Consider the following 56,807-nt stretch of genomic DNA (forward strand, 5'->3'; position numbering starts at 1 on the left):
GATCGGCGCTGCCCGACTGGATCTCTGCTTCGGTCAGGTGATCCCCGACGCCGACGGCGGTTCGTCGGTGAGCCTGGCGGCCCCGGACGGCTCGGCCGGGGTGAGCATCTGGGCGGACCAGGAGTTCGGCTGGTGGCAGGTGTTCACCGGGGATGCTCTCACGGGCGTTCGGCACCGCCGCTCGGTGGCGATCGAGCCGATGACCTGCCCGCCGGACGCGTTCCGCTCCGGCAAGGACCTGCTCACGCTCAAGCCCGGCACGACCTGGCGGGGCGCCTGGGGCATCCGGCCCGGGGCCTGACCGAGCCGACGGGGGGAGCGGAATGGAGTTCGCCGAGGTCGTCCGGCGCCGGCGGATGGTGCGCAACTACGACCCGGACCGCCCAGTCCCGCCCGACGTGGTCGACCGGCTGCTCGACCACGCGGTCCGCGCCCCGTCGGCCGGGTTCGCCCAGGGCTGGGGCTTCTTGGTGCTGGAGGAGGCGGCCGACCGGGAGCGGTTCTGGGCGGCCACCACGCCCGACACCGGCGGGCGGGAGCGCTGGTTGGCCGGGATGCGCCGGGCGCCGCTGATCGTGGTGCCGCACGCCAACGAGTCGGCCTACCTGCAGCGGTACGCGGAGCCGGACAAGGGCTGGACGGACCGGTCCACCGACCGCTGGCCGGTGCCCTACTGGTACGTGGACAGCGGCTTCGCCGCGCTGCTGATGCTGCTCACCGCGGTGGACGAGGGTCTGGGGGCGTGTTTCTTCGGCATCCCGCCGCAACGGCTGCCCGCCTACCGCGACGCCTTCGGGGTGCCGACGGAGTACCAACCCATCGGTGCCGTCACAATCGGTTACCGAGCACCCGACCATCGGTCACCATCGTTGCGCCGTGGGCGTCGTCCGGTGAACGAGGTGGTGCGGCGCGGCCGGTGGAGTTGAGCGCGGCGTCCCGTTCGTCCTAGTAAGGATCGGACGAGCGGTAGCGAAACTGACATCAGGGAGCAGAACGCGGTGTGCGCTGGGCGGCTAGGCTGGCACCGTCATCGGTGCCGCGCCGCGCGGTGCTCGCCGCGGCCCGGCTCGGCGCCGTCGGTCGGCCCGGCCACGGGGAGGGGAGCGTGCCGTCGTGATCTTCAGAGCGGTCCGGGACGGGCGTCCCTATCCGGAGCACAACCTGACGCTCAAGCAGTGGGCGGAGATTCCGCCGCGACCGCTGCGCCTGGACCAGATGATCACCACCAAGCGTGAGTTGGCGCTCGACAAGCTCCTCGCCGAGGACTCCACCTTCTACGGCGACCTGTTTCCGCACGTGGTGCAGTGGAACGGCGGGCTCTACCTGGAGGACGGGCTGCACCGGGCGTTGCGTGCCGCCCTGCAACAGCGCAACCAGATCCACGCTCGCGTGCTGGTGCTCTCCGAACCGATCGAGTGACGCGCCCCCACCCGCTGGCCTGAGTCTTCGTTAAGGTGGCGTCCATGACCGCTCCGCTGGACCTGCTCGACCTGGACCCGTCGCTCACCGAGGAGGAGCGGCAGATCCGCGACGTCGTACGCCAGCTCATCGACGACCGGGTGCGGCCGCACGTCGCCGACTGGTACGAGGAGGGCCGGGTGCCGGCCCGCGAGCTGGCCCGGGAGTTCGGCAAGCTCGGGCTGCTCGGCATGCACCTCACCGGCTACGGCTGCGCTGGCGCCTCCGCGGTCGCGTACGGGCTGGCCTGCCAGGAACTGGAGGCCGGCGACTCGGGCATCCGCTCGCTGGTCTCGGTGCAGGGCTCGCTGGCCATGTACGCCATCTGGCGCTACGGCAGCGAGGAGCAGAAGCAGCGCTGGCTGCCGCCGATGGCGACCGGCGAGGCGATCGGCTGCTTCGGCCTGACCGAGCCGGACCACGGCTCCGACCCGGCGTCGATGGCCACCCGGGCCCGCCGTGACGGCGACGACTGGGTGCTCAGCGGCGGCAAGATGTGGATCACCAACGCGCCGATCGCCGATGTCGCGGTGATCTGGGCGCGCACCGACGCCGGCGTGCGGGGTTTCGCCGTACCAATGGACACGCCCGGTGTCACGGCCCGGGAGATCCGCCGCAAGATGTCCCTGCGCGCGTCGGTGACCGGCGAGATCGTGCTCGACGACGTCCGGCTCCCGGCGGACGCCCAACTGCCCGAGGCGGTCGGGCTCAAGGCCCCGCTGAGCTGCCTCACCGAGGCCCGGTACGGCATCGTCTGGGGCGCGGTCGGCGCAGCCCGGGACTGCCTGGAAACCACCCTGGCGTACGCCACCACCCGCACGCAGTTCGGTCGTCCGCTGGCCGGCTTCCAGCTCACCCAGGCCAAGCTCGCCGACATGGCCGTCGAGTTGGTGAAGGGGCAGCTGCTCGCTCTGCACCTGGGCCGGCTCGCCGACGCCGGTCGACTGCGGCCCGATCAGGTCAGCGTGGGCAAACTGAACAACGTGCGGGAGGCCCTGGCCATCGCCCGGCAGTGCCGCACCATCCTCGGCGCCAACGGCGTCTCCGGTGAGTACCCGGTGATGCGGCACGCGAACAACCTGGAGAGCGTGCTGACGTACGAGGGCACCTCGGAGATCCACCAACTGGTCGTCGGGCAGCGGCTCACCGGGCTCTCCGCCTTCGCCTGACCTGCCCGTTTGCACATTCCGGGCGCTCGACGCGCGGCTGTCGTACCGGGGCCGTACCGTCATTGACAGACGACGTGTCTGACGAGGACGGTGAGCGTGATGGCCCGCGACGCTGGCATCAACGAGCCCACGAGGGAGTTCCCCGGTTACCCGACCGGCGACGACCTCAAGGAGCGGTCGGCCGTGACACCCGAGTCGACCACGGACACACCGGGCGGCTCCGGCGACCCGATGACCGGTGGCAACGGTGGGCCGGCGCGTGGTCTGCTCCTGCTGCTCGGGGCTGCCGCGCTGGCCGTGGTGGTGCTGCTCGGCGTCCAGGCGACCGGCCTCCTGCCGGAGTTCCGCAACCCGTTCGCCAAGGAGCAGACCGACCGCAGCCAGCCGCCGCTGCTGAAGTCCATCCAGGACCTCAGCCGCTACGTGGCCGCGGAGGGCAACTTCCAGGTCGTGGTCGACACCCAGAACGACCGGCGCAACGTTCCGGACTTCCTGCTCAACGAGCGCACCCTGTTCGTCGGGGCGGGCAGCGTCGAGGCGTACGTCGACTTCGCCAAGATCGGTGATGGTGCGATCGTCGAGTCCGCCGACGGCACCTCGGTCGAGATCAAGCTGCCCGCGCCGCAGCTCGGCCAGACCAACCTCGACCTGGAGAAGAGCTACGTCTTCGCCGAGCAGCGCGGTCTGCTCAACCGGCTCGGTGACCTGGTCGGCAACGACCCCAACCGGCAGCAGCAGGTCTACCAGCTCGCCGAGGAACGGATCACCGCCGCCGCCCGGGACAGCGGGCTCTCGGCCCGGGCCGAGGAGAACACCCGCAAAATGCTGGAGGGGCTGCTGCGCTCCCTCGGCTACCAGCGGATCACGGTCACCTACACCGCCCCCTGACCGCACCCCGTACGCCGAATCGCCCGCCCCGATGTTCGTCGGGACGGGCGATTCCGTGCGTGCCCAACAGCACTCTCCAACGCCTCAGCGCAAGATCCGCATCGCCCGTGCCTCGCGCTCTGTGCAAGATCCGCGCAACATCAGGGATGTTGCTGCTTGCGGCGCTCGGGAAGCAACAACATCCCTGATGTTGTGGCCTCCCAGCCCGTCGGGGCGGCCTCAGCCCGGTGGTGTGGTCCGGGTGGGGCAGTGCTGCGTGCTGCGGGGGCGGGTCAGTGCCGGGTCGACGCGAGGTAGCGGTCCTCGTTGGGCATGAGGATCCAGAGGATCAGGTAGACGATCACCTGGGTGCCGGGCAGCAGAAGCGACAGCAGGAACAGCAGCCGAACCATCCCGGCGGACATGCCGAACCGCTGACCGAGGCCAGCACAGACACCGGCGAGCATGCGCCCCTGGCGGGGCCGGACCAGTTTGCGACTCATCGTCGTACTCCCACTCTGCGGCGGAACGCCGCGTCTGCAATCCACGGTAGAAAAGTGCGGCCACCTTGCCCTCCGTCCCGAGGAGGATCGGCAACCCGTGGACCCGTAGGTACTTACCCGTGCGGCCCCGCTCCAACGCCTCCCGCGCCCCGCGCCCCGCGCCCCGCGCCCCGCGCCCCGCGCCCCGCGCCCCGCGCCCCGCGCCCCGCGCCCCGCGCCCCGCGCCCCGCGCCCCGCGCCCCGCGCCCCGCGCCCCGCGCGAGATCGTGCTCGATCCTGGATGTAGTGGCCTTGGGGCGGGAGGAGACCACTACAACCAGGATCGAGCGTGATCTTGGAGCGGGCGAGCGGGCGAGCGGGCGAGCGGGCGGGCGGCCGGGCGGGCCGTGTGCGCTGGGGCGCCGGAATGCTGCGGGAAGGTGGCGGTGAGACGGCGGGTGGGCGGCGGTCAGGTGGCCGCGTCGCGCTGGCCGGGTCGGCGGTGAGCTGGGCGGGTAGGCTCGCTGGTTGGGCACCCACACCCCGGGTGACCAGCGGCCGCCCGACCGGGCGGCCACGAGCGGGGCCACCTGACCGGGCGGCCACGACAGGGCCGGATCCCGCACGACGGGACGACGGCGAGGAAGCGCAGCCATGATCAGTGTTTTCGATCTCTTCAGCGTCGGCATCGGGCCGTCCAGCTCGCACACCGTGGGGCCGATGCGGGCCGCTCGCACCTTCGCGGCCGGGCTCAAGGCCGACGGGCTGCTCACCGACACGACGCGGGTGCAGGCCGAGCTGTTCGGCTCACTGGGTGCCACCGGGCACGGCCACGGCAGCGACCGGGCGGTGCTGCTCGGGTTGGCCGGTGAGGCGCCGGAGACGGTCGACACGGACACCGTCGGCCCTCGGGTCGAGCGGATCCGGGCCGAGCGGCGGATCAGCCTGCTGGACGCGCACGAGATCGACTTTGACCCGGGCCGGGACCTGACCCTGCACCGCCGCCGGTCGCTGCCGTACCACCCGAACGGGATGACCTTCGTGGCGTACGACAGGGCCGGCGCTGAGCTGCGCAGCCGCACCTACTACTCGGTCGGTGGCGGCTTCGTGGTGGACGAGGCGGCTGCCGGCGCGGACCGGATCAAGCCGGACAGCACCAAGGTGCGGTACCCCTTCCTGACCGGGGCGCAGCTGTTGGAGGTGACCACCTCGAGCGGCCTGTCGATCAGCGAGGTGATGCTGGCCAACGAGCGCTCCTGGCGCAGCGAGGCGGAGATCCGGGCCGGCCTGCTGGAGATCTGGCGGGTGATGCGGGAGTGCGTGGAGCGCGGCTGCGAGCGGGACGGCGTACTCCCGGGTGGGTTGAAGGTCCGGCGGCGCGCGGCGGAGCTGCGGCGCAGCCTGGAGGCGGACACCGGGACCACCGACCCGCTGCGCGTGATGGACTGGGTGACGCTGTTCGCCCTCGCGGTGAACGAGGAGAACGCCGCTGGCGGCCGGGTGGTCACCGCGCCGACCAACGGCGCGGCCGGGATCATCCCGGCGGTGCTGCACTACTACACCCGGTTCGTGCCGGGTGCCACCGACGACGGCGTGGTGCGGTTCCTGCTGGCGGCCGGGGCGATCGGCGTGCTGTTCAAGGAGAACGCGTCGATCTCCGGCGCGGAGGTCGGCTGTCAGGGTGAGGTCGGTTCGGCCTGCTCAATGGCCGCGGCGGGGCTCGCCGAGGCGCTGGGCGGCACCCCGGAGCAGGTGGAGAACGCCGCCGAGATCGGGATGGAGCACAACCTCGGCTTGACCTGCGACCCGGTGGGTGGCCTGGTGCAGATCCCCTGCATCGAACGGAACGCGGTGGCTAGCATCAAGGCGATCACGGCCGCCCGGCTGGCGCTGCGCGGCGACGGGGTGCACGCGGTGTCGCTGGACAAGGTCATCAAGACCATGCGGGAGACGGGCGCCGACATGAAGGTCAAGTACAAGGAGACGGCGCGCGGCGGACTGGCCGTCAACGTGATCGAATGCTGAGTCTGGCCGACTCGGGGGATTCGTTCACCGACTGCTAACCTGTCGTCCGTTTCAGGAGGCGGGAGGCTGCGGTGACCTCTGGCGTCGCGGCGTTGTGGTCGCACCGCAACTCGCTGCGAATCCTGGTCAGGCGCGACCTGGCGGTCAAGTACCAGCAGTCGGTGCTGGGCTATTTCTGGTCGCTGATCGAGCCGCTGGGCATGGGCGCCATCTACTGGTTCGTCTTCGGCGTGCTCTACTCCCGGGACACCGGGCGGCACCTCGGCGAGGCGGCCGGGTCGTACCCGCTGTTCCTGATCACCGGAATCTTCGCCTGGATGTGGACCAGTTCGGCGCTGAGCGAGGCGACCAACGCCCTGACCGGCCAGTCCCGGCTGATCACCACGATGAACGTGCCGCGCCAGGTCTTCCCGATCGGCCGGGTCACCGGCCGGTTCGCCGAGTACGCGGCCGGCCTGCCGATCCTGATCGCCATCGCGGTGATCTACGTGGCGCACGGCCGGATCCACCTGGGCTGGTCGCTGCTTTCCCTGCCGCTGGCGGTGGCCGTCCAGGCGGTCCTGCTGGTGGGGCTCGCGCTGTTGCTCTCCGCGTGGAACGTGCTGATGCGCGACGTGGAGCGGCTCATGCGGCTGATCATTCGGGTGCTCTTCTACGCCACGCCGATCATCTACCCGCTCAGCCTGGTCCGGGAGTCCGGCCTGCCCGGATGGCTGAAGGTGCTGTACGAGCTGAACCCGCTGGTCGGGATCTTCCAGCTGCACCACGCGATCTGGTACCCGGACGAGTTCCCGGACGCCCGGCTGCTCGCCACCACGGTCGCCGTCAGCCTGCTGGTGCTGGCCGCCGGCTGGTGGTCGTTCCGCCGGTTGGAACCCGCCGTGCTCAAGGAACTCTGAATGGACGCGCCGATCATCGAGGCCGACGGCCTGGGCATCCGGTTCGTCCGCAACCGTCGCCGCCAGTTGCGGCTGCGGGAGCTGTTCATCCACCGGGGTGGGCGCGGTGCCCTGCCCGGCCAGTTCTGGCCGCTGCGCGACGTGTCGTTCACTGTCGAGCCGGGCGAGACCGTCGGGGTGATCGGCCGCAACGGCACCGGCAAGAGCACCCTGCTGCGGCTGATCGCCGGAGTGCTCATTCCGGACGAGGGCAGCATCCGGGTGCACGGCGCCGTGGCCCCGCTGCTGGAGCTCTCCGCCGGTTTTTCCAACGACCTGACCGGGCGGGAGAACCTGCACCTGGTCGGTGGGCTGCACGGACTGTCGACGGGCTATCTGAAGCGGCACTTCGACGAGATCGTCGAGTTCGCCGGCGAGCAGGTGGAACGGGCCATCGACACGTCGGTTCGGCACTACTCGTCGGGGATGAAGGTGCGGCTCGGTTTCGCGATCATCTCGCACCTGCCGCACCCGATCCTGCTGATGGACGAGGTGACCGCGGTCGGGGACGCGGAGTTCCGCAAGAAGTGTTACGCGACGATTGATCGTCTGCTCGGGGAGGGGCGCACGCTCGTGCTGGTGTCACACAACGAAAAGGACCTGACCCGGTTCTGCCGTCGGGGGTTGTACCTCGACGCGGGCCGGTTGACGCTCGACGGCACGATCGCCGAGGCGCTCGACGCGTACCACGCCGCGGTCCCGCGGTGACGGTCGCGATCGTGCTCGCCGCCGGGACGCCCGCGGCGGGCCTGACCACCGCGACCGGCGAGCCGCTGGCCGACCGGCTCGCCGACCAGTTGCGCCGGGCGGGGGCGGACGAGGTGCGCTTCGCCGCCAACCTCGACGAGTTGGCCGCGCTGGCCGACTCCGCCACCGGTCCGCTGCTGGTCACCGGCACCGACCTGGTCGCACACACCGCCGTGCTGCGGCACCTGGCCACCAGCCCGGTGGGGCCGACGGTGGCGCTGGTGCTCGGCGACCCACCCGTACCCGGGCGGACCGCCGTGCGTGAGGAGCGCGGCCAGATCGTCGACGCCGGCGCGGTGGACGCTCTCGACGGCGACGCCACCGGCGTGTTCGGCGGCGCGCTGCGGGTCGGCGTGGACGACCTGCCGAACCTCGCCGCCGCTGCCCGGGCGGCAGCGATCGGCCTGCTGCCCATCGCCACCCCGCTCGGCCCGGCCGGGGACGTCGCGCCGTTCGAGCCCGCCCCCGGGACGGGGCGGCCCGACGCGGGCGAGCGTCCCGCGCCGGTCGCGGCCGGTGGCCCCGGGTCCGCCGTGGACCGGCTCGTCGCGGGTCTCGCCGCGCTCGGCACCCTGATCTTCGCCCAGCGGGTACGCCTGCTCGTCGCGCACCGGGTCGACGACGCGGCCGGGCTGGCCGCGGCCGAGGCTGCGGTGACCGCGGTCGACGAGGACCGGGCCGAATTGCGGCTGTCGGTGAAGGAGAAGGACGACTTCTTCTCCACCTACTTCGTCAGCACCTGGTCGCCGTACGTGGTCCGGCTGTCGGCCCGGCTCCGGCTCACCCCGACCGGGGTGACGGTGATCTCGGTCCTCTTCGCGTTGGCCGCTGCGGTGCTGTTCGGGGTCGGCGGTCGACCCGCGCTGGTCAGCGGCGCCGTGCTGCTCTACCTCGGCTTCGTGCTGGACTGCGTCGACGGCCAACTGGCCCGCTACACGCGGCACTTCAGCGCCTGGGGTGGCTGGCTGGACACGATGGCCGACCGGGCCAAGGAGTACCTGGTCTACGCCGGGTTGGGCTTCGGGGTGAGCCACGCCGGGCTGGGCAACGGCTGGGCGTTGGCGATCGCCACGATGACGTTGCAGACCGTCCGCCACATGACCGACACCTGGTACGGGGTGCTGCACGACGAGGCGGCTCGCCGGCCACGGGCGGCGACGGGTGCCAGTGGTGGGATCGGTGACCGGTTGAACGCCGCGTCGACCCGGGTGCAGGCGGACACCGGCTCGCTGTCGTACTGGCTGAAGCGGACCGTGGTCTTTCCGATCGGCGAGCGGTGGGCGCTGATCGCGCTGACCGTGGCGCTGTTCAACCCGTTGGTCAGCCTCATCGCGGTGCTGGTCTGGGGTGCGCTGGCATTCGCGTACACCGGGGCGTTGCGGACGCTGCGGGCCCGTTGGATGTGGGTGCCGGTGCTGGACACCGTCGATGCCACCCTGCACCGCGACGACGGTCCGTTGGCCCGCCGGTTGCCGGTGGTCCGCCCGATGGGGCCGCTCACCCTGGCGGTGATCGCCGCGCTCGGCTCGGCGGCTCTGCTGGTCGCGGCGCTGCTCACCGACGTACCCGACGGGTTGCGGTGGGCGGTGCCGGTGGCGCTGCTGGTGCTGCTGGTCGGCGGCCTGGGCTCCGGGGCCGCGCACAACGGCCCGCTGGACTGGCTGGTGCCCGCCGCGCTGCGGGCCGCCGAGTACCTGTTCGCGATTGCGGTCGGGGTGGTCGGCGGGGCGCCGGGGTGGCTGATCTTCGGCTACGTCTTCGTGCTCACCGTGCACCACTACGACCTGACGGCCCGGCTGGAGAAGCGGCAGGCGGCACCACCGCTGCACCCGGCCACGCTGGGCTGGGAGGGACGTTCGGTGCTGCTGGCCCTCGCCGCGATTGCCGGAATCGTGAGTATCGGAATGGCTACACTCGGTACGTACCTTCTCGTGGTTTTCGTGGCGAGCGCCGTCCTGGCCTGGTTCGTCCGGCCGGCCCGTAGCGCGCGGGCGTCGGCCGCGCCGGTGGGCGCGGGAGGGGCCGCGCCGCGCTGACGGAGGGACGGCCGGATGACCCTGATCAGTTTCGTGGTACCGGCCTTCCGGGTGCAGGGATACCTGCGCGAGTGCCTCGACTCGATCCTCGGCCAGCCGGAGACCGACCTCGAAGTGATCGCCATCGACGACTGCTCACCGGACGCCAGCGGCGAGATCATCGATGAGTACGCGGCCCGCGACCAGCGGGTCCGGTCAGTCCGGCTGCCGGAGAACGTCGGCCTCGGTCCGGCCCGCAACGTCGGGCTGGACCGGGCCGTCGGCGAGTACGTGTGGTTTCTCGACGGCGACGACTGGCTGGCACCGGAGTGCCTGTCGGAGGTGGCCGAGCGGCTGCGGGCCACCCGGCCGGATGTGCTGCTGGTCGACCATGTCCGGACGCACTGGAACGACACCGTCACCCGTAGCGCGATGGCCGAGGTGTTCCCGGAGTCGCCCGGCGCGGCCCCCTTCCGGCTGCGGGACCGGCCGGAGGCGATGCGGCTGCTGCACACCGCGTGGAACCGGCTGGTCCGCCGGGAGTTCCTGGTCGAGTTGGGTCTGCGTTTCGCGCCCGGCTGGTACGAGGATGTCTCGTTCAGCTACCCGGTGCTGATGGCGGCGCAGCGGATCGGCGTACTCGACCTCGTCTGCGTCAACTACCGGCAGCGTCGCGCCGGTGCGATTACCCGGACCCGGGGTGACCGGCATTTCGAGGTGTTTCCGCAGTGGCACCGGGTCTTCCACCTGATGGATTCCTGGGGGCCGGCGGTGGGCGCTCTGCGCCCTGCGGTCTTCGAGCGGATGATCTGGCACTACCTGACCGTGCTCGGCAACGGTCAGCGGATCGCTCCGGAGTTGCGGCCCGCCTTCTTCGCGCAGATCACGGCGGACTACGCCCGTTGGCTGCCGGACGGCGGCTATCCGGTGCCGGACGGGGTGGAGGGGATCAAGCATCGGCTGGTCGCCGCCGGCCGCTGGCGGACGTTCAGCGCGTTGCGGACCGCCAGCCGGACCCGCGATGTCGCCCGCCGGAAGGTCCGTACGGCGCGTCGCCGGGTCGGCCCGGCGGCCCGGCGCGGCGCCCGGCTGACGCGGGACGGCCTGCTGTACGAGTACTACCGGGCGGAGCTGCGCCGGCCGGTGGATCCGACGCTCGCGGTGTACGCGGCCTACTGGTATCGGGGGTACGCCTGCAACCCGGCGGCGATCTACGAGGTGGCCCGCCGGCTGGCGCCGGGGGTGCGGGGGGTGTGGATCGTGCGCCGGGACCGGGTGGACAGCGTGCCGGCCGGGGCGGAGTACGTCATCGCCGGCACCCCGGCCTACTACCGGGCGCTGGCCCGGGCCCGCTGGCTGGTCAACAACGTCAACTTCCCGGACTTCGTCCGTAAGCGGCCGGAACAGGTGCACGTGCAGACCCACCACGGCACGCCGGTCAAGGTGATGGGGCTGGACCAGCAGCGCTATCCGATCGGGGCGGGCCGGATGGACTTCGCCGGGCTGCTGCGCCGGGTGGACCGCTGGGACTACAGCGTCAGCGCGAACAGCTTCTCCACCCAGATGTGGGACCGGGCTTACCCGGCCACGTACACCACCCTGGAGGTCGGCTACCCGCGCAACGACCGGCTGGCCACCGCCAGCCCGGACGAGGTGCGCCGACTGCGTGCGGAGTTCGGCCTCGGCCCCGACGAGCAGGTGGTGCTGTACGCCCCGACGCACCGCGAGCATCTGCCCGGCTACCGGCCGCCGTTCGACCCCGACCGGTTCGTCGACGTGCTGGGTGACTCCGGCCGGCTGCTGATGCGCAGCCACTACTTCCATGACCGGGATCGCCGCCCCCGCCGGGCGGTGGACCGGGAGCGGGTCCGCGACGTCAGCGGCTACCAGCGGGTGGAGGACCTCTACCTGATCGCCGACGTGCTGGTCACCGACTACTCCTCGGCGATGTTCGACTATGCGGTGCTGGACCGGCCGATCGTGCTCTACGCCCCCGATTGGGAGGCGTACCGGCTGGCCCGGGGGGTCTACTTCGACGTCACGGCGGAGCCGCCGGGCGCGGTGGCCGTCACCTTCGCCGACCTGCTCGACCTGTTCCGTACCGACGCGCTGCGCTCGGACGCGGCGGCCAAGGCCCGCGAGCATTTCCGGGGCCGGTTCTGCGCGCTGGACGACGGGCGCGCGGCGGAGCGGGTGGTGCGCCGGGTGTTTCTGGGCGAGTCGGTAGGCCTGTCGCCGCGCTGTTGATCGCGTTCGGCGCCGGCCTTGTGTCGCTTAATTGCAGCGTCATCGATCGAACATGAGACGTTCACCCGATGTGCTAATTCAATGATCCTGGTCACAGTCTTGTGGGGTTCGGTCGACGAGCTGGGGGAGGAGACGGTGACCACCGTCGCGCTCAAGGATGTCACCAAGATCTTCAAGGACGGCACATTGGCCGTCGACAGCGTCAATCTGGACGTGAACGACGGCGAGTTCATGGTGCTGCTCGGCCCGTCCGGCTGCGGCAAGTCCACGGTGCTGCGGATGATCGCCGGGCTGGAGGATCCGACCCAGGGCGCGGTGCTGCTCGACGGGGGACTCGCGAACGACCTGCCGCCGCGGGATCGGAAGATCGCCATGGTCTTCCAGGACTTCGCGCTCTATCCGCACATGACCGTCGGCGACAACATCGCGTTTCCGCTGCGGCTGGCCGGGGTGGAGCCGGAACCGCGGGGTGAGCGGGTCAGCGACGTGGCCAGCGCGCTGGGCATCGGCGACGTGCTGGCCCGCAAGCCCGGCCAGCTCTCCGGCGGGCAGCGGCAGCGGGTCGCGATGGGCCGGGCGATCGTCCGCCGACCCGGGCTGTTCCTGATGGACGAGCCGCTGTCCAACCTCGACAGCGGGCTGCGCGCCGAGCTGCGCGCGGAGATCTCGGGCCTGACCCGGGAGTTGGGCGTCACCACCGTCTACGTCACCCACGACCAGGCCGAGGCGCTCACCATGGCCGACCGGGTGGCCATCATGCGTCGCGGCGTGCTCCAGGACGTGGGCACCCCCACCCAGGTGTACGGCCGGCCGGCGACGCTCTATGTGGCCGCCTTCCTGGGTAGCCCGAGGATGAACCTGCTGGAGGCGTCGGTCTACGTCCACCTCGACCGGTACGTCACGCTCAACCTCGGCGAGCAGTCGCTCTACCTGCCCTGGGACGACATCCGCAGCCGGGCGATCGCGCACTACCACGGTGAGCGGATCGTCGTCGGCATGCGGGCCGAGGCGCTCACCCCGGTTTCCCCGGACAGCCCCGGCGACGTGCTGCGCGGTCGGATCCGCTACCTGGAGCACCACGGGCACGAGTCACTGGCGTTCCTCGACATCGGGGCGACCGCGATCGTGGTCGACGAAGTGGGCACGCGGCTGGACCCGGCGCCGGTGGGTCAGCGCGGCCTGCGCCGGTTCGGCTCGGTGATGCAGCGGCTCACCGGCAGGCCCGTGGAGGCGGAAGACGCGGCGGGTGGTGGCACCCGGACCAGCGTGCTCCCCGATCCGGGCCGACACCACCGCCGGCCGGCGGAGCTGGCGGTGCGGCTGGCGCCGTACCCGGCGGTTGCCGCCGGCCACGCGCTCGCCGTCTCGGTCCGGATGGACGCGTTGCACTTCTTCGACGAGCGCGGAGCCCGGATCGACGTGGGGTGGCGCTGACACGCCGGAGCGGGGTGGCGGAGGCGCCACCCGGTGTCCTACCGTCTGCGCACCCAGTCCACTTTAAAGACCACCGAGAGGGGTCCACCCATGTCGGGTGATCGTCCCAGCCCGCTCGTCATCGAGCGCATCCTGCGCGACCGGCAGGGCATCTGGCAGCAGATCGTGGCCGAGCGTGACCTGAACGCGATGACCGGGCGGATGCTGGCCAGCTCCGCCATCGCGCTCGCCTGTTACGGTGCGGTGCTGGGCGCCTTCCACAGCCCGCTGATGGCGCTGACCTCCGCGCTGAAGCTGCCGCTGCTGTTCCTCGTCACGCTGGCCATCTGCCTGCCCACGCTCTACCTGTTCAACCTGGTCTTCGGTGCCCGGCTCTCGGTGCGCCAGTCGCTGGCGCTGGTGATGGTGGCGATCACGGTCACCTCGATGCTCGCGGTGGCGTTCGCGCCGATCAGCCTCTTCTTCCTGATCACCGCGCCCGACTACGGCTTCTTCAAGCTGCTCAACGTGGCGATCCTGACCCTGTCGGCGCTGGTCGGGCTGCGTTTCCTGACCGGTGGCATGCAGGTGCTCAACGACCACGGTCTGCTCGCCCCGGAGGCGGCCCAGACCCAGGCTCAGGCCCCGGCGCAGGCCGTGCCGGCCGCCGTGCCCGCAGGCACGGCGCCCGCTGCCGCCCCGGTGGCTGGCCAGGTCGCCGAGCCGGTGGCCGTGCCGGCCGGAGCGGCGGCGGCCGGGTCGGCCGGTGCAGTCCCGAACGGCGCCACCCCCGACGTGGCGTCGCCCGCCGCGCAGGTCCCGGCCCAGGTCCCGGCGCAGGTCCCGGCCCAGTGGGCCGGGCAGCCGGCCGTTGCTTCCTTCCCGCCCGGCATGCTGCCGCCCGGTTACGCGCAGCCGCAGCGCCCGTGGGGCAACCCGCCGGCACGGCGCGCCGAGCCGACGCAGCGGCCGGCCAGCATGACCCTGCTCTACATCTGGATCCTGCTCTTCGGCTTCGTCGGCACCCAACTGGCCTGGACGCTGCGTCCGTTCTTCGGCGACCCGGGGCAGGATTTCGCCTTCTTCCGCAGCATCGACGGCAACTTCTACGCGGAGATCCTGCGGACCATCGGCAACCTCTGACGACCCTTGTCGATCACGCAGGCGTGGTGGGCCTGCTGCTGGGCGCGGCCGGCGACTTGATCCTCAGCCAGCGGTTGACGAACCGCTGGGCCGGCCGCTCCCAGAGAAAGTGGCAGGCGGTCGCGACCGCAGTGATGAAGACGACGAGCAGCGTCATCTTGGTGAAGTAGGCCATGAAGCTGTCGTCCACCCACGACGCTGCACCGACCACCTGCATCAGCGGGCGATGCACCAGATAGAAGGCGAAGGAAACCTCGCCGAGAAACACGACGAGCCGGGTGCTGAGAAAGCGGCCGAGCGCGGACTGCGGATACTGGCTCAGGCCGAAGAAGAGCAGCACTCCGGGGAGCATCCACATCGCGTCGTAACTGGCGTAGTAGTGGGTCCGGCCGGGCCAGGCCATCAGCAGCAGGGTCGCCGCGAGGGGAAGCCAGGTGAGCAACGGCGACAGCACCCGATCCCGGGCGGCCGACGCGGGCCACGACCGCTTGGCCTGGCGGAGGAGCAGTGCCGCCACCATGCCGAGCGTGAAGTCCCCCAGGCGGCTGGCGGGCGTTCGGTAGAGCCACCGGTGCGCACTGAACGGGTTCGTGGCGGGCAGACCGTTGCGGAAGTGCTGGAACAACGCCGCGAGTACGAAGGCCGCGACTATCGCCGCCACGGCCACGGCGAGGAGAGCCTTGGCGTTGTTGGCGATCGGACGCAGCGCCAACACCAGTAGCGGGAAGCAGGCGTAGAGAAAGAACTCGACGCCGATCGACCAGCCCGGTGCGTTGATGCCGTACGTGACGACGAGCGACGGATGCCAGGACTGCAGGGCGAGGACCTGGATGAGGAACCGACTCACGTTGGAGTGGTCGTCCACGGCCAGCCAGACGACGACGAGGACCAGCAGATAGAGCGGGTAGACCCGGGCCAGCCGACCGATCAGGTAGTTCCAGGTGCTGCGAGGGGTCGGCCGAGTGGCACTGTCGAAGTAGTTCAACGCGATGACGAACCCCGACAAGAGAAAGAAGAAAGTGACGCCGTTGCTGCCCGCTCCCATGATCCGGCGGACCGGATCCGGCAGCGACTCGTGCGCTGCCGAGTGATGAAAGAAAACAGCGAGAGCAGCGAACCAGCGCAATCCGGTCAAGGCGGGGATGTGTAGCTTTTGTGTGATGGCTGCGGGCGTCGTCGTCATTCATTCCTCCAGTTCCGCGCCAGGTTATAGCACTCTGCGTTGCCCCGGCCGCCCTCCGGGAGGCGCTCTGATCAGGCGTATAGCCCACAGATTCCGATGCGGGAACCCCGGTTATTCGCCGGCTGTTCACGTGATTCGGCTTGCCGCATTCGACAATTTTCGTGTGCGCCGAGGGGGCTAGTGGAAATGGGTGATCCGCTGGTGGCTGGCGAATGTTTGAACAATGAACACCGGCCGAACCCACGCCGGCCTTGCCTCGGCAAGTTACCCGCGAGTAGCGTCAGGGCATGACCATCGACTCTCGCCAGGTGGCGGCCGGCCTGCTGGAAGCGGTGCCGTTCGCCCGTACGCTCGGTTTCGAAATCGTCGAGGTGGCCCCCGAGGCGGAGGGCGGGGTGCGGGCAGTCGTCCGGCTCCCCGACTCGCCGGCCACCCACAACCACGTCGGCGGGCCGCACGCCGGGGCCATGTTCACCCTCGGTGAGACGGCCTCCGGCGCGGTGGTGCTGGCCGCCTTCGGGCAGCTGTTGGACCGAGCCGTGCCGCTCGCCGTCCGGGCCGAGATCGCCTACCGCAAGCTGGCACTGGGGCCGGTGCTGGCCACCGCGCGGCTCGGCCGGCCGGCTCTCGAGGTGATCGAAGAGCTGGAGTCTGGCCAGCGGCCCGAGTTCCCGGTCGAGGTGGAGATCGCCACTGAGGACGGCACGCTCACCTCGGCGATGACCGTGGTCTGGACGCTGCGGCCGCAGTGAGCCGCGCCGGCGGCGGCGGAAACGGGGTTTGGCGGCCTGGCTGGGTGGTTAGATTCGTAGCGTGCTGGGCCTACCTGCTCATGTGACCGCCTGTCTCTTCGATCTGGACGGTGTGCTGACGCAGACCGCCCGGGTGCACAACGCCGCCTGGACGCGGACGTTCGACGAGTTCCTGCGGCAGCGGGCCACGGCGACCGGTGAGCCGTTCCAGCCGTTCGATCCCGGCCCGGACTACAACCGCTACGTCGATGGCCGGCCCCGCGCCGACGGCGTCCGGTCGTTCCTCGCCTCCCGCGGGATCGTGCTCCCCGAAGGCAGCCCGGACGACCCGCCGGACGCCGACACCGTCAACGGCGTCGGCAACCGCAAGAACGTCCTGCTGCTGGAGCGACTGCGCAGCTCCGGTGTCGAGGTCTACCCGGGCTCGGTGCGCTACCTGAAGGAGTCCACCGCCGCCGGGTTGCGTCGGGCCGTGGTGACCGCGAGCGCCAACGGGCGCGAGGTGGTCGCCGCCGCCGGGCTGGAACCACTGCTGGAGGCGCGGGTCGACGGGCTGGTCGCCCGGGCGCAAGGGCTGCGCGGCAAGCCGCACCCGGACACCTTCCTGGCCGGGGCCAGACTGCTCGGCGTCGACGCGACGCAGGCCGCCGTCTTCGAGGACGCGCTATCCGGAGTGGCCGCCGGCCGGGCCGGCGGCTTCGGCTATGTGGTCGGCGTCGATCGGGTCGGGCAGGCCGACGAGCTGCGCGCGCACGGCGCCGACATCGTGGTCAAGGACCTCGCGGAGCTGCTCGAAGCGGGCGACGCCCACCCGTCGGCGGCACGCCCGGCCGGAGAGCGGGGTCTCGCGTGATCCGGGAACGGGCCTATCCGGTCGAACCGTGGCACGTCCGGGAGACCCGGCTGGACATGGACGTGCTGGCCCAGTCGGAGTCGGTCTTCGCGCTCTCCAACGGCCACGTCGGGCTGCGCGGCAACCTCGACGAGGGCGAGCCGCACGGCCTGCCCGGCACGTACCTCAACTCGTTCTACGAGCTGCGCCCCCTGCCCTACGCGGAGGCCGGCTACGGCTTCCCCGAGTCCGGGCAGACCATCGTCAACGTCACCAACGGCAAACTGATCCGGCTGCTGGTCGACGACGAGCCGCTCGACGTGCGCTACGGCGAGCTGCTCGCCCACGAGCGGATCCTCGACCTGCGGGCCGGCACCCTGCACCGGGAGTTGCACTGGCGCTCGCCGGCCGGCCGGGAGGTCAAGGTCCGCAGCACCCGACTGGTGTCGTTCACCCAGCGGTCGGTCGCCGCCATCAACTACGAGGTGGAGGCCGTCAACGGCCCGCTCCGGCTGATCGTGCAGTCCGAGCTGGTGGCCAACGAGACGCTGCCGGCGCAGAGCAAGGACCCCCGGGTCGCCGCGGTGCTGGAGTCGCCGTTGCACGCCGAGGAGGAGCTGACCACCCCGGACGGTGGGCAGCTGATCCACCGCACCAAGGTCTCCGGGCTGCGGGTGGCCGCCGCGATGGAGCACGAGGTGCACGGGCCAGACCGCACCACCATCGAGTCCGAGGGCTACGAGGACTGGGTCCGCACCACGATCGGCTGCGTGCTCAAGCCCGGCGAGAAGCTGCGGGTGGTCAAGTACCTGACGTACGGCTGGTCGAGCCGGCGGTCGCTGCCCGCCCTGCGTGACCAGGTCGGCGCGGCGCTGGCCGGGGCACGGCTGGACGGCTGGGACGGGCTCTGCCGGGAGCAGCGCGGCTACCTCGACGAGTTCTGGGACGCGGCCGATGTGCGGGTCGACGGGGACCCGGAGGTGCAGCAGGCCGTCCGGTTCGGCCTCTTCCACGTGCTCCAGGCCGGTGCCCGGGCCGAGCGTCGGCCGATCGCGGCGAAGGGGCTGACCGGCCCCGGCTACGACGGGCACGCCTTCTGGGACACCGAGATGTTCGTCCTGCCGGTGCTCACCTACACCCAGCCGAGCGCGGTGCGCAACGCACTGCACTGGCGACACAGCACGCTGGAGCAGGCCAAGGAACGAGCCGAGACGCTCAACCTCAAGGGTGCCGCCTTTCCCTGGCGGACCATCGAGGGCCCGGAGTCCTCCGGGTACTGGCCGGCCGGCACCGCGGCCTTCCACATCGCCGCGGACATCGCCGACGCGCTGCGGCGCTACGTGCTGGTCACCGGGGACACCGAGTTGGAGCAGGAGATCGGGCTCGACCTGCTGGTGGAGACCGCCCGGCTGTGGCGCTCGGTCGGCCACCACGACCGGCACGGGCAGTTCCACATCGACGGAGTCACCGGCCCGGACGAGTACACCGCGGTGAAGAACGACAACATCTACACCAACCTGATGGCGCAGCGGAACCTGCTCGCCGCCGCCGAGGTGGTGATGCGCTACCGGGAGGCGGCGTTCCACCTCGGGGTCACCGACGAGGAGGCGGCGAGCTGGCGGGACGCGGCCACCTCGATGCACGTCCCGTACGACGAGGAGCTCGATGTCCACCAGCAGGTGGAGGGTTTCACCCGGCTCGAGGAGTGGGACTTCGCGCACACGCCGGCGGAGAAGTACCCGCTGCTGCTGCACTACCCGTACTTCGAGCTGTACCGCAAGCAGGTGGTGAAGCAGGCCGACCTGGTCCTGGCCATGCACTGGCGGGGGGACGCGTTCACCCCCGAGCAGAAGGTGCGCAACTTCCTCTACTACGAGCGCCGGACCGTGCGCGACTCGTCGCTGTCGGCCTGCACCCAGGCCGTGCTCGCCGCCGAGGTGGGCCATCCCGAGCTGGCGCACATCTACCTGCGCGAAGCCGCGCTGATGGACCTGCACGACCTCAACGAGAACACCCGGGACGGCGTGCACATGGCCTCACTGGCCGGCGCGTGGCTCGCCCTGGTCGGAGGGCTCGGCGGGTTGCGGGACCACGACGGTGAGCTGTCGTTCGCGCCCCGGCTCTCCAGCCGGCTCAGCCGGCTGGAGTTCTCCCTCCAGTGGCGCGGGCTGGCACTGCGGGTGGACGTCCGGCCGCACCAGACCACGTACTCGCTGCGCCACGGTGGCCCGGACGATGTGGTGGAGTTGCGCCACCACGACCAGCTGCTGCGGGTCACCTTCGACGAGCCGGTGACCGTGCCGGTGCCGTCGGCCGACCCGTCCGGGCCGCCGCCGGAGCAGCCGCCGGGCCGGTCGCCGCTGATGCGGTTGCCAGAGCACGAGCAGTGACGGCCGGGGCGGGTGTGATCCCGCCCCGGCCGCCACCTGACGGGCCGGTGCCCGCCCGGTCGTCGACTTCGAGGTCAGATGGGCTCGCCGGTCGACGGGCGTCCGATCGCGTCCCGGGGCGCCATCGCCCGGGGATCATCGGGTAGGCGGGCCTGCGCGGCGTCGTCCGCCCAGTCCCGGTTGCGCTCGGCGTCCTGTTGGCGGCGGTCCCGCTCGCTCATCTGCTGTTGCCGGGACGACTGCTGCTGAGCCATGGCGATCCTCGCGATCCGTCGGGGCGCGGCTGCGCCGACACGGTCTGCGGTCGCCCGTCGCGTACCCGGCGGCCCATCCGGCAAACGCGGCCCGGTGGCGGTGCGGGGGCGTGCCAGGCGGCGGGCGGGGTATCCGGGACGAAGGCCAGCATGCGGAGGTGGGGCATGGACGAGCAACGCAGCACGGTGACCATCCCGGTCGGGGACGCCCAGCTCCCCGCCGACCTGATGTTGCCCGCTCAACCGGTCGGCGTGGTGCTCTTCGCGCACGGCAGCGGCAGCTCCCGGCACAGCCCCCGCAACGTGGCGGTGGCCGAGACGCTGAACGGCCGGGGGCTCGGCACGGTGCTCGTGGACCTGCTCACCCCGGCCGAGGACGAGGTGGACGCGCGCACCGCCGAACTGCGGTTCGACATCGGGCTCCTGGCCGGTCGGCTGGCCGGCATCGTCGACTGGTTGGCGGCCGAGCGCCCCGCCGGTGAGGTGCCGATCGGCCTGTTCGGGGCCAGTACGGGTGCCGCCGCCGCCCTTGTCGCGGCGGCGTCGCGCGCCGACCGGGTGGGCGCGGTGGTCTCCCGGGGCGGGCGACCGGACCTGGCCGGCGCCGCTCTGGCCCAGGTACGTACGCCGACGTTGCTGCTGGTCGGTGGCCTGGACGAGGAAGTGATCGCGCTCAACGAGCAGGCGCTGGTCGAGCTGGGGGAGGTCGGCGAGCTGCGGGTGGTCCCCGGGGCAACCCATCTCTTCGAGGAGCCGGGCACCCTCGAGCAGGTCGCCGACCACGCCGGCACCTGGTTCACCACCCACCTCAGCCGCGCTGTTCCCAGCCCGGTACGTCGATCATGAGGTCGGCGGGGGATCGGTCACCCCCACCGGAGCGGGGGCGCCCGAGGCGGAGTGGTGGCGTTGCACGGTGTCGATGATGCGCCAGAGGACGGCGGTGATCGGAACGCTGACGAAAGCGCCGGCGATGCCAGCGATGAGGGTGCCGGCGGTGACCGCCACCAGGATGACCGCCGGGTGCAGCCGGACCTGCCGCTTCATGACCAGCGGCTCCAGCAGGTTGCCCTCGATCTGCTGCACGGCGATCACCGCGGCGAGGGTGAGCAGCGCGGTGGTCGGCCCGTTGGCGGCCAGCGCCACCAGCACCGCCACCGCGCCGGCCACCATCGCCCCGATGATCGGCACGAAGCCCCCGAGGAAGGTGATCAGCGCCAGCGGCAGGGCGAGCGGCACCCGGAGCACCACCAGGGCCAGGCCGATGCCGATCGCGTCGATCGCGGCGATCAGCATCGTGCCCCGGCTGTACGCGCCCAACGTCTGCCAGCCGGCCCGGCCGGCCTCGGTCACCAGGGGCCGGTTCGGGCCGGTCATCCGGGACAGGACCCAGTGCCACATGGACCGGCCGTCCTTGAGCAGGAAGAAGAGCAGAACCAGGGCGAGCAGCGCGGAGCCGACCACTTCGCTGGCAGTCCGGGCACCGGCCACCGGGTCCGGCGAGCTGCCACCCAGCCCCTGCCGCGCCTGGTCGACCAGTCGGTCCAACTGGGCGTCGGTGACCGGCAGGGTGGACGTGACGAAGTCCCGGCTTCGGTCCAGCCCCTGGGTCAGCTCCTGGCTGAGCTGGTCGAACTGGCTGGCGGTCAGGTTCCACACCAGCGCGCCGACCCCCACCAGGATGCCGAGAAGCAGCAGCACGGTGAGCAGCGCGGCCAGCGACCCGGGCAGCCGCAGCTGGCGCAGCCGGAGCAGCACCGGGTCGAGCAGCGCGGCGAGGAAGATGGTTGCGGCCAGCGCGATGGCCAGCGGCGCCAGGAGTACGGCGATCCGGCCCAACAGGTAGAGCCCGGCGACGACCACCACCAGGCAGGCGCTCCACAGCACCGCGGTCCGGACCAGCCAGGGCAGGGCCACCCACGCCTGGCGCGGCCCGGGGCCGTCCGTCGTCGCCCCGGTGCCCGCCCCGGGTTCGTCTACCGCCATGTCGGTCCTCCTCGATCTCCGCGAGGTCGGTACCCGGCCAGTGGCGCGCCGACACCCATATCGCTCCAACGCCGGTTGAGGCGCTGGCGTGGTGGGTGCGGCCAGGCAGTCCGAGTCATCCGGTGAAGGCAGAATTGCCCGGTTTGCACCCGCCGGGGCCTGGCACGATTGTCCGCGAGGCGCCCGGGTAACCGTCGCCATGGCCGATGACCGCCCACCAGCCGACCGCGACCGGTCGCGGCTCGGTGAGGCCGCCGAGCTGGGCGGCCAGGCAGTCGAACAGGTGCGGCGCCGGGGCGGGCAGGCCGGCCGGGTTCGGGCCCGGCAGTGGGAGATCACCCTGGTGATCGCGATCCAGGCCGGGCTGGCCGCGGCGCTGGCCGCCCTGATCGCCCAGCACCTGCTCGGCCCCGGAGCGCACGTCTTCGCGCCGGCCGCCGCCGTCGGTACGATCGCCACCGCCATCGGGCAGCGGGCCCGGCGCACCTTCGAGCTGCTGGCCGGGGTGGGCATCGGCATCGTCATCGGTGACGCGCTGCGCTTCCTGCTCGGCTCGGGGCCGTGGCAGACCGGTGCGGTGGTCGCTCTCGCCATCGCCAGCGCGCTGCTGGTGGCTGGACGGGGTGGTGCGCTGGTCGGTCAGGCCGGTGGTACCGCCGTGCTGATCGCCACGCTGGCCCCGATGGGACGCGGCCTGGAGCTGCCCCGGATCTTCGACGCACTGGTCGGTGGGGTGGTCGGCCTGCTGGTCGTCGCTCTGCTGTTGCCGGTCAATCCGATGCGCGTGCTGGATCGGGCCGTGGCGCCGATCGTCACGGTCCTTCGCGAGCAGCTCGCCGAACTGGCACAGACGCTGCGGGAGCGCGACGCCGAACGGGCGGTGCAGATTCTGGAGCGGCTGCGCGCCACCGAGGGTGACCTGGGTCGGCTGCACGAGTCGCTCAGCGGGGCGGAGGAGGTGGTGACGATCGCGCCGGCCCGCTGGCACCGGCGTCAGCAGTACCGCCGGTACGCCAACGGCGCGGAGCACCTGGAGCGGGTGACGCTGGACGTCCGAGCGCTGGCTCGCTGGACGGCGACCGCTCTCCAGTACGGTGAGCCGATTCCGGACGAGTTGCCGAATGCGGTGGCCCGGCTAGGCGAGGCGGTGGCTGAGATGCACTCCGAGCACCGGAGCGGCAAGGATCCCGAGCGGACCCGCCAACTGGTGCGGGAATGCGCCGAACTGGCCGGTCGGTCCACTGCTATCGGGGTGCACTCGTTCGGCGACGCGCTGGTGACCGGCCTGCGTACCGCGTGCAGCGACCTGCTCCGGGCCACCGGTTGTGACCCGGACGACGCCAATCGGATGGTGCGCCGAGCGGCCGGCGCCGGTGAGGCGGAAGTCCATCCGCCGCCCCGTCGGCAGATCCACCGGGCCCCGCCGAACCGCGCCGCCCGGGTCCGCCGGCGGACGCGGCTCAGCGCCCGGACCCGGAACGACGACCGGGCCGGCGTCCCCGACAGGGGGAGACCGGCCCGGTGAACCGCCAGAATCAGGAGGAGTAGCCGCGCTCGGCGATCCAGTTGGCGACCTTCGGCAGGCTCATCCAGTACTCGCCCAGCGCCGGGTTGGCCGGGTCGGCGATCCGGATGGTGTCGCCCCCGTCGCGGTAGCCGACCAGGGTCAGGTAGTGGCCGCCCTCGTACGAGTGCGGGTTGCCGTCGGTGTCCACGGCCGTGCCCTTGATGTTGGCCACCACCGGTCGGCCGGCGTCCAGCGCGGCCAGCACGTCCCGGCGTAGCTGCTCGACCTGTTCGGGGCGGGCCACCGAGTCACGGATCTCGGTGGTCCGGTACTTGCCGCCGGTCAGCTCGTTCAGCACGCGGGTGGTGTCCAGGGCCGAGGGAGTGCCCGCCTCGGTGGTGCCGAGCAGCTTGGCCACCTCGTCCTGGGACAGAGCCTTGCCCTGGGCGGACAGCGCGATCCGGGTCGCTGCCGGGCCGCAGTAGTAGAAGTTCGGCTGGGCCTGGTAGTCGATGCCGAGGATCCGCTCGGCGGAGCGGCCGGGCTGGCTGCCCCGGTCGGTCTGGCTCGACGGGGTCGGGGTGCCCTGCACCGGGGCGGCCTGCGCGGCCAGTGCGGGACCGAGGGCGCAACCGCCGGCGACCAGCAGGCCGGCGACGGACAGCGTGCTCTTCTGGATGATCGGGTTCATGGTCGAGTCTCCGTTCGGGGGTTGGTGCCTCCAACTGGTGGAGGGCAGCAGCACCTGGAATGGCGCTCGGCTCCTCGAGGTGGGCGACGACCCGCGGCGGCCTCGGGCCGTGGGCTCACCGGGGACGTAACCGTCCTGCTCCGGCGGGCATTCCGCCGCCGGCAACCGGCAAGGCGCGGTGCGATCAGGTGCAACGGCTGCTGGCCGGGCGGGATTCCGGGTTCGACGTGCCGCTGCTCACGGCTCTCCCGCCACACCATCACCGGGTCGAGCGAAGAACCGGATGATCCGGGCAGCGATCAACGGACCGGACACCGGGGACGGCCTGATCACGACTCGCATGACCGGCGAAGGATGACCAGCGGCGCAGGTGGCGCGGCGTCAGAGGCTGCCCAGGAGGCCGGTCACGGTGATCTCGATGACCACGCGCTCCGGATTCGGGCGCGGGGGTCGGTACCGCTCGGCGTAGCGGCGCTCCGCCTCCGCGACGGCGGCCGGATCCGACCGGAGCACCGCCCGGCCCTCAATGGTCAGCCAGCGGCGGCCATCCACGTGACAGACGGCCACCGGGGTGCCTGCCGCGCCGGCGGCGGCTACCTGGCGGGCCTTGCGGGAGGTGCCGGAGGTGATCACCCGGGCCAGCCCGGCTGCCGGGTCGAGGGTGACCCCGACCGGCACCACGTGCGGGGTGCCGTCGGCGCGCAGCGTGGTCAGCGTCGCGAGGTGCCGTTCCGCGCAGAAGGCGGCAACGCGGTCGTCGCGTACGTCCAACTGGTGATCGCCCGCCATGCCTGTCCCCCGTCCACCGAACCGGCCTCGATCATGGCACGCGGCGGCGTACCCGGTCCGGATCCGGCGGCGCGTCCGGCTGCCCGGGCAGCCGGCGATCGGCCGCCCGGCGCTGGTGCACCAGGCGGGTCAGGTAGATCAGCGCGCCGGCCAGGACGCCCATGTCGTCCAGGTAGATCGGGTCCGGGAGCAGGTCGACCGGGAAGATCGTGTAGATCAGCGCCCCGTAGAAGGCGACCTTGCCGCCCGCGCCGAGACCGCTCAGCAGACGCCGGGTCCGTACCACCCGCACCGCCAGCACCACCGCACCGGCCAGTGTGGCGACGGCCAGGATGCCGGCGATCACCACGAGGACCCACGCCTGTCGAGACATTCCGTCACGCTAACCCACCACGGCCGCCCCGGCCCGCTGACGGGACCGGCCCGCGACGCACGGACGCGGGGCGGCCAGCACCAGCGCGTCCCAGCGGTCAGAACGCGGGTACCGCCGCGCGTCCGCGGGCGACCATGGCGTTTTCCCGGGTCTGCTCGACCGGCGGCCGGACGACCTCGCTCAGCGGCAACACCGAGGCCGACTCCGCCACCCGCCGTCCGGTGGCCTCGTGGGCCTCCTCGCGCAGGCTGCGGGCCGCCACCACAGCCGACTCCGCGGCCCGCCAGGCGGCCTGCTCCCGCTCCACGGCGGCAGTGTGCCGGGCCGCCAGGTTGTCCCGGATCGCCCGCTGCAACACCAGCTCCTGCTCGACCGGATGCAACCGCGGGTCCCACCCGTCGCGGTGCCCGAAGACGTCACTGAGCTGCTCCACCGACAGCTCCCGCCGCCAGTACGCGTCCAGTGCGGCCCGGTGCAGGTAGCGCTCGCGGTCGACGTACTCGGCCGGGGTCCGGGCCGTGTGCGGCTGCGGCATCGCGGCTGCGGCGCCGAACCGTCGGACGGCCGCCTCGGCCGCCTCGTACGCCTGCCAGGCGGCCTCGACGGTCTCCTGCGCGGCCACCCACTCCGTCCGGCGGCGTTGGGCGGTGGTGGTGGCCCGCTCGGCGGCCACCGTCACCTCCTGCGCGTAGCGGCTCTGTTCCCGTTCCTCGTGGGCCTGTTCGAGTTGGCTGGGCATGGCCGCGCGCCGGATCCGGGAGCCCGGGTCGAGGCGGAACTTGCCGGGCCGCAGCAGCAGGGCGGCGACAGCGACCACGACCACCCCGAGCAGGCTCAGCCAGATGGCGGCGGCCCGGGGCACGTCGGGCAGGAAGGCGGAGAGGACGGTCTGCATGATCAGCACCTCGCGGTCGAACGACGGGTATCGACGGGTGGCGGTGGACGGGTGTTCCGGCAACAAGGGCCGGGGCGGGTTGGCCGTCGGGGCGGAGTGAGTCGCCGGGCCCCGGGGCGGTAGCGCTGTGCGGCGGCTGCCGGGCTGGTCACCGTTTGGTGATCTCCGGCCGGCGTGGTCACGCGGACGGCGACGACTCCGGCACCCGGATCGGTGACCCGGCACCGGACCGGGTGGGTCGGGGGCGCCGGTGGCCGGCCAGGATCAGCGGGTGGGCGGGCCGCGTCGGGACGGGGTGCCGTGGCCGGGCTCGACGGTCACCGGGTGCTCCGCGGCGGTGACCGGACCGGTCGCCACGGCGGCGACGACCGTGCTGACCGGCCGCGGTGCGGCCGGCTGGCTCGCCCGCTCGGTGGCGGCGACGGCGTCGGGTCGGAGCGTGTCCACCCGGCTGCTCACGGCGCTGGGCCGCAGCTGCGTCGGTGCGGGGGGTGGCGTCGCGGCGAGCGCGCCGCCGAGGCCGACCGCGAGCACCAACGCGGTGACCGCCAGCCGGGTCAGCTCACGCAGTGACCGCAGCACGGCCCGCCGGGCTGGGCGGACGAGCGCTGCGGAGGACACCCGACCAACCTAACCCCCGACCCGCCGGGTCGCAGCTCGGCAACGGCTCATTCGGGCGTGACCACCGCCACGATGCGCACTGTGGACGGACAGGCCCTCCACCTTCCGACATGACGATGGCCCCAGCCGGATCGGGTCCGGCCGGGGCCACCGCGGCACGTTGGGGCGCCGCCGACGCCGTCGGGCATCGGCGGCGGATCGGGTCAGCCGGAGGTGCCGAGTACCGGCGGCGGAGCGTCCCCGTGGTCTCCCCACACCATCTCGTCCTCGGTCAGCCAGGTCAGCCGGTCGTCGGACTCGTCGTCCTCCGGCCGGCCGTGCCCGCCAAGCACCCCGGGGCGTTTCGCGCCGCTGCCGGCCGCCGCTCGGCCGGCAGTCTCGCCGCGCCGCCCGTCAATGCTGCGACCCACCCCGGTGGCGGGGCGGTTGTCGGGTGCAGCCGGGCCAGCGGCCGGCCGGACCGAGGCGGTGGGCGTGCTGCTCGAACCGGCGAGGGCAGCGGTGCGAAGCACCCCGCCGGCCGGAGCCCCGCCGTGCCCTCCGAAGAGCAGGCCTGACCCAGCGCCGGCGCTGGCGGTCACGGTGGTCGGCCCGGACAGGCCGGCGGTCCCGCCGCCGGGCGGCGCTCCGCCGAGCACCGGCTCCGCGCCGGCCAGGGAGGTGCCGCCTTCGGTGGCGGAGTCGCTGCCCGGACCGGTGACGACTGCCGGCGCGCCGCCGGTGCCCACGCCGTCCTGGCCAGTGCCTGGCCCGACGCCGACGACCTGTGGCTGGCCCACACGGTCGGGCGTCGTGATGGTCGCGTCGCCGGTGTGTGCCGTGTGCTTGGTGGCGAGGGGCGCGGCGCTCGGCGTGTCGGTGCCCGGAACGCTGCGTGGCGTCGTCGGGTCATCGCGGACCGTCTTCGGCGTCTCGGGGTCGGGAGGCGGCGGGTCGACCACCCGGTCATAGGCGGAGAGGTCGTAGCCGGCTGCCAGCCCGGCCACCACGTTCACCATCCGCTGATGGGCCTTCTCCTGCTCTGCCTTGTCCTGCTGGTGACCCAGAATGCCCCCGACCACCGCGCCGGGCAGGCCGAACGTGGCGCCGCCCCGGAGGGCGCCGGAGATCGTCTGGTCGTTGTCGTCGGTCTCTTCCGGGCTCTCCGCCTGCTTGTGCGCGGTGCGCAGCTGGCCGGCCATCATGGTCAGCCCCTGCTGGACGCCGGCCATCCCCTCGCCCAGCGCCTCGGTGTGGGCGACGATCATCATCAGCCGCCGCTGGAACTCGAGACCTGCCGAGCCCGTCCAGGTGTTGCCGAGCTTTTCGAGGTCGCCGCTCAGCTCCCGGCCGAGACCGTCCAGGATGCCCTTGAGGGCGGACCACTGGGCGGCCACACCCTCGATCTGCTCGGGCTTGCCGGCCATCACGGCGTCGTACAGCTGCTGGTGGCTGTTGCCCTGGTAGCGCTGGGTGTACTCAGACACGCCCGTCCTCCTTCGGCCCCAACGCCCGGTCGACCCCGGTCAGCGCGGCGGTGATGTCGGTGGCGTTGGCCGCGTTGCGCGCCTCGGCGGTGCGGTAGTTGGTCAGGATCGTGCTGGTCGCCTGCTGTGCCGCCTGCACCGCCTGCCGGAGCCGCTCGGCCTGCACCACGTAGGACTGGTGGACATCGCTGTAGCGCCTCGCGTTGTCGGTGGCGTCGGTGAACGAGCCCAACGCCGGAGGGCGGCACTGCATCTCGGTGTTGAGCTTGCGCAGCACCGACTCGGCCTGGCTCAGCCGAGCCGCCAGGTGCAGGTGGAAGTCCTCAAGGGACAGCAGGTCGACTTCCGTACGCCCGGTCATGGCAAACATCCCCGTCGTTCTGGTTGACAACCGTCAGCAGCTCTCAGGTTAGTCCACCAGTGCGACGCGGGGCGACCCGTCCGGGCCGCTCAGTCGTCGGCTCCAGTCGATGCCGCGGGCACCCCGCCACCCGCCCCACCGTTCGCCGGCGTGCCGCTGGGCGAGGCGGGCGGCGTCGGCTCCGGTGCTGGCGCGGCCGACGACGGACCACCGGGCGAAAAGAAGGCCGACGCGTCCGCCCGGTTGAGGTTCGGCCCGGTCGGGATCAACGAGAGCAGCGAGCCGGGCACCGCCAGCGGGGTGACCCCGCTGTAGCCGAGGACGGCCGGCGTCTCAGCCGACCCGAGCGGGTACCGGACGCCCTGCGGGCTGATCAGGTAGATCGTCGACCCGGCGGCGACGGAACCACTGGTCCCGGCGCCGGGCGCGGCCTGGGCGAGCACGCCCTTGCCGCCGGGCAGCAGCACCGCCTCGGCCGTGCGCACCGAGTCCCGGGCAGCCTGGCGGACCGGCACCGGGCCTGACGCGCTCGCGGTCAGCTCCGCCGGAGCACGGTCGAAGACCTCGACGGTGGTGGTCGGCGGGCCGCCCCCACTGCCCGCCCGGTACGTGGCGCAGAGCACGGTCTGCCCGGACCGGGCCGCGTACAGCGTGGGCAGCGTCAGGGGCAGGCCCTCCTCGTCCACCCGCTGCTGGGTCAGTAGCCGGCCGGCCTGATCCGGGGTGATGTCGGTGATCTGACCGCCGCCGCCGATCATCAAGAGCGCGGTGATCTCAGTAATTGAGACGAGACCTTCCCGAGTCAGCACGTAGTGCTGGCCGGCCGCCTTGAACACCTGACCGATGTTGGCCTGTCGATCGGCCACGGCAAGGCCGCTGCGCTCGCCCTCGCCAGGCAGCGACGGCTTACGCAGCGGGGGCCCGGCCGGTACGGCATTGAGCAGTTGCTGCCCGACCGGCAGCGGTGTCGTGCCGGTCATCTTCAGCGCCGCGATCGCCTGGTCGCCGCCGAGCACCTGGAGCCGGGCGCCGCCGGTGAGCAGGTACCGCTGACCGTCCACGGTGACCAGTGCCGCGCGGTCACCCAGCGGCGTGCCGCCGGGCAGCGCACGGTCGATCACCACCCGGGTGCTGGAGCGGCGCGGGTCGGCCGGGTCGGGCACGTCGCAGACAGACCAGGGCAGACCGGTCAGCGACTTGCGGTCCGGCAACGCGTCCGGCGCGCCGACGATGCCGACGGTGCGGCCGCGCGGCCGGTCCCGCAGCGACGCCTGGGACATCGTCCGCACCGTCGGATCCGCCGTGTCCAGGATCAGCCGGGCGGACGTGTAGTTCAGCGTCGGGAGCAGCTTCCCCTCCACGAACACGTACGTCGCGCCGCTCTCCCGCTCGATGACCAGCGTGTTCTCTTCCAGTGGCGCGGTGTTCCCGGTCAACTGGCCGTACGCGCCGACCCCGCCGAGCACCACGGCGGCGGCGATGACACTGCCGAAGATCGCCATGCCGAGCCGTCGCATCGGCAGGTTGGTGGTCTCCGGATCGCCCGACAGCAACGCCGAGACGATCCGGCGGGTGACGAAGCGGTACGCCTGCACCTGATCGCGGCGGGTCCGCATGACTTACCTCCGGCGGGGTGGATCCGCGACGATCAGGTCGGAACGCCGTCGCGGGCTTCCCTACGATAAGGGGCCGACGGCGGGTCTTTGGGACCACCGCCCTTGGCCGACGCCGGAACGACCCGGCGCAGCCGTACCGTGCAGGAGGGACAGTCACCGATGACGCAGGTTCAGGCGCGACCCGCCCGAGTGGCCAAGAACCCGTCCGGCGTCCCGGCGCGGGCGACCCCGCCGGCCGATCGCCCCGGCCGGGGACGGGTCGGCCCGGTGCTGGTCGGGCAGCTCGTCGTGCTGGAGGTCTGCGCGGTCGCCGTCTGGGCCGCGGGGGCCGGGCCCAGCTGGTTGCTCGTCGCGGTGGGCACGGTGGCGGCGCTGGTCGTCCTGGCCGTGTTCGCCCGTCGGGGTGGCCGCTGGTGGTTCGAGGACCTGCTGCTGCGGCGGCGGCTGCGGCGTCGCCGCGAGCGTGCCGCGGCGACGCTGGCCGACGGTACGGCGGCGGACCCCCGGCTGGCCGCGCTCGCCCCCGAGCTGACCGTCATCGAGCTGACCGACCGGGGCACCCGGCTCGGCATCGGGCAGGACGCCCAGGGCTGGTTCGCCGCGGTCGCGCTGCAACCCGCCTCCGGCACGACGGTCGGCTCGATGGACGCGTCTGCGGTGGACCGGGCGCTGCGGGTGCTCACGGAATTCGCCGCGCCGGTGTCCCGGGCTCAGGTCGTCGCGCACACCCTGGTCTGGTACCCGGCGCCCGGTGCGCCGCCGGCAGCGCACCGGACCGTCTGGGTGGCGCTGCGGCTCACCGTCCGCGACGCTCGGGTGGAGACGGTGAGCCGGGGCGGCGGGCTGCCCGGCGTACACCGGACGTTGGCTGCCGGAATTGGCAGATTGGGCAAAGCACTGACCGCCGCCGGGCTGGCCCACCGACCGCTGGGCCGCGACGAGCTGCGCGCGGCCGTGGTCTCGGCCGCCGGGCTGGACCTGGTGCCGGAGCCGCCAGCGGAGACCTGGCAGGGGCTGCGCGGCGGCGGCTGGACGCACCGCTGTCTGGCCCTGCGGGGCCGATCGGACGCACCGCTCGGCCCGTTGGTGGAAGCGATCACCGCGACCTCCGCGCCTTCGCACACGGTGGCCGCGGCGGTGTCGCCGGACGGGCGGGTGGCCGCGCCGCTGGTGCGCGTCGCGGCGATGGACAACCACGTCGAGGCGCTGGTCAAGGTCGTCCAGGACGTCGCGCAGCGGGCCGGCACGTCACCCCGGCCGGTGGACGGGCAGCACGCCCCCGGCGTGTACGCCAGCGCACCGGTCGCATCGGCGCTGGGCGGCTTCTCCGGCCCACAACCCCGCTGACCGCCCGCCCGCTGACCGGCCGTTCGCCTGGCCGGTCAGTGGGGCGGCGGAGCCCTCGGGTCAGGGCCGCAGGTTCACGATCCAGCCGTACAGGCCACAGACCCAGACGGCGAGCGGGACCAGCGAGATGATCAGCAGGATCTCCACGATGTCGAGCAACCGGCCCCAGACCGGGGAGATGCGCTTGCCGGCCACGGTCAGGCCGTAGATCAGGCTGACCACGGCGGCCAGCAGCAGCCCGCCGAGGATCAGGCCGAGCCGGACCGGCAGCGACCCGCCGGCGAAGGTGGCCGCGGCGGCCAGGCCCAGCCCGACGGTGCCGGCCAGCAGCACCGGAGTGCGTTGGGCGCGGCCCAGGAGCGGACGGGCCCGCAGCAGCGAGAGCAGGGCCAGCACCAGGCAGAACAGCACCGCCGACAGCCGACCGTCCAGGGCCAGCACCAGCTGCGCGCCGAGCACCAGCAGCGACACCGTCCACAGCAGGCCGGTGAGGAACTGGTCGGCCCGCTCGCTGAGCTGGAGCACCTGGCGCCCGTCGACCGACTCGCTGTCGGTCTTCAGGTCCTCCGGACCGGTCGGGATCGACGGCACCGGCAGTCGGGCCAGCCGGTAGGCCAGCATCGGCAGCGCCGGCACCGCGCCGAACGCGACCGCCGCAATCACCGCGGCCGCGGCCGGCGCGTCGATGCCGAAGATCAGGCAGAGCACGGCGCCGAAACCGGTCGCCGCACCCACCCCGATCGCGCCGAAGAAGAGCGGGTAGCGGTCGCCGACGGCCAGCGCGGCCACCGCCCCGGCGACCACCACGGCGGTGGCCGCGAGCAGGACGTGCGGGCTGGCCAGGTCGGTCAGCGACCGGTCGCCGGCGAGCAGCAGCAGACCGCCGGTGCCGGCGTGCACCAGGCCGACAATGGCCAGCACCGCCCCGGTCCGGCTGTCACCCGCAGCCCGGGAAAGCACCGCGGCGACGACCAGCAGCGCCACCGTGACGAGCAGGGCGGCCAGCGCGCCGGGCAGGTGTGGCGGACCCGCGAAGAGCGCGGCGAGCGCTCCGGCACCGAGCGCGGCCGCCGCGAAGAGCACCGCGAAGGACCGGGTCGAGCCGGCCTGCCAGGCGCCGGGGCGCTGGTTGGTCGCGGTGGCGACCGCGTCCACCACGTCGTCAAAGACGATCTCCGGCGCGGCGGCGGACCGGGGGTTGAAATACAACACCTCACCGTCGCGCACGCCGAGCTGCGCGGCGGTACGTCCGCCATCCAGGGGGGCGCCGCCCAATCGGGACAGTGCCCAGCCGCCGTGCCGCACGCCGTCGTCGGCCAGGTCCTCCCCGGCGTAGCGCAGCAGGGTGGGCAGCAGGTCCGCCATCGGCACGTCCGACGGTAGGGCCAGGTCCATTCGGGTACGGGGTGCCACGATGGTGATCCGGCTCAGACCACCGGTCGCCGTCTTCGTCGCCACAGTGGCCTCCAGGTGTCCGTCTACGATCAGCTGGCCGGGGTGCCGCGGTGCGGGTCCACCGCGCCCACGGGAGATTACCTACGATGGCGGGCACGTACGATGCCCACCCGCGGACTTTGGTTCGCGACTGCACGTCATCAGGGCCGCTTCTGGGGAGGAGACAGCCGTGAGCACGGTCGTGTTCCGCCGGCTCCCGCGTCAGCCGGGGCCTGCCTTGCCGCGCGGTGAGGTGCTACTGGAGTCACCTCCTGAGCTGCCCGAGCCCACGCCCCGCGGGATGGGGCAGGTGCTCATGATCCTGCCGATGTTCTGTGGCGTCGGCGCGATGGCCTTCCTCTACGCCGGCCGGGGCGGCGGCATGATGACGTACGTCGCCGGTGGCCTGTTCGGCGTCTCGATGCTCGGGATGGCGATCGGCTCGCTGAGCAACAGCGGCGGCAAGGACAAGGCCGAGGTGAACGCCGAACGCCGCGACTACATGCGCTACCTGGCCCAGATGCGCAAGCGGACCCGCCGCGCGGCGGAGCAGCAGCGGGCGGCGATGGCCTGGCGTCACCCGGAGCCCGACGCGCTCTGGTCGATCGCCGCGTCCCGGCGGCTCTGGGAGCGGCGGATCACCGAGGACGACTTCGGCGAGACCCGGATCGCGCTCGGCCCGCAGCGGCTGGCGGTGGAGATCGTTCCGCCGGAGACGAAACCGGTCGAGGACCTGGAGCCGATGAGCGCCATCGCGTTGCGCCGGTTCGTCCGCGCCCACTCCACCGTGCCCGACCTGCCGACCGCGCTGTCGGTGCGCGCGTTCAGTCGGGTGGTGCTGCGCGGCGACCGGGAGCCCGTGCTCGACCTGACCCGGGCGGCACTGGGCCAGCTGGCCACGTTCCACGCCCCGGAGGACCTGGTGATCGCGGTGGTCGCCGCGCCCGACCGGCAGTCGGCCTGGGGCTGGGTGAAGTGGCTGCCGCACGCCCACCACAGTGGACGTACGGACGCCGCCGGCGCCCGCCGGCTGGTCTTCGCCAGCCTGGCCGAGGCCGAGGCGGCGCTCGCCGGGGAGCTGGCCGGGCGGCCCCGGTTCGCGCCCGAGGCCAAGCCGCTCACGACCGCGCAGCACCTGGTCTTGGTGATCGACGGCGGCGAGGTCTCACCGACCTGCCAGCTGGTGGGTCAGGGCCTGCTCGGCGCCACCATGATCGACCTCTCCGGAACGGTGCCGCGCGACGCCGGCCGCTGGCTGCTCTGCCTCGACGTGGGCGACGGAAGCACGCTCGACCTGGTCCGGGGCAGCACGTCCTCGCAGCTCGGCCGACCGGACCGGCTCAGCGCCGAGGCCGCCGAGGGGCTGGCCCGGCAGATCGCCCCCTTCCGGCTCTCCCAGCAGCAGACCAGCAATGAGGAGCCGCTGGCTCGCAGCACGGAGCTACCGGACCTGCTCGGCGTCGGCGACGCCGCGGCGGTGGACGTCCACCAGACCTGGCGCCCGCGCGGTCACCGGGACCGGCTGCGCATCCCGCTCGGCGTCGGCCCGGACGGCAACGTGGTCGAGCTCGACTTCAAGGAGTCGGCGCACGAGGGCATGGGCCCGCACGGCCTGGTGATCGGTGCGACCGGGTCCGGCAAGAGCGAGTTGCTCCGTACGGTGGTGGCCGCACTGGCGGTGACCCACTCGTCGGAGGAGCTGAACTTCGTCCTGGTGGACTTCAAGGGTGGCGCGACGTTCGCCTCCCTGGAGGCGCTGCCACACACCAGTGCCGTGATCACCAACCTGGCCGACGAGCTGCCGTTGGTCGACCGGATGCGCGACGCGCTCGCGGGCGAGATGGTGCGCCGGCAGGAGTTGCTGCGGGCGGCCGGCAACTACGTCTCCCGCTTCGAGTACGAGAAGGCCCGGGCAGCCGGCGAACCGCTGGCGCCGATGCCCAGCCTGCTCATCATCTGCGACGAGTTCAGTGAGCTGCTCGCCGCCAAGCCCGACTTCATCGACCTGTTCGTGATGATCGGCCGGCTCGGCCGGTCGCTCGGCGTGCACCTGCTGCTGGCCAGCCAGCGGCTGGAAGAGGGCAAGCTGCGCGGCCTGGACACGCACCTGTCGTACCGGATCGGTCTGCGTACCTTCTCCGCTGTGGAGAGCCGGATCGTGCTCGGCGTGCCGGACGCGTACGAGCTGCCGAACGCGCCGGGTCACGGCTATCTGAAGACCGACACCAGCACGATGCTGCGGTTCCGAGCGGCGTACGTGTCCGGGGCGTACCGGGCGCCGGGGCAGCAGGCATCCGCGTCGCAGGCCCTGGTGCAGCGCCGGATCGTGCCGTACGGCCTCGACTTCATACCGGCGCAGATCCCGCAGATGCCGGTGGACACCGCGCCGGAGCCGGAGCAGCCGGCCGACGGCAAGGCCGTCGCGATGCTCGACGTGCTGATCGACCAGCTCAGGGGCCGGGGTCGTCCGGCGCACCAGGTGTGGCTGCCGCCGCTCGCCGACCCGCCGGGCCTGGGTGAGCTGCTCGGCCCGCTGGCCGTCGACCCGACGTACGGGCTGTGCACCGCCTCCTGGCCGGGCCGAGGGCGGCTCACCGTGCCGGTCGGCGTGGTGGACCGGCCGTACGAGCAGCGCCGTGACCCGATGATGGTCGAGCTCGCCGGGGCCGGCGGCAACGTGGTCATCGTCGGCCGTTCGCTCAGCGGCAAGAGCACCATGCTGCGTTCGCTGCTCGCCTCGCTGTCGCTCACCCACACGCCGCGCGAGGTGCAGTTCTTCTGCCTGGACTTCGGCGGTGGCGCGCTGCGCAGCCTGGAGCGGCTGCCGCACATGGCCGGGGTGGCCGGCCGGCGGGACGTCGAGGCGGTGCGCCGTACGGTGGCCGAGGTGGTCGCCGTCCTGGACGAGCGGGAGGCGCGTTTCGCCCAGCACGGCATCGACTCGGTGGCCAGCTACCGCCGTCGTCGGGCCTCCGGCGAGTTCGCCGACGACCCGTTCGGCGACGTGTTCCTGGTGGTGGACGGGTGGAACACGCTGCGCCAGGAGTACGAGGAGCTGGAGCAGACCATCACCACGCTGGCCAACCGGGGCCTCGGCTTCGGCGTGCACGTGGTGCTGACGGCGGTGCGCTGGGCGGAGATCCGGATCAACATGCGGGATCTGCTCGGCACCAAGCTGGAGCTGCGCCTGGGTGACGCGTCGGAGTCCGAGATCGACCGTCGCTCGGCGATGAATGTGCCGGAGAAGGCGCCCGGTCGTGGCCTGACCCGCGACAAGCTGCACTTCCTCACCGCGGTCTCGCGGATCGACGGCCGCCGGGACATCGACGATCTGAGCGAGGCGTCGATCGCCCTGGCCGGGCACGTGGCGGCCAACTGGCCGGGCCGGCCGGCGCCGAAGGTGCGGCTGCTGCCGCGCAAGCTGCCGGTGGCCGAGCTGGCCCGGATCATCGACCGGTCGGCGCCCGGCCTGCCGATCGGCGTGAACGAGTCGGCGCTGGCGCCGGTCTACCTGGACCTGGCAAACGAGCCGCACCTGACGGTCTTCGGCGATGCCGAGTGCGGCAAGACCAACCTGCTGCGACTGATCGCCCGGGGCATCACCGACCGGTACACGCCCGCCCAGGCCCGGCTGGTGATCGCCGACTACCGGCGTGGGCTGCTGGGCGCGGTGGAGGGCGACCACCTGCTGGACTACGCCCCGTCCAACCAGGCGTTCGCCCAGGGGTTGGGCTCGATCCGCAGTGCGCTGACCAACCGGTTGCCCGGCCCGGACGTGACCACCGCCCAGTTGCGCGACCGCAGCTGGTGGAAGGGCCCGGACCTGTACATCCTGGTGGACGACTACGACCTGGTGGCCTCGGGTGGCAGCAACCCGCTCAGCGCCCTGCTGGAGCTGCTGCCGCAGGCCCGCGACATCGGCCTGCACCTGGTCATCACGCGGCGGGTCGGCGGGGTGTCCCGGGCGCTCTACGAGCCTGTGCTGCAGAGGCTGCGTGAGCTGGATTCGCCCGGCCTGCTGATGTCCGGCAGCCGGGAGGAGGGCGCGGTCTTCGGCGCGTTGCGGCCGAGCCCGCAGCCGCCCGGCCGGGGCACGCTGGTGCGCCGCCGCGACGGCCAGCAGCTGATCCAGACCGCCTGGTCGGAGCCGTCGTGACGAGGCCGGGTCAGGCCACGTCGTTCCGTGCGTCAGGATCGATCGGCGCGTCGCTCCGGTGGTGAGTTTGGTGATGAATTTCCGGTCGTATTCCCGATCCACCTGACCCGATTCACCAGTATCCATGGAACGCGGCCGGTCAGGGCTGCGCGGGCTGGACAGCTTCCGCTACGGTCTCTACTGGAGTGTCCGTCGGTGGGGTGTTGCTACCTTGCCGCGGGGGAGGGGTGCGGCAAAGCCGCCGCCACAACAAGACGGAAGGGTGTGAAGCATGGCGTTCGAGGTCGAAGCTGCGACTCTGCATACTGCCGCGAGTGACGTGCGGTCCACGCGCAGCGAGGTCGACGGCGAGCTGAAGAAGCTGTGGAACGTAGTCGACGACCTGGCCATGGCGTGGAAGGGTCAGGCGTCCACGGGCTTCCAGTCGTTGATGACGCGCTGGAACGAGGACACCGTCAATCTGCTGACGGCGATGGACAACATCGCTGACCTGCTCGACAAGTCGGGTACGACGCACCAGGTCAACGACGAAGAGCAGCAGCAGATGCTGGACAAGTTCCACTCTGCTCTCAACCCGTGATCCCGTAGCCAGCAGAGGAGGAAACCATGGCTATCAAAGTTGACTACGCGGTCCTCGAGAGCAGCAACCAGCAGATGCAGGCCATCTCGAAGACTCTCGAAGAGAAGCTCGACACGCTGCGGCAGATGCTGAGCAAGCTCGAGTGGGACGGCCAGGACCGGGCTGCCTACGAGCAGCACCAGGCCAAGTGGGACTCGTCGGTCCGGGACATCAACCGGATCCTGAACGAGATCGGTGGTGCCGTCGGCATCGCCCGTGAGAACTACCTCACCACCGAGATGAGCAACTCGAAGGTGTGGGGCTGAGGCAAGCGCCGATGCGGCTCCGGTCCGGTTCCACCGGGCCGGAGCCGCATTGCGTTGTGCCGTCCGGCGCCGTCAGCCGGCGACCGGTGAGTCGGTGCGCCGGCCCGGGCGCCAGCCGCGTCGGCGACCCCGGATCATGATCGGCCGGGCGGCCAGCAGTAGCACGGTGAGCAGACCGCCGGCCGCCGCCGCCCAGATCGCGGCGGTGCGCTGCCAGCCCAGCGGGTCGTCCGGGCGGGCGGGCGGCGGGAGCGCGCCAGCGGGCGGGTCCGTCCGGGTGCCCAGCAGGCTCGACAGCGCCCGGTATGGGTTGACCACGCCGTAGCCGACCTCCGCGTTGTGCCCGTCCGGCGGGTTGTCCGCCGTCCGTTCCAGCCGCTCGGCGATCTGCTGTGGACGGAGGTCCGGGTAGGCCGCCCGGACCAGCGCGGCCACACCCGAGACGTACGCGGCGGCGAAGCTGGTGCCGCCGGTCGGCTCGGCGCGGTAGCCGCTGCCGCCCGGTGCCGGGCCGACGATGTTCAACCCCGGGGCGGCGACGTCGACGTAGGTGCCGCTGACCGAGGTGCCCACGTGGCCGCCCTGCTCGTCCACACCGGCGACCGCGATCACCCCGGGGTACGCGGCCGGGTAGGCCGGCTTGTCCTCCTGCTGTTCCTGCCGGTTGCCGGCGGCGGCGACGAGCACGACACCCTTGGCGAGCGCGTTCTCGACGGCCTCCGCCAGCTCGGGGCGGGGCAGAGTCACCAGCGACAGGTTGATCACGTCGGCGCCGTTGTCGACCGCCCAGTCGATGGCCGCAGCGATCTGCCCGGGTAACGCCTCGTCGTTGGTGCCCTTGGCGTCCGGCAGCACCCGGATCGGCAGGATGCGGGCGGCCGGTGCGATGCCGCTGAACGGGACGCCGGTGCCCTCCCGGCCGGCGATGATGCCGGCCACCATCGTGCCGTGCCCGACCAGGTCGCACTGGCCCTGGTTGGCCGGCAGGCTGTTGAAGTCGCGGCCTTCCATCACCTGGCCCTTGAGCAGCGGGTGGATGGCGGAGACTCCGGAGTCAATCACCGCCACGGTCACCCCGGCGCCCCGGGACAGCGGCCACGCCGAGGACGGCTCCAGTCGGCGCAGTGCCCATGGCATCTCCACCAGGCCGTCCTCGCCGGCGGGGCCGCAGGTGGGCGGTGCCGCGGCCGCTGGGGAGGGAGCCACCAGGGCGGCGCCGAGTAGGGCCGCCAGCGTTCCACTGAGGACCCCTCGGATGGCACGGCCGGTGTGGCGGGACGGATCGGTCGCGCTTGACGGCAGGCATTCGCGCACCCACAGAGATTACCGCTGTGCTCCCTCGGGCCGCGGCCCGAGGGACGGCGGTCAGGACGGGTGGGTGGCTGCTGAGGCGGGCGTCTCGGCGAAGAGCGCGAGCAGATCGCCGACCTGACGGTCTGCTTCGGCGGGGTGCCGGAACCGGCCGGCCGGGTTGAGGGTGTACTCGTTGCGCCGGCCGACCCGGGTGCGGTGCAGGTAGCCGCCGGCCTCCAGGTCCGCGACGATCGCCTGTGCGGCCCGCTCGGTCACGCCGACCTCGGCCGCCACGTCGCGCAGCCGGGCGGTGGGGTCGCGGGCGATGGCCAGCAGGACGTGTCCGTGGTTGGTGAGGAACGTCCAGTTCCGGCCGCTGCCGGTGTCGCCCGCCGCCGTGCTCGCCATCGTGGGTCCGCCTCTCCGGTTGTCCGCCCTGGCCTCGGTGGCACCTCCGAAGGGCCGGCCCAGGGCCAACGTATGAAATCTAACTCACGCATATCTTGACGCATCTTGTGGTGCGTGTGACCGTGGAGCCCGAGCCAGCGCCCGCCGCCGGCCCGGCTGAAGAGCCATTTGAGCAGGTCAAACGCGTGAGACGAGGTGCGGGATGAGTAGTCCCGGTACACCCGGCGGTAAGCCGGGTCCGCAGCGGGCCACCGACCGGGCGCCGGCGCTCACCGAGCCGGCCCGGGCGTACGCCGAGCTGGCCGCCGGCAACCGGCGCTTCGTCAGCGGCGCCCCGCGCCACCCCAACCAGGACGCCGGGCACCGGGCGGCGGTCGCCGACGGACAGCACCCGTTCGCGGTGATCGTCGGCTGCTCCGACTCCCGACTGGCCGCCGAGATCATCTTTGACCGAGGGCTGGGCGACCTCTTCGTGGTCCGCACGGCCGGGCACACGACCGGCCCGGAGGTGCTGGGCAGCGTGGAGTACGCGGTGACCGTGCTCGGCACTCCGCTGGTGGTGGTGCTCGGCCACGGCTCCTGCGGTGCGGTCCAGGCGGCCCGGGAGGCGGCCGCCACCGGCACCCCGCCCCGGGGGCACCTGCGTGCCGTGGTCGACGCCGTGCTGCCCAGCCTGCGTCGCGCCGAGGCCGAGGGGGTGGACGACATCGACGGCATCGTCGACATTCACATCGCGCAGACCGTCGAGGCGCTGCTCGGCCAGTCGCCCGTGCTGGCAGCCGAGGTGGCGCAGGGGCGCTGCGCGGTGGTGGGGGTGTCGTACCGGCTCGCCGCCGGCGTGGTGCGCCCGGTGGCCGCCGTACCGGCTACCGCCACGGCGCTCGACGTACCGACCGGGCCCAGCACGGCGGCCGGCCCGACCGCGCCCGCCGCCGCCTGACGAGACGAGGGCCGCCCCGCGACGCGGGACGGCCCTTCGACGGGTGGACATGCGGTCAGAGCATCGACATGTGTACGTGGTCGGTGTGGTTCGACGGCCCGCTGTACGACTTCCAGCCGGTCGCCGGGAACCAGATCTGTCGGTTCCAGATCACGTAGTAGATACCGAGCCGGTCGGCGTTGCGGATGAGGAACGCGGCCACGTTGTTGCCGTACGTCCGGGTGTCCTCGTTGTGCCACGGGCTGAAGCCGCTCTTCTGCAACGACCAGTCGCAGGCGCGGCCCTTCGGGTGCTCCCACGGCCCGCCGGAGCGGTAGCAGCCGACGAACCGGTTGAAGCCGGCCCGCTTGACCTCCTTGTACGCGTGCAGCGTGCGCGGGGTGACGCAGCCGGAGGTGGTGGGGTCGTTCTCGCTGCACGACTCGGACTTCCAGTCACCGTCGGCGGTCCGGTTGGGGCCGATCCGGGCGACCGGCGAGGTCGCCGACACCAGGCCGCCGGTGAAGCCCTTCCCACCGACCAGCGCGAGTGCCTTGTCGGCGTCGCGCTTCTCCTTCGCCATCAGGGCGGTCTGCTTCTGCTGCTCGCGGACCTCCGCGTCGAGGGCCAGCTTGGCCTGCTCGGCGCGGGACTTCACCGTGTTGACCTCGGAGAGCTTCTTCTCGTTGACCATGTTCATCTCGTCGAGCACCGCGGCGCGCTGGACGAACGAGTCGGGGGCGTCGCTCTCCAACAGCATCGCGATCGCGCCGATCCGGCCGCTCCGGTACGACTGGGCGGCGATCTGCCCGACCTGGGGGGCCAGCTTCTCCAACTCCGCGTTGGCCCGGTCGACCTCCGCCGCCAGCTCAATCTGCCGCTTCTTGGACTTGTCCAACTTGGACTTGGCGGCAGAGTAGTCGCGGTTGGCCTTCTCGATCACGTCGTTGAGCAGCGCGGGCTCGCCGTCCTCCTCGTGCCCGGACGGTGTGGGGGTCGTCGGGGCGGCGTGCGCCGGGAGGGGGCCGGCGAGCACGGTCAGTGCGGCGATCACGGCCACCACGGGTGTCAACCAGCGGCGTAGGGGTGCCGTCACAATATTCCCTTCCGTCGACCGCCGACCGGGTTAGCTGACGGGTTCGGGGCGGAAGTGGCCCCTACCGCTGACGCGGATTCACCCCACGTGCCTGGGTCCCCGGCTCGCCAGCTGGCGATTGGGCGGTGGCACCGCAGGCGCTGCGTCGCGCCTTCAGCGGTAACCGGCAGCGAGGTTACCCGAGAGTCGACCGGCTGAGCTACGTCCAGATGCCGACTAAAAGCGTCATTTCGCCATGGCGCTGAGTGACCAGTGACGCGGTTCTCAGGGCGGATGCCCCACCTCGTCACGCTGAGGAGTGTCACCATGCCGTCTCCGTGCTCCTGTCCGGCTCGTGCCACCGGTCGGTGGCGGTGGTTGGGGGTGTGGCCCGCGCCGGATCGGGTCCGGTTGGGTCGGGTCGACCCGTGCGCGGTGAGCTGAGTGCGGCCAGTGCCTCCGCGCGGTCCGGCCTGGGTCGCTCGGCGGGCGGCTCGGCACCCGACCGGCCGGCTGCGGTCACCACGGCGGCCAGTCCGGTGGTCAGCGGTACGGCGGCGATGAGGCCGAGCGTGGCGACCGCGCTGCGGACGATCTCCTGCGCGAGGAACTCGCTGGTCAGGATCTGCCCGAGCGGCCGCGAGTCGGCGGTGAGCAGGAGCAGTAGCGGCAGTGAGGCGCCCGCGTACGCCAGCACGATGGTGTTGACGGTGGAGGCGATGTGCGCCCGGCCGACTCGGGTGGCCGCCCGGTAGAGCTGCAACCGGGTCAGCCCGGGGTTGGCGTTCGCCAGCTCGGTGACGGTGGCCGCCTGGGTGACCGTCACGTCGTCGAGGACCCCGAGCGAGCCGATGATGATCCCGGCGAGCAGCAGGCCGTGCAGGTCCACGTTGGCCTGGAACATCGACAGCGTGGTGGCGTCCTCGCTCCCGAAGCCGGTGAGGTGGGTGGCGGCGGTGGCGATGGTGGCGAGCACGCCGGTCAACACCAGGCTGCCCAGGGTGCCGAGCACCGCGACCGAGGTCTGCGCGGTGACCCCGTGCGTCAGGTAGAGCACCACGAACATGATCAGGGCGGCGCCGACCACCGCCACCAGCAGCGGTGATCGGCCAGCGCCGATCCCCGGGAGCACGAAGGTGAGCAGGATGGCGAAGCTGGCGGCCAGCCCGGCCAGCGCGGCCAGGCCCCGCCACCGGCCGAACGCGACGATCGCGGCGGCGAAGACCACCGCCAGCCAGACCAACGGCGTGCCGCGCTGGTGCTCCGCGATGTTCCAGCTGCTGGCGACGGGATCGGCCGGATCGGTCAGCTCGACCAGGATGACCTCGTCACCGACCTCGACCCGGGGTGCGCCGGGTCCGTCCGGCACCGGCGTCTGGACCTGCTGGCCGGCAGCCGGCCCGTCGGCCACCCGGACGTCCACGGTGCCGCACAGCCCGGCCCCGGCGTCCGGCGTGCCCTCGGGACTCGGTGCGGCCGGCGGGCACGGCTCGGTCACCACCCGGGTCACCGTGCCGTGGTAGCGCGGCACGTCCGTGCCCCCGGCGGTCTGCGGCGACCCGTCGCGTGGCCAGAGCACCACCGCGGCGAGCACGGTGGCGACGAAGAGCGGTACCACGGTCGCGATGAGGATCCGTCGTACCCGGGGCGGGGCGGACGGAGTGGAACGGCTGTGGTCGGAACCCAATGCGAGACTCCCAACGATCCGGTGCGGGGTACGTGCCGGCGGGCCGGTCGGTTCACCGCCGCTGCGGGAATGCGGCGACGGGCATGACGAATCGCTGGGTGGCGACATGACGGCTACGGACGGTGAGTGCTCGGCACGGTCGACCGGAGGCGACGCCACATCGTGGCGGCGTCGGCGCCCGACTGCGTAGCGAGGTCCGGAGGGCCATCGTGGGAAATGCTAGCCAGCCCGACCCGCGGACGCAGGTTGTGGCGGGGTGTCGCGCGGTCGAACCGCCCGCACGGCGGTGACCGGACCGGCATGTTGGAGTCATGTCCGCTCCGTCACAGCCCGAGCCCGACCGTCCCGGCAGTCACCAGCAGCACGCCGGGTCCGCCGGGCCGAAGCAGCATGACGAGCACGCCGGGCATGACAAGCACGCCGGGCACGACCCGGCGATGTTCCGCCGTCGGTTCTGGGTCTGCCTGGTGCTCACCGTCCCGGTGGTGCTGACGAGCGACCTGGTGCTGGACCGGCTCGGCCTCCGGCTGGACGTACCGGGGCGCTCCTGGGTCGGGCCGGTGCTCGGCTCGGTCGTGTTCTGGTGGGGTGGCTGGCCGTTCCTGGTCGGTGCGGTCCGCGAGGTGCGGGACCGGGCGCCGGGCATGATGCTGCTGGTCGCGATGGCGATAACCGTCGCCTACACCGCGTCGCTGGCCACCAGCCTGGGAGCCTTCGACCTGGACTTCTGGTGGGAGCTGGCCGCGCTGGTCACCATCATGCTGCTCGGGCACTGGCAGGAGATGAAGGCCATCGGGCAGGCCCGGGGCGCACTCGCGGCGCTGGCCGCACTGCTGCCCGACGAGGCCGAGCGGGTGACGGCGGACGGGCGGGTCGAGGCGGTGTCGGTGGCCGAGCTGCGGATCGGCGATGTGGTGCTGGTCCGGCCCGGGGGCCGAGTACCGGCGGACGGCCGGATCGTGGACGGCGGCGCCGAGCTGGACGAATCGATGATCACCGGCGAGTCGCGTCCGGTCGCCCGGTCGGCAGGGGACCGGGTGGTCGCCGGCACCGTCGCCACCGACTCGGCGATCCGGGTCCGCGTCGAGGCGCTGGGTGAGCAGACCGCGCTCGCCGGCATCCAGCGGATGGTCGCGCAGGCGCAGCGCTCCGGCGGGCGGGCACAACTGCTGGCTGACCGGTTCGCCGCCGCGCTGTTCTACGTGGCCACCGGCACCGCGGTGCTGACCGTGCTGGTCTGGACCGCGCTCGGCGAGCCGGACGAGGCGGTGGTCCGCGCGGTCACCGTCCTGGTGATCGCCTGCCCGCACGCGCTCGGTCTGGCCATCCCGCTGGTCGTCGCGCTCTCCACCGCGCTGGCCGCGCGATCCGGGATCCTGGTCAAGGACCGGTTGGCGCTGGAGCGGATGCGGACCGTGGCCGTGGTGCTCTTCGACAAGACCGGCACCCTGACCCGGGGCGAGCACGCGGTCACCGACGTGGTGACGGTGCCCGGCGTCGGGCGGGACGAGGCGCTGCGGATCGCGGCCGGCGTGGAATCCGACAGCGAGCATCCGCTGGCCCGGGCGATCGTGGCGGCGGCCGGACCCGCCGGCCCGACCCGGGCCGCCGGGTTCCGGTCGCTGCCGGGTCGCGGCGTGCAGGCCACCATCGACGGTACGGAGTACGCGGTGGGCGGGCCGGCGCTGCTGCGGGAGCTGGGCCTGTCGCTTCCGCCCGAGTTGGACGCGGCGACCGGGCGATGGTCGGCGCGGGGTGCCGCCGTGCTGCACCTGGTACGGCTGCCGGACACGGTGCTTGGCGCGTTCGCACTGACCGACGAGGTGCGTCCGGAGGCCCGTCAGGCCATCGTCGAGCTGCGCACCGACGGCGTCCGGACCATCGCCATGATCACCGGTGATGCCCGACCGGTGGCCGAGGCGGTGGCCGCCGACCTCGGCTTCCGGCCCGGCGTCGACGAGGTCTTCGCCGAGGTGCTGCCGGCGGAGAAGGACGACCGGGTTGCCGAACTCCAGCGGCGGGGGTTGACCGTGGCGATGGTCGGCGACGGGGTGAACGACGCCCCGGCGTTGGCTCGTGCCGACGTGGGCATCGCGATCGGCGCGGGCACCGATGTCGCGATCGAGTCCGCCGGGGTGGTGCTGGCGTCGTCGGACCCGCGCGGGGTCGGTGCCGTGGTCCGGCTCTCCCGGGCGTCGTACCGCAAGATGCGGCAGAACCTGGCCTGGGCGGCGGGCTACAACGTGGTGACGCTGCCGCTGGCGGCCGGTGTGCTGGCCTGGGCGGGGGTGGCGTTGAGCCCGGCGCTGGCGGCGGTGCTGATGTCCGCGTCCACCATCGTGGTGGCGCTCAACGCCCAGTTGCTGCGCCGGGTACGCCTCGCCCCGGAGCGCGGCTGAGAGCCCTCAGCCGCGCTTCATCAGCCGGCCGACCGCCGCCATCATCTCGGAGGCCATCTCGTCGGCCCTGCCCTCGGCCGCTCCCTCGTGCATGCAGTGCCGGGCGTGCCCGTCGAGCAGGCCCAACGCCACCTTGTCCAAGGCGGCCTGGATCGCGGAGATCTGGGTGAGCACGTCGATGCAGTAGCGGTCCTCGTCGACCATCTTCTCGATGCCACGGACCTGCCCCTCGACGCGGCGAAGCCGCGTGAGCAACTGGTCCTTGCTGGCGGTGTATCCGCGGATCGGGGTGGGTGTGGTCATGACGACCAGGATAGCGTACCCCTGGGGGGTATGGTACGGTCGTCTCCTGCCGCGATACCCCAACCGGGTACCGGTACAGGCAAAGGCGGAGGTCCGTCTCCAGGTTACCCCCCGGGGGTATAAGCTCGGAGGCGGCAGAGGGGAGATCAGTCCGATGGTCAACACGACGTACCAGGTGCAGGGCATGACCTGTGGGCACTGCGTCAGCGCGGTCAGCGCCGAGGTGGGCGCCATCACGGGGGTGAGCGACGTCCAGGTCGACCTTGCCACCGGCCGGGTCACCGTCAACAGCGACCAGCCACTGGACATGGAGACCGTCCGGGCCGCCGTCGACGAGGCCGGCTACAACCTCGTCGACGCCTGATCCCGGGGAGCCCGACATGAACACGGTGACCAGACTGGGCGGGTTCGCCCTCGGCCTCGCAGCGGTCTTCGGCGCGGCGTACGGGATCGGCCAGGTGACCGGCCCCGCCGCCCCGGTCGCCGAGAGTCGGCACGACGGCGGAGCCGCCCACGAGCCGGACCCGGCGGGCCACGCGGAGGCGGTCGACCGGTTCCCCGGCGGGCTGCTCGTCTCCGACCAGGGCTACACCCTCGAACCGGTCGCCGCCCCGGCAGGCGAGTTCGCCTTCCGGATCGGCGGCCCGGACGGCAAGCCGGTGACCCGGTACGACGTGGCGCACGACAAGCAGATGCACCTGATCGTGGCCCGACGGGACCTCTCCGGCTTCCGCCACGTGCACCCCGACCTGACCCCGGACGGCACCTGGCGGGTCGCCACCCCGCTGGCCGGCCCCGGGCAGTGGCGGGCATTCGCCGACTTCACCCCGATCGGGGGCGAGCCGCTGACCCTCGGTGTGGACGTGACCGTCCCCGGAGCGCTGACCGAGCGACCGCTGCCCGCCCCGACGACCAGCACCACCGTCGACGGCTACACGGTCACCCTGACCGGCGCGCCGCAGCCCGGCCGCACCTCACCGCTGACCCTGACCATCAGCCGGGACGGGCAGCCGGTCACCGACCTGGAGCCCTACCTGGGCGCGTACGGGCACCTGGTGGCACTGCGCCGGGGCGACCTGGCGTACCTGCACGTGCACCCGGACGGGGTGCCCGGCGACGGGCGGACCCCACCCGGCCCGGCCGTCACCTTCCTCGCCGAGGTGCCCTCGGCCGGCACGTACCGGCTCTACCTCGACTTCCGGCACGGCGGAGCGGTGCACACCGCCGAGTTCACCGTCGTGGCCGGCACCCCGACGACCGGCACCCCGCCGACCGGTGGCGAGCCCACCCCGAGCGGGCCCGCACCGACCGGTGGCACCGACCACGGCACCCCCGGCCACGGGCACAACTGACGGGATTGACGATGACCACCACCAGCAGCAGACCGCTGCCCGAGGCGCCGAACCGGATCGAGCTGGCGATCGCCGGGATGACCTGCGCCGCCTGCGCCGCCCGGATCGAGAAGAAGCTGAACCGGATGGACGGGGTCAGCGCCACCGTCAACTACGCCACCGAGAAGGCCACCGTCCGGTACGACGACGGCGTCACGCCGGACGACCTGATCGACACGGTCCGGAAGACCGGCTACAGCGCCGCGCTGCCGCCCCCGCCGGCCGCCGCCGGGCCGACCGAGCAGCCGGTGGACGCGCTGCGCGGGCCGCGTACCCGGCTCTGGGTTTCGGTGGCGCTCAGCGTGCCGGTGATCCTGCTGGCCATGGTCCCGGCCTGGCAGTTCGACTACTGGCAGTGGCTGTCGCTGACCCTGGCCGCCCCGGTGGTGGTCTGGGGTGGACTGCCCTTCCACCGGGCCGCCTGGACCAACCTGCGGCACGGCGCGGCGACCATGGACACCCTGGTCTCGCTCGGCACCCTCGCCGCGTTCGGTTGGTCGCTCTGGGCGCTCTTCCTCGGCGACGCCGGGATGTCCGGGATGACGCACCCGTTCCGCTTCGACATCACCCGCACCGACGGCGCCGGCAACATCTACCTGGAGGCGGCCGCCGGGGTGACGGTGTTCATCCTGGCCGGCCGCTACTTCGAGGCCAGGTCCAAGCGGACCGCCGGCGCCGCCCTGCGCGCCCTGCTCGAACTCGGCGCCAAGGAGGTGGCGGTGCTGCGCGACGGGGTGGAGACCCGGATCCCGGTGGAGCAGCTCGCCGTCGGCGATCGGTTCGTGGTCCGCCCCGGCGAGAAGATCGCCACCGACGGGGTGGTCGACGAGGGCACCTCGGCCGTCGACGCCAGCATGCTCACCGGCGAGTCGGTGCCGGTCGAGGTCGGCCCGGGCGATGGCGTTGTCGGCGCCACGATCAACGCGGGCGGCCGGCTGGTCGTCGCCGCCACCCGGGTCGGCGGGGACACCCAGCTCGCCCGCATGGCGGACCTGGTCGAGCAAGCGCAGAGCGGCAAAGCGGCCGTACAGCGGCTGGCGGACCGGATCTCCGGCGTCTTCGTGCCGATCGTCATCACGCTCGCCGCGGGCACCCTCGGCTGGTGGCTCGGCACCGGGGCCGGACCGACCGCCGCCTTCACCGCGGCGGTGGCCGTGCTGATCATCGCCTGCCCGTGCGCGCTCGGCCTGGCCACGCCGACCGCGCTGCTGGTCGGCACCGGCCGGGGCGCCCAGCTCGGCGTGCTGATCAAGGGGCCGGAGGTGCTGGAGTCGACCCGGCGGGTGGACACCGTGGTGCTGGACAAGACCGGCACCGTGACGACCGGCCGGATGACCCTCGTGGACGTGGTGCCAGCGGCCGGGGAGGACCGTGCCGAGCTGCTCCGGCTCGCCGGGGCGGTGGAGGCCGCCTCCGAGCACCCGATCGCCCGGGCGGTCGCTGCGGGCGCCGCCGACGCCGGGGCGCTGCCCCCGGTGACCGGCTTCGTCAACCTCGAAGGGCTGGGCGTGACCGCCACCGTCGACGGGCGGGCGGTGGTGGTCGGCCGACTCCGGCTGCTGCGGGAGCGCGGGCTCGACGTACCGCCGGAGATCGAGCAGGCGGTAACCGACGCGGAGGCCGCCGGCCGGACGGCGATCCTCGCCGGCTGGGACGGGCGGGCTCGGGGCGTGCTCGCGGTCGCCGACGTGGTCCGGCCGACCAGCCGGGCGGCCGTGGCCCGGCTGCGCGCCCTGGGGCTCACCCCGGTCCTGCTGACCGGGGACAACGTCACCGTGGCCCGGGCGGTCGCCGCCGAGGTGGGCGTGGACGAGGTGATCGCGGAGGTGCTGCCGGCCGGCAAGGTCGACGTCGTCAAACGGCTCCAGGCCGAGGGTAGGTCGGTGGCGATGGTCGGCGACGGGGTCAACGACGCCCCGGCGCTGGCCCAGGCCGACCTGGGCCTCGCCATGGGCACCGGCACCGACGTGGCGATCGAGGCGTCCGACCTCACCCTGGTCCGCGGTGACCTGGACGCCGCGGTGGACGCCATCCGGCTGTCCCGGCGCACGCTCGGCATCATCCGGGGCAACCTGTTCTGGGCGTTCGGGTACAACGTGGCGGCTCTGCCGTTGGCTGCCGCCGGGCTGCTCAACCCCATGATCGCGGGCGCCACGATGGCCTTCTCCTCGGTCTTCGTGGTGGCCAACAGCCTGCGCCTGCGCCGGTTCCGTTCGGCAGCCGGCGGTGACGGGTTGTGACGTTCCTCGGGTCGTAAATGGTTGGGCCGTCCGTGGCGGGGGTACTGCTGATGGCGTAGCGACGCTCGCAATGGAGGTTCGCAAATGGGTATCGACGACAAGATCAACAACGCCAGCGAGGACGCGGCCGGCAAGATCAAGGAAGGCGCCGGCCGGGCCACCGACAACGAGCGCCTCGAGGCCGAGGGTCGCAACGACCAGGCCGGGGCCAAGCTCAAGCAGGCGGGCGAGAAGATCAAGGACGCCTTCAAGAGCTGACGTACGACGCACTCCACACGCCGGGCCGGTGATCGATCACCGGCCCGGCGTGCTTTCTGTCCGACCCCGTGTGGTGACCCTGAGATCCCCCTGATCCCGTCCGGAACCCCTGGCCTCCGTGCGCCCTCACCCGCTAACTTCTGTTCGCATGTGCAAGGGCAGGTTATGAGTGCTGGTCCGCCGCCGACCGGCGACGACCTGGTCCGGGTGCTGGCCACCCTGGCCAACCCGCACCGGCTGCGGATCGTCGCCGCGCTGGCTCGGGAGCGCGCCTACGTCAGCGGGCTGGCCCGGCAACTGGGCATCAGCCGGGCGCTGTTGCAGGTCCACCTACGGAAGCTGGCGGCGGCCGGGCTGGTCACCGCCAGCATGGAGTTGTCGGAGGACGGAAAGGCCATGAACTACTACGAGGTGAAGCCGTTCGTGCTCACACTCACCCCCGAGATCATCGCGGCGGCGGTCGAGACGCTGACCGTGCCCGACTCGGCCGAGCAGCCCGGAGCGGACCGATGACCGGGATGAGCGACCACGACTGGACCGAAGTGGTCGGCGCGATCGGCATCTTCGCCCTGCTGATCACCGTGTTCGCGGTAACCGTCGTCCAGATCTCCAAGACCCGACGGGCCCGGCTCGAATCAGCCCGCTCGGACGACTACCGCCGGCTCGCCGAGACGGCCGCCCAGGCGCAGGCGGAGAACGCCCGTCTGCTCGCGGCGCTGGACGGCCGGCTGGGCGGAATGGAATCCCGGATGACCACACTCGAACGCGTGCTGCGCGAGGTCGACTGACCCCGGCGGACCAGAGACCAGAGACCCCGGGCCGTCGAGCGGCTACTCGACGGCCCGGATGGAAGTAGCACCACCTCGCCCAGTGGGCGAGTTCTTCCCGGTGACGCTCCTTCGAGGAGAGGACAGCACTTGATGCTGCGTCTACGCAAATCCGCCGTCGGCTGGGCGGTCGCCCTGGCCATCACGGCCACCGCCCTGGCCCCGGCCAGCCCGGCCACCGCCCGACCCCAACCGCCGCCCAGCATCGACTGGCAGCCGTGCCCCAAGGACGCCACCGCCGAGTGCGGCACTCTGTCGCTGCCGGTGGACTGGCACCAGCCCCGGGGGGAGCGGTTCGACCTGGCGCTGGCCCGCCGGGTCGCCACCGATCCGGCCGCCCGCACCGGCACCCTGGTGTTCGGTCCTGGTGGGCCGGGCGACAGCGGAGTCGACCGGGTGGTGACCGGCAGTTCACGGTTCAGCGCCGAGCTGCGCCGCCGGTTCGACATCGTCAGCTTCGACCCACGCGGCACCGGCCGCAGCCACCCGGTGATCTGCTCCAGGGACCTGCTCGCCCGGCAACCCCAACTGATCGCCGACCAGGCTCAGTTCGATGCCACACTGGCCAACAACGCGCTGCTGCGGGCCGACTGCCGGGCCCGCACCGGGCCGCTCTACGACCACGTGGACACCACCAGTGCCGCCCGCGACCTCGACGCGGTCCGCGCCGCGCTGGGCGAGCGGCGGCTGACCTTCCACGGCAGCTCGTACGGCACCCTGCTCGGCACCCGGTACGCCGAGCTGTTCCCCGACCGGGTCCGGGCCGTGGTGCTGGAGGCCGCGATGGACCACAGCGTCGACACCCGCGCCTTCCTCGACACCCAGGCGGTCACCACGGAAGGCGCGTTCGACGAGTTCGTGGCCTGGTGTGCCGGGTCCACCGGCTGCGTCCTCAACGGGCGAGACGTCCGTGCGGTCTGGGCAGGGTTGCACGGCCGGGCCGAGCGTGGCGCGCTGACCGACCCGGACCGAGGTGGGGCCGTGTTGCCCCCGTTCGAGCTGAGCCGCCTCGCCCACCGGAAGCTCTACGAGACGCGGTGGTGGCCGGAACTGGCCGAGTGGATCGTGAAACTGGAGGCCGCCACCACCACGCCGAGCGCCGGCCCGCCGGCCGCCACGCCGACGGACGATGCCGTGGCTCCGTACCCCTTCGCGGTCTTCTGCCAGGACTGGAGCCTGCCCGTCCGCGACTACCAAGAGTACGCCGGACACCTGGGCCGGATGGCCCGGCTCGCTCCCGACCTGCGCTACCCGCCGGCCCTGTTCGCCCTCGTCACCTGCCTGGGCACCCCGACGCCGGTCGCCAACCCGCAGCACCGCCTGCGGGTACGCACCGACGTGCCGCTGCTGATCGCCGCCACCTTGCACGACCCCGCCAGCGGCTACAACTGGGCCACCAACGTGGCGCGACAACTGGGTAGGCACGGCGTGCTGCTCACCTACCAGGGGTGGGGGCACGGCAGCTACACCACCAGCCCGTGCGTGGGGCAAGCCGTCGACTCCTACCTGATCGACGGAGTGGTGCCCGGCCCCGGCACCCGCTGCCCGGCCATCGAGCCCGAGGTGTGACCGTGCGCCGTCGGCCGTCGGGTGGTCAGCTCCGCCCGACGGCCGGCGGCGTGACCGCCGGCTGGGAGACCGGCAGTCCGGGCGGGTCGACGACGGCCGGACCAACCGCACCGTTGGCCACCGCCGGACCTCATCGGTGCCCCGCCAGTCGGGCGGCCCGCAGCTCCAGGTACCGCTGCTCGGGCAGGCTGGTGGTGCCCCGCGCCGCCGCGACGTACGCGTCACGCGCCGCGCCGGGCTCACCGGCCAGCTCCAGCAGGTGGGCCCGGACCGCGGCGAGCCGGTGGTGCCCGGCGGTGCGCTCGTCGGCATCCAGGGGTGTGAGCAGGGCCAGCCCGGCCAATGGCCCGTCCACCATGGCCACCGCCACCGCCTGGTTGAGGGTGACCATCGGGTTCGGCGCGATCCGGGCGAGCAGCCGGTAGAGCGCGACGATCTGCGGCCAGTCCGTCACCGCCGCCGTCGGCGCCTCGGCGTGCACCGCGGCGATCGCCGCCTGGAGCTGGTACGGGCCGGGCGGCGACCAGGTCAACGCCTCGGTGATCAGCGCGATCCCCTCCGCGATGGCCGTCCGGTCCCAGAGTGTGCGGTCCTGCTCGGCCAGCGGCACCAACTCCCCGTCCGGGCCGACCCGGGCCGCCCGGTGCGCGTCGGTGAGCAGCATCAGCGCCAGCAGTCCGGCAACCTCGCCCTCGTCCGGCAGCAGCCCGTGCAGGATGCGGGCCAGCCGGACCGCCTCGCCGGTGAGTTCGGCCCGGTGCAGGTCCGGCCCGCTGGACGCGGTGTACCCCTCGTTGAAGATCAGGTAGAGCACCCGGAGCACCGTGCGTAGCCGCTCGTGCCGCTCATTCGGTGCGGGCATGGTGAACCGGGCGCCGGCGACCTCGATCCGCTGTTTGGCCCGGCGGATCCGCTGGCTCATCGTCGTCTCCGGCACCAGGTGCGCCCGGGCGATCTGGGCGGTGCTGAGACCGCCGACCGCGCGCAAGGTGAGCGTCACCTGTGCCGTGGGGGTCAGCGCCGGGTGGCAGCAGAGGAACAGCAGGGTGAGCGTGTCGTCGGCGTCCGCCACCGCCGGCTCCGCGTCGGCCGCCGGCGCCACCCCGGCGTACGCCGGCTCGCGCAACGCCACCGCCACCTCGCGGTCCCGGCGGGCGCTCTCGCTGCGCCACTCGTCGGTGAGCCGGCGGGTGGCGACGGTGAGCAGCCAGGCGCGGGGATTGTCCGGTACGCCCTGGCCGGGCCACTGCGTGGCGGCGGCGAGCAGCGCCTCCTGGACCGCGTCCTCGCACCGGTCGAACTGGCCGTGCCGACGGACCAGCAGGCCGAGGAGCTGCGGCGCGAGCGTGCGCAGCAGCTCCTCGACCGTCCGGTCCTCGGTCACATCTCCGTCCCGGCCTGGTTCATGATCGGGCGAACCTCCATGGCGCCGCCGAAGCGCACGTCCGGCCAGCGGGCGGCGATCTCGGCGGCCCGCTCGGGGGTGTCGCAGTCGACGGTCAGGTAGCCCGCGAACTGCTCCTTGCTCTCCATGAACGGCCCGTCAATGACCTCCGGGTGGCCGCCAGCGAGCCGGACCGTCAACGTCTGCGACGGGTTGGCGAGCGCCTGCCCGTCGACCAGCTCGCCGGTCTCGGTCAGCTCCTTCATGATCTCGTCGACCTCGCCGAACAGGACGGTGCGCTCCCGCTCGGACAGCTCCTCGGTGAAGCCGGGCCGGTTCCAGATCAGCAGCATGTACTTCACGGCGATGCTCCTCAGGTCCTGGTCGCGCCCCGGTCGGGGCGCGGCTCACCGGAGGGTCGGAGCCGAAACTCCGTTCCCTACCGACTACCGAAGAACATCGCAGAATTTTTTCGACGGTGGCGGTCCCACACCGGGCGGGTCAGCGCGGGTCGGGCCGGCCGGGTACCTGTCGGGGTGGTGGTCGCCCGCCGCCGACGTCCAGCGACGCCCGGTCGGCGGCAGAGGTGCCGGACGACCAGCCCTCGGCGTCGCGGACGCTGAGCCGGTGCCGGGTGACGCCGGGGAAGAGCGTGTCCAGGCGCTCCCGGACCGCCTCGCCGCGCGCCGCGAGCACCGGCAGCAGCCGCTCCGGGCCGGCCGTCTCGGCCGCCGCCCGGTCCGCCGCCTCGGTGGCCGCCCGCAGCCGCTCGCCGATCCGCAGCGCGAACGCGTTGAGGAAGGACTCGTCCCAGACGCGGGTCCGCCGCCCGGCCCCGGGCCGGCGCTCGGCCCGTCCGCGCAGCATCGCGGCGGTGGCCTGGACCAGCAGCGAGGTGTACAGCAACTCCACCGCCACCAGGTCGGCCGGCCAGCCCAGCACCGTGGCGAAGCCGAGGTCGTCGGACCAGACCGCCTCGCACCGGTTCGCCGCCGCCACCTCCTGCACCAGGAGGGCCTTGGCTCCCGCGTACGGGGATTCGGTGCCGAGCCGCACCCCGCCGGGCAGGTCGCCACGATCGGCCCCGGCGGCCAGCAGCGCCTCGTCGATGCTGTGCCGGGCGATCAGCTCCTGCGCCTTGCCGGTCAACGCCTCGGCCTCGGCCGGGAAGGTGGTCGACTCGGCCTTGGCCAGCAGCGCCCGTACCCGGTCGAGCATCGGTGACCCACTGCGGGCCCGGCCGGCCGGTCGGCTGGCGGCCGCCGCGCCGGTCGTGCCGGGTGGCGGGCGCAGCACCGCGATGGGCGGCAGGCTCTCCACCAGCACCAGGGTGTCCACCGCCACGCGTAGCGCGTCGATGCGGTCCAGCCCTTCCCGGGCCGACCAGCCGGCCAGCATGCCACGGTCGTCGTCCCACCAGACCTCGACGGCCAGCTCGCCCAGCTGCTCGTCCCACCAGTCCGGGACCGGCCCGGCCTGGTCGCGCCGCTGGGCGGCCATCGCGTCCCGGACCAGCCGGGCCTGGCGTGCTCCGAGCCGTCGGGTGGTGAGCCGGTCCAGGTCCACCGGCTGCCAGCCGCGTGGCCAGAGCCGCCCCACGCTGCGGACCAGGCGACGCAGCAGCGCCACGTCCACCGCCGCCGTGCCGTCCGCCGCGCCGGTGCCGACCATCAGCCGGTCCAGCTGCCGTTCGGCCTGGCGTACGTCGGTGCCGCGCACCGCTGCGAGCGCGTCGGCGACGAGTTCCTCTGCGTCCGGCACGGGCACCTCCTTCTCGGGTTCCGCTGCCGGCGAGGCTTCCGGCCCGACCCCAGCTCCATGATCATGCCGTTAGCCGGGTCGGAGGCGCGAAACGGGGATGTTGTCGCCCCCGGACGGCAAGCAGCGGAGAGTCGGGGTACATCGACCGCTGTGACGAAACGGCCGGCGCGAACGCTTGATCTTGGGATGGGTACGGAGGCCCGTCCCGGCCCGGGTCGCGCCGGCCGATACCTGCGACAGACGAGGATCTGATGCATCCCACTTCTCATCCGGCACGTCGACGGCACCTCGCCACGGCGGTCAGTCTCGGCGCACTGGCGTCGCTCGTGACCGCGGTCCTACCCGCGTCGCCCGCCGTCGCTGCACCGCCCCGGGCGGACCTGGTGGTCACCGCCACCGCCGTCGCCCCCCGCGACCAGGTCGTCGACGTGGGCGGTGGAGTCACCGTCGAGGTCGAGGTCCGGAACGCCGGCACCAGGTCGGCGCCGGAGGTCACGCTCGCCTACGGCCTGCCGTCCGGCGCCTACTTCACGGACGGCAACGCCGTCCCCGAGGGCTGGAGCTGCGACTTCGGCGCAGCCGCCACCTGTACGTATGGAGCGCTGGCCGCGGGGGCGAGCGCGCCACGACTGCGCTTCGACCTCTCCTTCCCACCCGCGCCGACGGGCACCACCTCGGCGGTGACCGCGACCGCGAGGACGACCAGCACCGAGCTCTCCACGGCCAACAACGTGGGCGAGGCAACGATCACCTACATCCGGGGGGTGACCGACCTGGAGATCACCGCGGTGCAGGCGAACCCCGCTCAGGTGATCGTCGGCGACACCGTGAACATCTCCGTCCAGGTACGCAACGCCGGGAACATGAAGGCGGAGGACGTCCACGTCACGGTGCCGCTGCCCGACGGCTTCACTCGTGTGGCGGAGCCGAACAGCAGCCCCTGGTACTGCGAGTTCGGCGACGATCCGGTCTCCGGCCAGCCGGCCTGGGACTGCCTGTTCTACGGGATGGTGGAGGGGTACACCCCCGATCCACTGGAACTGACGGCCGCGGTCGCCAGCGGTGCGCCTGGTGACGTCGCGACCGTGACCGCCCGGGCGACGACGATCTCGCCGGAGGACGACCTCTCCGACAACACCGCTCAGGGCACCATCGTGATCCTGGAGCCGGCGACGGTGCGCGGCACGGTCTGAGCGTCGATCCAGGATTGGTGGCTCCTGCCGCCCAGGATCTCGGCCCCCGCGCTGCGTCGAC

At 72.6% G+C, this 56,807-nt stretch carries 52 protein-coding genes and 1 riboswitch (1 of these 53 cut by a window edge); of the genes, 31 read left to right on the plus strand and 21 right to left on the minus strand.

Annotation, left to right across the window (positions count from 1 at the left end; all coding sequences use genetic code 11):
* From OG470_RS09770 to OG470_RS09790, 5 genes are all read left to right on the plus strand, one after another.
* Window positions 1-301, plus strand: the final stretch of a protein-coding gene (locus OG470_RS09770; RefSeq protein ID WP_328422886.1) for an aldose 1-epimerase family protein. It extends 629 nt beyond the left edge of the window; the window shows 301 of its 930 coding nt (coding positions 630-930); its start codon lies off the left edge, out of view; it ends in the stop codon at window positions 299-301.
* Window positions 302-323: 22 nt separating this feature from the next.
* Window positions 324-926 (plus strand): nitroreductase family protein, encoded by a 603-nt coding sequence (locus tag OG470_RS09775; protein ID WP_328422888.1) that lies wholly within the window; start codon window positions 324-326, stop codon window positions 924-926.
* Window positions 927-1,113: 187 nt separating this feature from the next.
* On the plus strand, window positions 1,114-1,419 hold the full coding sequence (locus tag OG470_RS09780) for a type II toxin-antitoxin system VapB family antitoxin (RefSeq protein WP_030329612.1): 306 nt from the start codon (window positions 1,114-1,116) through the stop codon (window positions 1,417-1,419).
* A 44-nt stretch (window positions 1,420-1,463) separates the two neighbouring features.
* The gene (locus tag OG470_RS09785; protein WP_328422890.1) at window positions 1,464-2,627 is read left to right on the plus strand and encodes an acyl-CoA dehydrogenase family protein; all 1,164 of its coding nucleotides are present in this window, start codon (window positions 1,464-1,466) and stop codon (window positions 2,625-2,627) included.
* Between the two features lie 96 nt (window positions 2,628-2,723).
* The gene (locus OG470_RS09790; protein WP_442931186.1) at window positions 2,724-3,515 is read left to right on the plus strand and encodes a DUF4230 domain-containing protein; all 792 of its coding nucleotides are present in this window, start codon (window positions 2,724-2,726) and stop codon (window positions 3,513-3,515) included.
* Between the two features lie 272 nt (window positions 3,516-3,787).
* Here the strand turns inward: OG470_RS09790 and OG470_RS09795 are convergent, their stop codons facing one another.
* Window positions 3,788-3,997 (minus strand): PspC domain-containing protein, encoded by a 210-nt coding sequence (locus OG470_RS09795; RefSeq protein WP_328422894.1) that lies wholly within the window; start codon window positions 3,995-3,997, stop codon window positions 3,788-3,790.
* Window positions 3,998-4,630: 633 nt separating this feature from the next.
* Between OG470_RS09795 and OG470_RS09800 the strand changes: the two genes are divergently transcribed.
* From OG470_RS09800 to OG470_RS09830, 7 genes are all read left to right on the plus strand, one after another.
* Window positions 4,631-6,001 carry an L-serine ammonia-lyase gene (locus tag OG470_RS09800; RefSeq protein ID WP_328422896.1) on the plus strand — a complete coding sequence of 457 codons (1,371 nt, stop codon included), beginning with the start codon at window positions 4,631-4,633 and terminating at the stop codon, window positions 5,999-6,001.
* A 71-nt stretch (window positions 6,002-6,072) separates the two neighbouring features.
* Complete coding sequence (locus OG470_RS09805) at window positions 6,073-6,900, plus strand: ABC transporter permease (RefSeq protein ID WP_328422898.1); 828 nt, start codon at window positions 6,073-6,075, stop codon at window positions 6,898-6,900.
* Entirely contained in the window at window positions 6,901-7,647 is a 747-nt protein-coding gene (locus tag OG470_RS09810) for an ABC transporter ATP-binding protein (RefSeq protein ID WP_328422900.1), read from the plus strand. It abuts the gene before it with no gap.
* Window positions 7,644-9,722, plus strand: a complete 2,079-nt coding sequence (locus OG470_RS09815) for a DUF5941 domain-containing protein (protein ID WP_442931077.1) — start codon at window positions 7,644-7,646, stop codon at window positions 9,720-9,722. Before OG470_RS09810 ends, OG470_RS09815 begins: the two co-directional genes overlap by 4 nt.
* Before the next feature lie 15 nt (window positions 9,723-9,737).
* Entirely contained in the window at window positions 9,738-11,948 is a 2,211-nt protein-coding gene (locus OG470_RS09820) for a bifunctional glycosyltransferase/CDP-glycerol:glycerophosphate glycerophosphotransferase (protein WP_328422902.1), read from the plus strand.
* A gap of 135 nt (window positions 11,949-12,083) precedes the next feature.
* Complete coding sequence (locus OG470_RS09825; protein WP_328426257.1) at window positions 12,084-13,382, plus strand: ABC transporter ATP-binding protein; 1,299 nt, start codon at window positions 12,084-12,086, stop codon at window positions 13,380-13,382.
* Between the two features lie 90 nt (window positions 13,383-13,472).
* Complete coding sequence (locus OG470_RS09830) at window positions 13,473-14,504, plus strand: hypothetical protein (protein ID WP_328422904.1); 1,032 nt, start codon at window positions 13,473-13,475, stop codon at window positions 14,502-14,504.
* A 13-nt stretch (window positions 14,505-14,517) separates the two neighbouring features.
* On the opposite strand, the gene OG470_RS09835 is transcribed toward OG470_RS09830, so the two are convergent.
* Window positions 14,518-15,639: an acyltransferase family protein gene (locus tag OG470_RS09835; RefSeq protein WP_328422906.1), complete on the minus strand. Its 1,122-nt coding sequence runs from the start codon at window positions 15,637-15,639 to the stop codon at window positions 14,518-14,520.
* Window positions 15,640-15,974: 335 nt separating this feature from the next.
* Between OG470_RS09835 and OG470_RS09840 the strand changes: the two genes are divergently transcribed.
* The 3 genes from OG470_RS09840 to OG470_RS09850 all read left to right on the plus strand — a co-directional run bounded on the left by OG470_RS09840 (window position 15,975) and on the right by OG470_RS09850 (window position 19,661).
* On the plus strand, window positions 15,975-16,439 hold the full coding sequence (locus OG470_RS09840) for a DUF4442 domain-containing protein (RefSeq protein WP_328422908.1): 465 nt from the start codon (window positions 15,975-15,977) through the stop codon (window positions 16,437-16,439).
* Window positions 16,440-16,500: 61 nt separating this feature from the next.
* Complete coding sequence (locus OG470_RS09845; protein WP_328422910.1) at window positions 16,501-17,292, plus strand: HAD family hydrolase; 792 nt, start codon at window positions 16,501-16,503, stop codon at window positions 17,290-17,292.
* Window positions 17,289-19,661, plus strand: coding sequence for a glycoside hydrolase family 65 protein (locus OG470_RS09850; RefSeq protein WP_328422912.1), 2,373 nt, complete (start codon window positions 17,289-17,291; stop codon window positions 19,659-19,661). The genes OG470_RS09845 and OG470_RS09850 overlap by 4 nt, the downstream gene beginning before the upstream one ends.
* A gap of 74 nt (window positions 19,662-19,735) precedes the next feature.
* On the opposite strand, the gene OG470_RS09855 is transcribed toward OG470_RS09850, so the two are convergent.
* Entirely contained in the window at window positions 19,736-19,915 is a 180-nt protein-coding gene (locus OG470_RS09855) for a hypothetical protein (RefSeq protein WP_328422914.1), read from the minus strand.
* A gap of 165 nt (window positions 19,916-20,080) precedes the next feature.
* Between OG470_RS09855 and OG470_RS09860 the strand changes: the two genes are divergently transcribed.
* Complete coding sequence (locus OG470_RS09860; protein ID WP_328422916.1) at window positions 20,081-20,761, plus strand: dienelactone hydrolase family protein; 681 nt, start codon at window positions 20,081-20,083, stop codon at window positions 20,759-20,761.
* Here OG470_RS09860 and OG470_RS09865 read toward each other — a convergent pair.
* A complete protein-coding gene (locus tag OG470_RS09865) occupies window positions 20,756-21,898 on the minus strand; it encodes an AI-2E family transporter (protein ID WP_328422918.1) in 1,143 nt (380 codons plus the stop codon). The genes OG470_RS09860 and OG470_RS09865 overlap by 6 nt on opposite strands.
* Window positions 21,899-22,097: 199 nt before the next feature.
* On the opposite strand from OG470_RS09865, the gene OG470_RS09870 reads away from it, so the two are divergent.
* Window positions 22,098-23,423 carry an FUSC family protein gene (locus OG470_RS09870; protein ID WP_328422920.1) on the plus strand — a complete coding sequence of 442 codons (1,326 nt, stop codon included), beginning with the start codon at window positions 22,098-22,100 and terminating at the stop codon, window positions 23,421-23,423.
* Between the two features lie 10 nt (window positions 23,424-23,433).
* Here OG470_RS09870 and OG470_RS09875 read toward each other — a convergent pair whose 3' ends face one another.
* The 8 genes from OG470_RS09875 to eccB form a co-directional block, all read right to left on the minus strand.
* On the minus strand, window positions 23,434-24,096 hold the full coding sequence (locus OG470_RS09875) for a C39 family peptidase (protein ID WP_328422922.1): 663 nt from the start codon (window positions 24,094-24,096) through the stop codon (window positions 23,434-23,436).
* 381 nt (window positions 24,097-24,477) lie between these two features.
* Window positions 24,478-24,885: a pyridoxamine 5'-phosphate oxidase family protein gene (locus tag OG470_RS09880; protein WP_328422924.1), complete on the minus strand. Its 408-nt coding sequence runs from the start codon at window positions 24,883-24,885 to the stop codon at window positions 24,478-24,480.
* 31 nt (window positions 24,886-24,916) lie between these two features.
* Window positions 24,917-25,258 (minus strand): YkvA family protein, encoded by a 342-nt coding sequence (locus OG470_RS09885; RefSeq protein WP_328422926.1) that lies wholly within the window; start codon window positions 25,256-25,258, stop codon window positions 24,917-24,919.
* Window positions 25,259-25,355: 97 nt separating this feature from the next.
* A complete protein-coding gene (locus OG470_RS09890) occupies window positions 25,356-26,153 on the minus strand; it encodes a hypothetical protein (protein ID WP_328422928.1) in 798 nt (265 codons plus the stop codon).
* A 264-nt stretch (window positions 26,154-26,417) separates the two neighbouring features.
* Window positions 26,418-26,774, minus strand: coding sequence for a hypothetical protein (locus OG470_RS09895; RefSeq protein ID WP_328422930.1), 357 nt, complete (start codon window positions 26,772-26,774; stop codon window positions 26,418-26,420).
* Between the two features lie 203 nt (window positions 26,775-26,977).
* Window positions 26,978-28,240, minus strand: coding sequence for a WXG100 family type VII secretion target (locus tag OG470_RS09900; protein ID WP_328422932.1), 1,263 nt, complete (start codon window positions 28,238-28,240; stop codon window positions 26,978-26,980).
* Entirely contained in the window at window positions 28,233-28,601 is a 369-nt protein-coding gene (locus tag OG470_RS09905) for a hypothetical protein (RefSeq protein ID WP_328422934.1), read from the minus strand. Before OG470_RS09905 ends, OG470_RS09900 begins: the two co-directional genes overlap by 8 nt.
* Before the next feature lie 89 nt (window positions 28,602-28,690).
* Complete coding sequence (gene eccB / locus OG470_RS09910) at window positions 28,691-30,217, minus strand: type VII secretion protein EccB (RefSeq protein ID WP_328422936.1); 1,527 nt, start codon at window positions 30,215-30,217, stop codon at window positions 28,691-28,693.
* 159 nt (window positions 30,218-30,376) lie between these two features.
* On the opposite strand from eccB, the gene OG470_RS09915 reads away from it, so the two are divergent.
* Window positions 30,377-31,564, plus strand: a complete 1,188-nt coding sequence (locus tag OG470_RS09915) for a type VII secretion protein EccE (RefSeq protein ID WP_328422938.1) — start codon at window positions 30,377-30,379, stop codon at window positions 31,562-31,564.
* A 60-nt stretch (window positions 31,565-31,624) separates the two neighbouring features.
* Here the strand turns inward: OG470_RS09915 and eccD are convergent, their stop codons facing one another.
* The gene (gene eccD / locus OG470_RS09920; protein WP_328422940.1) at window positions 31,625-33,022 is read right to left on the minus strand and encodes a type VII secretion integral membrane protein EccD; all 1,398 of its coding nucleotides are present in this window, start codon (window positions 33,020-33,022) and stop codon (window positions 31,625-31,627) included.
* Window positions 33,023-33,188: 166 nt separating this feature from the next.
* On the opposite strand from eccD, the gene eccCa reads away from it, so the two are divergent.
* The 3 genes from eccCa to OG470_RS09935 all read left to right on the plus strand — a co-directional run bounded on the left by eccCa (window position 33,189) and on the right by OG470_RS09935 (window position 38,039).
* Entirely contained in the window at window positions 33,189-37,154 is a 3,966-nt protein-coding gene (gene eccCa, locus OG470_RS09925) for a type VII secretion protein EccCa (RefSeq protein ID WP_328422942.1), read from the plus strand.
* 271 nt (window positions 37,155-37,425) lie between these two features.
* Window positions 37,426-37,734, plus strand: coding sequence for a WXG100 family type VII secretion target (locus OG470_RS09930; RefSeq protein WP_234590029.1), 309 nt, complete (start codon window positions 37,426-37,428; stop codon window positions 37,732-37,734).
* A 26-nt stretch (window positions 37,735-37,760) separates the two neighbouring features.
* Window positions 37,761-38,039: a WXG100 family type VII secretion target gene (locus OG470_RS09935; protein ID WP_328422947.1), complete on the plus strand. Its 279-nt coding sequence runs from the start codon at window positions 37,761-37,763 to the stop codon at window positions 38,037-38,039.
* Between the two features lie 72 nt (window positions 38,040-38,111).
* Here OG470_RS09935 and mycP read toward each other — a convergent pair whose 3' ends face one another.
* Together mycP and OG470_RS09945 are read right to left on the minus strand one after the other, a co-directional pair.
* Entirely contained in the window at window positions 38,112-39,353 is a 1,242-nt protein-coding gene (gene mycP, locus OG470_RS09940) for a type VII secretion-associated serine protease mycosin (protein ID WP_328422949.1), read from the minus strand.
* 51 nt (window positions 39,354-39,404) lie between these two features.
* The gene (locus tag OG470_RS09945) at window positions 39,405-39,740 is read right to left on the minus strand and encodes a helix-turn-helix transcriptional regulator (protein ID WP_328422951.1); all 336 of its coding nucleotides are present in this window, start codon (window positions 39,738-39,740) and stop codon (window positions 39,405-39,407) included.
* 202 nt (window positions 39,741-39,942) lie between these two features.
* Between OG470_RS09945 and OG470_RS09950 the strand changes: the two genes are divergently transcribed.
* Complete coding sequence (locus tag OG470_RS09950) at window positions 39,943-40,680, plus strand: carbonic anhydrase (protein ID WP_328422953.1); 738 nt, start codon at window positions 39,943-39,945, stop codon at window positions 40,678-40,680.
* 55 nt (window positions 40,681-40,735) lie between these two features.
* Here OG470_RS09950 and OG470_RS09955 read toward each other — a convergent pair whose 3' ends face one another.
* Window positions 40,736-41,755 (minus strand): coiled-coil domain-containing protein, encoded by a 1,020-nt coding sequence (locus OG470_RS09955; RefSeq protein ID WP_328422954.1) that lies wholly within the window; start codon window positions 41,753-41,755, stop codon window positions 40,736-40,738.
* A 3-nt stretch (window positions 41,756-41,758) separates the two neighbouring features.
* Window positions 41,759-41,890: riboswitch (cyclic di-AMP (ydaO/yuaA leader) on the minus strand.
* A gap of 166 nt (window positions 41,891-42,056) precedes the next feature.
* Window positions 42,057-43,421, minus strand: a complete 1,365-nt coding sequence (locus OG470_RS09960; RefSeq protein WP_328422956.1) for a YibE/F family protein — start codon at window positions 43,419-43,421, stop codon at window positions 42,057-42,059.
* Window positions 43,422-43,732: 311 nt separating this feature from the next.
* On the opposite strand from OG470_RS09960, the gene OG470_RS09965 reads away from it, so the two are divergent.
* Complete coding sequence (locus OG470_RS09965) at window positions 43,733-45,820, plus strand: copper-translocating P-type ATPase (RefSeq protein WP_328422958.1); 2,088 nt, start codon at window positions 43,733-43,735, stop codon at window positions 45,818-45,820.
* A 6-nt stretch (window positions 45,821-45,826) separates the two neighbouring features.
* On the opposite strand, the gene OG470_RS09970 is transcribed toward OG470_RS09965, so the two are convergent.
* Complete coding sequence (locus tag OG470_RS09970; RefSeq protein ID WP_328422960.1) at window positions 45,827-46,123, minus strand: metal-sensitive transcriptional regulator; 297 nt, start codon at window positions 46,121-46,123, stop codon at window positions 45,827-45,829.
* A gap of 154 nt (window positions 46,124-46,277) precedes the next feature.
* On the opposite strand from OG470_RS09970, the gene OG470_RS09975 reads away from it, so the two are divergent.
* The 7 genes from OG470_RS09975 (at window position 46,278) to OG470_RS10005 (ending at window position 52,408) form a co-directional block, all read left to right on the plus strand.
* The gene (locus OG470_RS09975) at window positions 46,278-46,487 is read left to right on the plus strand and encodes a heavy-metal-associated domain-containing protein (RefSeq protein WP_328422962.1); all 210 of its coding nucleotides are present in this window, start codon (window positions 46,278-46,280) and stop codon (window positions 46,485-46,487) included.
* A 16-nt stretch (window positions 46,488-46,503) separates the two neighbouring features.
* Entirely contained in the window at window positions 46,504-47,475 is a 972-nt protein-coding gene (locus tag OG470_RS09980; RefSeq protein ID WP_328422964.1) for a hypothetical protein, read from the plus strand.
* Between the two features lie 11 nt (window positions 47,476-47,486).
* Window positions 47,487-49,754, plus strand: a complete 2,268-nt coding sequence (locus tag OG470_RS09985; protein WP_328422966.1) for a heavy metal translocating P-type ATPase — start codon at window positions 47,487-47,489, stop codon at window positions 49,752-49,754.
* Window positions 49,755-49,838: 84 nt separating this feature from the next.
* Complete coding sequence (locus OG470_RS09990) at window positions 49,839-50,012, plus strand: CsbD family protein (RefSeq protein WP_252416040.1); 174 nt, start codon at window positions 49,839-49,841, stop codon at window positions 50,010-50,012.
* Window positions 50,013-50,177: 165 nt separating this feature from the next.
* Window positions 50,178-50,525: an ArsR/SmtB family transcription factor gene (locus OG470_RS09995; RefSeq protein ID WP_328422971.1), complete on the plus strand. Its 348-nt coding sequence runs from the start codon at window positions 50,178-50,180 to the stop codon at window positions 50,523-50,525.
* Entirely contained in the window at window positions 50,522-50,800 is a 279-nt protein-coding gene (locus OG470_RS10000; RefSeq protein ID WP_328422973.1) for a hypothetical protein, read from the plus strand. Before OG470_RS09995 ends, OG470_RS10000 begins: the two co-directional genes overlap by 4 nt.
* 132 nt (window positions 50,801-50,932) lie before the next feature.
* Complete coding sequence (locus tag OG470_RS10005) at window positions 50,933-52,408, plus strand: alpha/beta hydrolase (protein ID WP_328422975.1); 1,476 nt, start codon at window positions 50,933-50,935, stop codon at window positions 52,406-52,408.
* Window positions 52,409-52,538: 130 nt separating this feature from the next.
* Here the strand turns inward: OG470_RS10005 and OG470_RS10010 are convergent, their stop codons facing one another.
* From OG470_RS10010 to OG470_RS10020, 3 genes are all read right to left on the minus strand, one after another.
* The gene (locus OG470_RS10010; protein WP_328422977.1) at window positions 52,539-53,792 is read right to left on the minus strand and encodes an RNA polymerase sigma factor; all 1,254 of its coding nucleotides are present in this window, start codon (window positions 53,790-53,792) and stop codon (window positions 52,539-52,541) included.
* On the minus strand, window positions 53,789-54,145 hold the full coding sequence (locus OG470_RS10015) for a YciI family protein (protein WP_328426259.1): 357 nt from the start codon (window positions 54,143-54,145) through the stop codon (window positions 53,789-53,791). Before OG470_RS10015 ends, OG470_RS10010 begins: the two co-directional genes overlap by 4 nt.
* Window positions 54,146-54,293: 148 nt before the next feature.
* Entirely contained in the window at window positions 54,294-55,553 is a 1,260-nt protein-coding gene (locus tag OG470_RS10020; protein ID WP_328422979.1) for a DUF2786 domain-containing protein, read from the minus strand.
* 251 nt (window positions 55,554-55,804) lie between these two features.
* Here OG470_RS10020 and OG470_RS10025 point away from each other — a divergent pair, with 251 nt between their 5' ends.
* Entirely contained in the window at window positions 55,805-56,746 is a 942-nt protein-coding gene (locus OG470_RS10025; RefSeq protein WP_328422981.1) for a hypothetical protein, read from the plus strand.
* Window positions 56,747-56,807: the final 61 nt, after the last annotated feature.

This window comes from Micromonospora sp. NBC_00389, from assembly GCF_036059255.1.
GTDB lineage: Bacteria > Actinomycetota > Actinomycetes > Mycobacteriales > Micromonosporaceae > Micromonospora.

What these genes read in the sequence shown, in the direction of transcription:
- OG470_RS09980 (WP_328422964.1), top strand. Translation starts at nt 46,504, where the DNA reads ATGAACACGGTGACCAGACTGGGCGGGTTCGCCCTCGGCCTCGCAGCG.
- OG470_RS09775 (WP_328422888.1), top strand. Translation starts at nt 324, where the DNA reads ATGGAGTTCGCCGAGGTCGTCCGGCGCCGGCGGATGGTGCGCAACTAC.
- OG470_RS09935 (WP_328422947.1), top strand. Translation starts at nt 37,761, where the DNA reads ATGGCTATCAAAGTTGACTACGCGGTCCTCGAGAGCAGCAACCAGCAG.
- OG470_RS09915 (WP_328422938.1), top strand. Translation starts at nt 30,377, where the DNA reads ATGACGCAGGTTCAGGCGCGACCCGCCCGAGTGGCCAAGAACCCGTCC.
- OG470_RS09885 (WP_328422926.1), bottom strand. Translation starts at nt 25,258, where the DNA reads ATGTCTCGACAGGCGTGGGTCCTCGTGGTGATCGCCGGCATCCTGGCC.
- OG470_RS09975 (WP_328422962.1), top strand. Translation starts at nt 46,278, where the DNA reads ATGGTCAACACGACGTACCAGGTGCAGGGCATGACCTGTGGGCACTGC.
- OG470_RS09810 (WP_328422900.1), top strand. Translation starts at nt 6,901, where the DNA reads ATGGACGCGCCGATCATCGAGGCCGACGGCCTGGGCATCCGGTTCGTC.
- OG470_RS09855 (WP_328422914.1), bottom strand. Translation starts at nt 19,915, where the DNA reads ATGGCTCAGCAGCAGTCGTCCCGGCAACAGCAGATGAGCGAGCGGGAC.
- OG470_RS09905 (WP_328422934.1), bottom strand. Translation starts at nt 28,601, where the DNA reads ATGACCGGGCGTACGGAAGTCGACCTGCTGTCCCTTGAGGACTTCCAC.
- OG470_RS09840 (WP_328422908.1), top strand. Translation starts at nt 15,975, where the DNA reads ATGACCATCGACTCTCGCCAGGTGGCGGCCGGCCTGCTGGAAGCGGTG.
- OG470_RS09870 (WP_328422920.1), top strand. Translation starts at nt 22,098, where the DNA reads ATGGCCGATGACCGCCCACCAGCCGACCGCGACCGGTCGCGGCTCGGT.
- OG470_RS09985 (WP_328422966.1), top strand. Translation starts at nt 47,487, where the DNA reads ATGACCACCACCAGCAGCAGACCGCTGCCCGAGGCGCCGAACCGGATC.
- eccB (WP_328422936.1), bottom strand. Translation starts at nt 30,217, where the DNA reads ATGCGGACCCGCCGCGATCAGGTGCAGGCGTACCGCTTCGTCACCCGC.
- OG470_RS10015 (WP_328426259.1), bottom strand. Translation starts at nt 54,145, where the DNA reads ATGCTGCTGATCTGGAACCGGCCCGGCTTCACCGAGGAGCTGTCCGAG.
- OG470_RS10025 (WP_328422981.1), top strand. Translation starts at nt 55,805, where the DNA reads ATGCATCCCACTTCTCATCCGGCACGTCGACGGCACCTCGCCACGGCG.
- OG470_RS09795 (WP_328422894.1), bottom strand. Translation starts at nt 3,997, where the DNA reads ATGAGTCGCAAACTGGTCCGGCCCCGCCAGGGGCGCATGCTCGCCGGT.
- OG470_RS09930 (WP_234590029.1), top strand. Translation starts at nt 37,426, where the DNA reads ATGGCGTTCGAGGTCGAAGCTGCGACTCTGCATACTGCCGCGAGTGAC.
- OG470_RS09965 (WP_328422958.1), top strand. Translation starts at nt 43,733, where the DNA reads ATGTCCGCTCCGTCACAGCCCGAGCCCGACCGTCCCGGCAGTCACCAG.
- OG470_RS09875 (WP_328422922.1), bottom strand. Translation starts at nt 24,096, where the DNA reads ATGAACCCGATCATCCAGAAGAGCACGCTGTCCGTCGCCGGCCTGCTG.
- OG470_RS09785 (WP_328422890.1), top strand. Translation starts at nt 1,464, where the DNA reads ATGACCGCTCCGCTGGACCTGCTCGACCTGGACCCGTCGCTCACCGAG.
- OG470_RS10005 (WP_328422975.1), top strand. Translation starts at nt 50,933, where the DNA reads ATGCTGCGTCTACGCAAATCCGCCGTCGGCTGGGCGGTCGCCCTGGCC.
- OG470_RS09830 (WP_328422904.1), top strand. Translation starts at nt 13,473, where the DNA reads ATGTCGGGTGATCGTCCCAGCCCGCTCGTCATCGAGCGCATCCTGCGC.
- OG470_RS09950 (WP_328422953.1), top strand. Translation starts at nt 39,943, where the DNA reads ATGAGTAGTCCCGGTACACCCGGCGGTAAGCCGGGTCCGCAGCGGGCC.
- OG470_RS09800 (WP_328422896.1), top strand. Translation starts at nt 4,631, where the DNA reads ATGATCAGTGTTTTCGATCTCTTCAGCGTCGGCATCGGGCCGTCCAGC.
- OG470_RS09865 (WP_328422918.1), bottom strand. Translation starts at nt 21,898, where the DNA reads ATGGCGGTAGACGAACCCGGGGCGGGCACCGGGGCGACGACGGACGGC.
- OG470_RS09970 (WP_328422960.1), bottom strand. Translation starts at nt 46,123, where the DNA reads ATGACCACACCCACCCCGATCCGCGGATACACCGCCAGCAAGGACCAG.
- OG470_RS09995 (WP_328422971.1), top strand. Translation starts at nt 50,178, where the DNA reads ATGAGTGCTGGTCCGCCGCCGACCGGCGACGACCTGGTCCGGGTGCTG.
- OG470_RS09820 (WP_328422902.1), top strand. Translation starts at nt 9,738, where the DNA reads ATGACCCTGATCAGTTTCGTGGTACCGGCCTTCCGGGTGCAGGGATAC.
- OG470_RS09860 (WP_328422916.1), top strand. Translation starts at nt 20,081, where the DNA reads ATGGACGAGCAACGCAGCACGGTGACCATCCCGGTCGGGGACGCCCAG.
- OG470_RS09945 (WP_328422951.1), bottom strand. Translation starts at nt 39,740, where the DNA reads ATGGCGAGCACGGCGGCGGGCGACACCGGCAGCGGCCGGAACTGGACG.
- OG470_RS09880 (WP_328422924.1), bottom strand. Translation starts at nt 24,885, where the DNA reads ATGGCGGGCGATCACCAGTTGGACGTACGCGACGACCGCGTTGCCGCC.
- OG470_RS10000 (WP_328422973.1), top strand. Translation starts at nt 50,522, where the DNA reads ATGACCGGGATGAGCGACCACGACTGGACCGAAGTGGTCGGCGCGATC.
- OG470_RS09890 (WP_328422928.1), bottom strand. Translation starts at nt 26,153, where the DNA reads ATGCAGACCGTCCTCTCCGCCTTCCTGCCCGACGTGCCCCGGGCCGCC.
- OG470_RS09990 (WP_252416040.1), top strand. Translation starts at nt 49,839, where the DNA reads ATGGGTATCGACGACAAGATCAACAACGCCAGCGAGGACGCGGCCGGC.